Source organism: Flavobacterium melibiosi (genome assembly GCF_048158545.1).
GTDB lineage: Bacteria > Bacteroidota > Bacteroidia > Flavobacteriales > Flavobacteriaceae > Flavobacterium > Flavobacterium melibiosi.
In genome coordinates this window covers 1-57,671 of the sequence record NZ_JBLNKU010000011.1, presented here as the reverse complement: position 1 = coordinate 57,671, position 57,671 = coordinate 1, and the positions used below count along the sequence as shown (strand labels likewise).

General features: G+C 34.5%; 42 protein-coding genes and 1 tRNA gene (1 of these 43 running past the window's edge). 26 read left to right on the top strand and 17 right to left on the bottom strand.

The genetic code is table 11. The features are described from left to right. Window positions 1–1,031, top strand: the 3' portion of a protein-coding gene (locus ACM55F_RS13545; protein ID WP_416854340.1) for a ComEC/Rec2 family competence protein. It extends 1,006 nt beyond the left edge of the window; 1,031 of the gene's 2,037 nt are visible here — the last part of the coding sequence; the start codon falls outside the window, past its left edge; it ends in the stop codon at window positions 1,029–1,031. A 3-nt stretch (window positions 1,032–1,034) separates the two neighbouring features. Here ACM55F_RS13545 and ACM55F_RS13540 read toward each other — a convergent pair whose 3' ends face one another. From ACM55F_RS13540 to ACM55F_RS13525, 4 genes are all read right to left on the bottom strand, one after another. Next, on the bottom strand, window positions 1,035–1,496 hold the full coding sequence (locus ACM55F_RS13540; RefSeq protein WP_416854339.1) for a thioredoxin family protein: 462 nt from the start codon (window positions 1,494–1,496) through the stop codon (window positions 1,035–1,037). Between the two features lie 45 nt (window positions 1,497–1,541). Next, a complete protein-coding gene (locus ACM55F_RS13535; RefSeq protein WP_416854338.1) occupies window positions 1,542–3,347 on the bottom strand; it encodes a peptide MFS transporter in 1,806 nt (601 codons plus the stop codon). 3 nt (window positions 3,348–3,350) lie between these two features. Further along, on the bottom strand, window positions 3,351–4,886 hold the full coding sequence (locus ACM55F_RS13530; protein ID WP_416854337.1) for a peptide MFS transporter: 1,536 nt from the start codon (window positions 4,884–4,886) through the stop codon (window positions 3,351–3,353). 111 nt (window positions 4,887–4,997) lie between these two features. Next, window positions 4,998–7,199, bottom strand: coding sequence for a S9 family peptidase (locus ACM55F_RS13525; RefSeq protein WP_416854336.1), 2,202 nt, complete (start codon window positions 7,197–7,199; stop codon window positions 4,998–5,000). Window positions 7,200–7,378: 179 nt separating this feature from the next. Between ACM55F_RS13525 and ACM55F_RS13520 the strand changes: the two genes are divergently transcribed. Further along, window positions 7,379–8,698, top strand: a complete 1,320-nt coding sequence (locus tag ACM55F_RS13520) for a hydroxymethylglutaryl-CoA reductase, degradative (RefSeq protein WP_416854334.1) — start codon at window positions 7,379–7,381, stop codon at window positions 8,696–8,698. Then, window positions 8,698–9,615, top strand: coding sequence for a GYDIA family GHMP kinase (locus tag ACM55F_RS13515; RefSeq protein ID WP_416854332.1), 918 nt, complete (start codon window positions 8,698–8,700; stop codon window positions 9,613–9,615). Before ACM55F_RS13520 ends, ACM55F_RS13515 begins: the two co-directional genes overlap by 1 nt. Before the next feature lie 132 nt (window positions 9,616–9,747). Here the strand turns inward: ACM55F_RS13515 and ACM55F_RS13510 are convergent, their stop codons facing one another. The 6 genes from ACM55F_RS13510 to ACM55F_RS13485 all read right to left on the bottom strand — a co-directional run bounded on the left by ACM55F_RS13510 (window position 9,748) and on the right by ACM55F_RS13485 (window position 16,010). Next, window positions 9,748–11,844, bottom strand: coding sequence for a peptidylprolyl isomerase (locus ACM55F_RS13510; protein WP_416854331.1), 2,097 nt, complete (start codon window positions 11,842–11,844; stop codon window positions 9,748–9,750). A gap of 109 nt (window positions 11,845–11,953) precedes the next feature. Beyond that, window positions 11,954–13,213, bottom strand: coding sequence for a hemolysin family protein (locus ACM55F_RS13505; protein WP_416854330.1), 1,260 nt, complete (start codon window positions 13,211–13,213; stop codon window positions 11,954–11,956). 3 nt (window positions 13,214–13,216) lie between these two features. Then, window positions 13,217–13,411, bottom strand: coding sequence for a hypothetical protein (locus ACM55F_RS13500; protein WP_143386892.1), 195 nt, complete (start codon window positions 13,409–13,411; stop codon window positions 13,217–13,219). A 17-nt stretch (window positions 13,412–13,428) separates the two neighbouring features. Further along, on the bottom strand, window positions 13,429–13,983 hold the full coding sequence (gene lptC / locus ACM55F_RS13495; RefSeq protein WP_416854329.1) for an LPS export ABC transporter periplasmic protein LptC: 555 nt from the start codon (window positions 13,981–13,983) through the stop codon (window positions 13,429–13,431). Between the two features lie 48 nt (window positions 13,984–14,031). Beyond that, the gene (locus ACM55F_RS13490) at window positions 14,032–15,282 is read right to left on the bottom strand and encodes a hypothetical protein (RefSeq protein ID WP_416854328.1); all 1,251 of its coding nucleotides are present in this window, start codon (window positions 15,280–15,282) and stop codon (window positions 14,032–14,034) included. Continuing rightward, window positions 15,279–16,010, bottom strand: coding sequence for a type III pantothenate kinase (locus tag ACM55F_RS13485; RefSeq protein WP_416854327.1), 732 nt, complete (start codon window positions 16,008–16,010; stop codon window positions 15,279–15,281). The genes ACM55F_RS13490 and ACM55F_RS13485 overlap by 4 nt, the downstream gene beginning before the upstream one ends. A 98-nt stretch (window positions 16,011–16,108) precedes the next feature. Between ACM55F_RS13485 and ACM55F_RS13480 the strand changes: the two genes are divergently transcribed. From ACM55F_RS13480 to acs, 9 genes are all read left to right on the top strand, one after another. Beyond that, window positions 16,109–16,181 (top strand) — tRNA-Phe (locus ACM55F_RS13480). A 299-nt stretch (window positions 16,182–16,480) separates the two neighbouring features. Next, window positions 16,481–16,900: a transposase gene (locus ACM55F_RS13475; RefSeq protein ID WP_416854326.1), complete on the top strand. Its 420-nt coding sequence runs from the start codon at window positions 16,481–16,483 to the stop codon at window positions 16,898–16,900. Between the two features lie 102 nt (window positions 16,901–17,002). Continuing rightward, the gene (locus tag ACM55F_RS13470) at window positions 17,003–18,382 is read left to right on the top strand and encodes a porin (RefSeq protein ID WP_416854324.1); all 1,380 of its coding nucleotides are present in this window, start codon (window positions 17,003–17,005) and stop codon (window positions 18,380–18,382) included. Between the two features lie 21 nt (window positions 18,383–18,403). After that, window positions 18,404–19,939 (top strand): MFS transporter, encoded by a 1,536-nt coding sequence (locus ACM55F_RS13465; RefSeq protein WP_416854323.1) that lies wholly within the window; start codon window positions 18,404–18,406, stop codon window positions 19,937–19,939. Between the two features lie 11 nt (window positions 19,940–19,950). Further along, window positions 19,951–20,178 (top strand): DUF6814 family protein, encoded by a 228-nt coding sequence (locus ACM55F_RS13460; protein ID WP_416854322.1) that lies wholly within the window; start codon window positions 19,951–19,953, stop codon window positions 20,176–20,178. A 253-nt stretch (window positions 20,179–20,431) separates the two neighbouring features. Further along, the gene (locus tag ACM55F_RS13455; protein WP_416854321.1) at window positions 20,432–23,137 is read left to right on the top strand and encodes an ATP-binding protein; all 2,706 of its coding nucleotides are present in this window, start codon (window positions 20,432–20,434) and stop codon (window positions 23,135–23,137) included. A 2-nt stretch (window positions 23,138–23,139) separates the two neighbouring features. Further along, window positions 23,140–23,502: a response regulator transcription factor gene (locus ACM55F_RS13450; RefSeq protein WP_416837217.1), complete on the top strand. Its 363-nt coding sequence runs from the start codon at window positions 23,140–23,142 to the stop codon at window positions 23,500–23,502. Window positions 23,503–23,520: 18 nt separating this feature from the next. Then, the gene (locus ACM55F_RS13445) at window positions 23,521–25,422 is read left to right on the top strand and encodes an AMP-binding protein (RefSeq protein WP_416854320.1); all 1,902 of its coding nucleotides are present in this window, start codon (window positions 23,521–23,523) and stop codon (window positions 25,420–25,422) included. A gap of 23 nt (window positions 25,423–25,445) precedes the next feature. Continuing rightward, the gene (acs, locus tag ACM55F_RS13440) at window positions 25,446–27,353 is read left to right on the top strand and encodes an acetate--CoA ligase (protein WP_416854319.1); all 1,908 of its coding nucleotides are present in this window, start codon (window positions 25,446–25,448) and stop codon (window positions 27,351–27,353) included. A gap of 331 nt (window positions 27,354–27,684) precedes the next feature. On the opposite strand, the gene ACM55F_RS13435 is transcribed toward acs, so the two are convergent. The 5 genes from ACM55F_RS13435 to ACM55F_RS13415 form a co-directional block, all read right to left on the bottom strand. Then, on the bottom strand, window positions 27,685–28,374 hold the full coding sequence (locus ACM55F_RS13435) for a fibronectin type III domain-containing protein (RefSeq protein WP_416854318.1): 690 nt from the start codon (window positions 28,372–28,374) through the stop codon (window positions 27,685–27,687). Between the two features lie 8 nt (window positions 28,375–28,382). Beyond that, window positions 28,383–31,730, bottom strand: a complete 3,348-nt coding sequence (locus tag ACM55F_RS13430; protein ID WP_416854317.1) for an alpha-amylase family glycosyl hydrolase — start codon at window positions 31,728–31,730, stop codon at window positions 28,383–28,385. Window positions 31,731–31,796: 66 nt separating this feature from the next. After that, window positions 31,797–32,552, bottom strand: coding sequence for a SusE domain-containing protein (locus ACM55F_RS13425; protein ID WP_416854316.1), 756 nt, complete (start codon window positions 32,550–32,552; stop codon window positions 31,797–31,799). Between the two features lie 29 nt (window positions 32,553–32,581). After that, window positions 32,582–34,198 (bottom strand): RagB/SusD family nutrient uptake outer membrane protein, encoded by a 1,617-nt coding sequence (locus ACM55F_RS13420; protein WP_416854315.1) that lies wholly within the window; start codon window positions 34,196–34,198, stop codon window positions 32,582–32,584. Between the two features lie 10 nt (window positions 34,199–34,208). Further along, the gene (locus tag ACM55F_RS13415) at window positions 34,209–37,145 is read right to left on the bottom strand and encodes a SusC/RagA family TonB-linked outer membrane protein (protein ID WP_416854314.1); all 2,937 of its coding nucleotides are present in this window, start codon (window positions 37,143–37,145) and stop codon (window positions 34,209–34,211) included. 234 nt (window positions 37,146–37,379) lie between these two features. On the opposite strand from ACM55F_RS13415, the gene ACM55F_RS13410 reads away from it, so the two are divergent. From ACM55F_RS13410 to ACM55F_RS13385, 6 genes are all read left to right on the top strand, one after another. After that, window positions 37,380–38,405: a LacI family DNA-binding transcriptional regulator gene (locus tag ACM55F_RS13410; RefSeq protein WP_416854313.1), complete on the top strand. Its 1,026-nt coding sequence runs from the start codon at window positions 37,380–37,382 to the stop codon at window positions 38,403–38,405. Between the two features lie 315 nt (window positions 38,406–38,720). Further along, window positions 38,721–40,241: an MFS transporter gene (locus ACM55F_RS13405; RefSeq protein ID WP_416854311.1), complete on the top strand. Its 1,521-nt coding sequence runs from the start codon at window positions 38,721–38,723 to the stop codon at window positions 40,239–40,241. Continuing rightward, a complete protein-coding gene (gene pgmB, locus ACM55F_RS13400) occupies window positions 40,234–40,893 on the top strand; it encodes a beta-phosphoglucomutase (RefSeq protein WP_416854310.1) in 660 nt (219 codons plus the stop codon). Before ACM55F_RS13405 ends, pgmB begins: the two co-directional genes overlap by 8 nt. Window positions 40,894–40,999: 106 nt before the next feature. Beyond that, a complete protein-coding gene (locus ACM55F_RS13395) occupies window positions 41,000–43,303 on the top strand; it encodes a glycoside hydrolase family 65 protein (RefSeq protein WP_416854309.1) in 2,304 nt (767 codons plus the stop codon). 233 nt (window positions 43,304–43,536) lie between these two features. Continuing rightward, entirely contained in the window at window positions 43,537–45,342 is a 1,806-nt protein-coding gene (locus tag ACM55F_RS13390; RefSeq protein ID WP_416854308.1) for a glycoside hydrolase family 13 protein, read from the top strand. Between the two features lie 116 nt (window positions 45,343–45,458). Beyond that, entirely contained in the window at window positions 45,459–47,126 is a 1,668-nt protein-coding gene (locus ACM55F_RS13385) for an alpha-amylase family glycosyl hydrolase (RefSeq protein ID WP_416854307.1), read from the top strand. Between the two features lie 72 nt (window positions 47,127–47,198). Here ACM55F_RS13385 and ACM55F_RS13380 read toward each other — a convergent pair whose 3' ends face one another. Next, a complete protein-coding gene (locus ACM55F_RS13380) occupies window positions 47,199–49,907 on the bottom strand; it encodes a M16 family metallopeptidase (RefSeq protein ID WP_416854306.1) in 2,709 nt (902 codons plus the stop codon). A gap of 164 nt (window positions 49,908–50,071) precedes the next feature. On the opposite strand from ACM55F_RS13380, the gene ACM55F_RS13375 reads away from it, so the two are divergent. Next, window positions 50,072–50,749: a glycerophosphodiester phosphodiesterase gene (locus ACM55F_RS13375; RefSeq protein WP_416854305.1), complete on the top strand. Its 678-nt coding sequence runs from the start codon at window positions 50,072–50,074 to the stop codon at window positions 50,747–50,749. Then, window positions 50,746–51,954, top strand: coding sequence for a BaiN/RdsA family NAD(P)/FAD-dependent oxidoreductase (locus ACM55F_RS13370; RefSeq protein WP_416854304.1), 1,209 nt, complete (start codon window positions 50,746–50,748; stop codon window positions 51,952–51,954). The genes ACM55F_RS13375 and ACM55F_RS13370 overlap by 4 nt, the downstream gene beginning before the upstream one ends. 53 nt (window positions 51,955–52,007) lie before the next feature. On the opposite strand, the gene ACM55F_RS13365 is transcribed toward ACM55F_RS13370, so the two are convergent. Further along, window positions 52,008–52,484 carry a TspO/MBR family protein gene (locus tag ACM55F_RS13365; protein WP_416854303.1) on the bottom strand — a complete coding sequence of 159 codons (477 nt, stop codon included), beginning with the start codon at window positions 52,482–52,484 and terminating at the stop codon, window positions 52,008–52,010. 112 nt (window positions 52,485–52,596) lie between these two features. On the opposite strand from ACM55F_RS13365, the gene ACM55F_RS13360 reads away from it, so the two are divergent. The 6 genes from ACM55F_RS13360 (at window position 52,597) to ACM55F_RS13335 (ending at window position 57,541) form a co-directional block, all read left to right on the top strand. After that, complete coding sequence (locus tag ACM55F_RS13360; RefSeq protein WP_416854302.1) at window positions 52,597–53,679, top strand: diphosphomevalonate decarboxylase; 1,083 nt, start codon at window positions 52,597–52,599, stop codon at window positions 53,677–53,679. Window positions 53,680–53,720: 41 nt separating this feature from the next. Next, window positions 53,721–53,915: a hypothetical protein gene (locus tag ACM55F_RS13355; protein WP_416854301.1), complete on the top strand. Its 195-nt coding sequence runs from the start codon at window positions 53,721–53,723 to the stop codon at window positions 53,913–53,915. Window positions 53,916–53,974: 59 nt separating this feature from the next. Then, window positions 53,975–54,913, top strand: a complete 939-nt coding sequence (locus ACM55F_RS13350) for a mevalonate kinase family protein (protein WP_416854299.1) — start codon at window positions 53,975–53,977, stop codon at window positions 54,911–54,913. Between the two features lie 49 nt (window positions 54,914–54,962). Then, window positions 54,963–55,919, top strand: a complete 957-nt coding sequence (locus tag ACM55F_RS13345; protein WP_416854298.1) for a geranylgeranylglycerol-phosphate geranylgeranyltransferase — start codon at window positions 54,963–54,965, stop codon at window positions 55,917–55,919. Between the two features lie 269 nt (window positions 55,920–56,188). Next, window positions 56,189–57,097: a pseudouridine synthase gene (locus ACM55F_RS13340; protein WP_416854297.1), complete on the top strand. Its 909-nt coding sequence runs from the start codon at window positions 56,189–56,191 to the stop codon at window positions 57,095–57,097. Between the two features lie 81 nt (window positions 57,098–57,178). Continuing rightward, complete coding sequence (locus ACM55F_RS13335) at window positions 57,179–57,541, top strand: nuclear transport factor 2 family protein (protein ID WP_416854295.1); 363 nt, start codon at window positions 57,179–57,181, stop codon at window positions 57,539–57,541. The last annotated feature ends 130 nt before the right edge of the window (window positions 57,542–57,671 follow it).

Genomic DNA, 57,671 nt, shown 5'->3' with positions numbered 1-57,671 from the left:
CATTATTAGTGTCCATCTTACTAATTTTACTTTTCCAACCTTCCTTTTTGTTTGATGTTGGATTTCAGTTGAGCTATATGGCGCTGTTTTTTATTATTTGGTTACAACCACTTTTAGCTTCTGTCTGGTTGCCAAAAAATAAAGTTTCAAAATATATTTGGGATATTCTCACCGTTTCCTTTGCCGCACAAATAGGCACTTTGCCATTAAGCATCTATTATTTTCATCAATTCCCAGGTTTATTCTTCGTGACTAATTTAATCATTATTCCATTACTAAGTATTGTAATGCTATTGGGCGTTGTGGTCATGGTATTAGCCGCATTTGGTTATGTGCCTTTATTTCTTTCCAAACCATTGGAATGGAGTATTTTTTATTTAAATAAAATCATCAATTCGATTGCCTCACTAGAACAATTTATAATTCAAAATATACCATTCAATTTATATCTTTTAATTAGCTTCTATTTATTAATCCTGACTGCTGTCATTTGGTTAAAAAAACCAAGTTATAACAAATTGGCAATGGTTTTAATTTCGATAATCATTTTACAAATTTCATTCATAAAAAATCGCACAGATGTGGAAAACCAAAAAGAATGGGTTGTTTTCAATTCCAAGAAAAGCACCCTAATTACGGAACGAAATGGAGAAAATGTAACATTATATGCTAATGACAGTATTTTGAAAGGGTCCGAAAAAAACAATATTCTGACGTCCTATTTAATTGGTAATTTTAGCACTTTGGAGACTAAAAAAAGAATTCAAAATACCGCCTTTTTCAACGGGAAAAGAATTCTTATTCTAGACAGCACAGGCATATATTCAAAGAATATAAAGCCCGATATTTTGTTACTCACACAATCTCCAAAAATAAATTTAGAGCGTTTATTTCAAACCCTGCATCCTAAATTAGTTGTCGCTGATGCGTCGAACTATAAAACAATTCAAAAATATTGGAAAGCAACTTGTAAAAAACAAAAAATCCCTTTTCACGCAACAGGTGAAAAGGGATTCTATAAATTAAACTGAGAATTATTTTTTTTTCAGAAATCCATCTGCCACAGCTAGCCAAGCCGCTGGGCCACCAGCAACATAACCCGTACTTCCTAAACCTTCAAAATTCACCTTTCCGTCTTTATTAGTACCATTGGCAAAATAAATTGTTGGAAATCCCTGAATTCCGAAAGCTTGTTGCAATTCGTTATTTTGCTTTTTGATTTCAGGAGTTTGTGGTGTTCTTCTTGGATAATCTAATTCTACCAGAACTACATTCTCTTTTGCCCATTTTGCAAACTCTGGTGTTTTCAGTACTTCTTTTTGCAATCTAATACACCATCCACACCAATCACTTCCTGTAAAAAACAGCAATAATGGTTTTTTGGTTTTATTAGAAATCTCCATTGCCTTATTGACATTGGTCTCCCAAACTAATTCTTGTGCCTCTACAGCGTATGAAGCAACAAACAGAAATACTGTTAAGATTATCTTCTTCATCTTTTTATATTTTTGTATTTATCTAATCAAAAATAGTGCCTAAACCTATCGAACACCATGCATTAATTTCTTAATGACAGGAGTCATCAAAACAGAAAACAAAGCAACTACAATTGAAATTATTGTTAACATCCAAAAGAAATAACTCAATCCATGTTCGTTTGCGATTTTATCAATATTCTCACCAAACATACCTGCTCCTTTCATCCCAATTGCAACTGCAAGATACCAAACTCCAAACATAAATGCAATCATTCTTGCAGGAACTAATTTACTTACATAAGACAACCCAACTGGCGAAATACACAATTCAGCCATAGTATGAAAAAGATACACTAATATTAGCCAAATCATACTTACTGAAGCTGTTTTTGCACCTGCCTCGATACCACTGGCACCAAAAGCAACACAAGCCATCCCCAATGCTAATAATCCCATTCCGATACCGTATTTTAAATTAGCGGATGGATTGTATTTACTTTCCCACCATTTTGAAAATAAAGGGGCTAGTGAAATAATAAACAATGAATTTAATGTAGAAAACCAAGTGGCAGGAACTTCTGTCAGTGCAGTCGTCACCTTGTCAATTTTAAGTGATTCCAATGTTGAATCTGACAATGATAAATATCCAGCGGTATAATAATCTTTAACTAACATCCAAATTGCAATTGTCCAAATGATGACAAAACTTACACTCAAAATAACATTTGCCACTGCATAATATTTGAAAGTTTGTTTAAATAACAAATATAATACCCATGTAATAATTGCTAAAGGCAAAATAGTAATCAATGAATTAACCACTAAAAACACAACACTCCAATTACCAACTAGAACCCGATCCGTATAATCATTTGCAAAAATGGTCAAACTATTTGGCGATTGTTCGAAAATTGCCCAAAAGAAAATAGTTAAAAAAGCGAAAAAAGTTACTGCAATTAATTTCTCTTTAGTAACCTGTGAATATTGTGTAAATCTGTAAATTAATAGAATAATAAATAAAAGCAAAGCCGAAACTATAGCAATCGCGTTTCCGTTTTCACCAAGAAAAGAAAAAATATTTATTTTACCCCCCGAAATTTTTGAAGCAGGATCATTTAAAATCCATAGTAATCCTAAAATTGATGACAATGCAATAACGCCAAGTTGCCAAGGTGTAAATGGATTTCTTTTGTCAGTATCCAAAGCCTCTGCTTTAGCTTTACTTGCTGCACTTGGTTTTAAACCAATGTCTCCAAAGATATTTTGGGACAACCAAAACTGTAACATCCCAAAAAACATAAAAATTCCGGCCAGACCAAATCCATAACTCCATCCAACTTTTTCACCTAAATAGCCACAAAGCAAAATCCCAAAGAAAGCACCTGCGTTTACACCCATATAAAATAAAGTATAAGCACCATCTTTCTTCTCAGGACGGTCTTTGTACATTTCTGATACAATAGAAGTCATGTTGGGTTTGAAAAATCCGTTCCCAAAAACCAACAATACCAGTCCTAAATAAATTGAAAATTCAGTTTCTAATGCCATCGAAGCATGCCCTAATGTCATTAATGACGCTCCTAAAACAACAGCCCATCTAAAACCAATTACTTTATCGGCAAAATAGCCCCCCAACATCGTTGACAAATAAACAAGCCCTACATAAGATCCAAACAGAGCAGACGCATTTTCACGAGTCCATTCCCATCCACCATCAGTAAAAGAAGCTGTTAAAAACAATATCAACAATGAACGCATTCCGTAGAATGAGAAACGCTCCCACATCTCTGTAAAGAACAAAACAAATAATCCCGCTGGATGCCCTAAAACGGTGCTTTTAAAAAATTGATCTGTATTATTCTGACTCATATATTAGTTATTTAATTCTTTATCAACTCCGTGCATTAATTTATTAATTGTTCCTGAAAGAACTAAAAGCAATACTCCAAAACCTAATCCCGCATAAAACAAATATTCAAAAAGTTTTAAATAGCTCTGTTTTGCCAAATTCAAATCAGGTGCTACACCATTTGATGTATCTATCGAGGCCAAATTAGCCAATAAAGAAGCAATAAACTCAGAACTTGCAGTTGCTAAAAACCATACTCCCATCATAAATCCTACGATTTTTACCGGAGATAATTTAGTAACCGCAGAAAGCCCAACAGGAGACAAACATAATTCCCCACAAGTATGAAGAAAATAGGTCAGCACTAACCAAATCACTCCAACTTTTCCCATCTCAGACACATTAATTCCTAAAACTAATGAGCCAAATCCTAATCCCACTAAAATTAGAGCAATCGAAAATTTAACTGCCGTATTCGGATTGTATTTCCCTAATTTCACCCATAACCATGCAAAAACAGGGGCTAAAAGAATAATAAATAATGCATTTAAACTTAAAAAATTCCCAGCATCAATAGGACCTCTGTCTAAAATTCTATCAGCAAAAAGATTTAAAGAAGTATAAGCTTGTTCAAACAATGCCCAAAAAACAACCGTAAAAACAATCAATATCGTTAATGCGATTAATCGCTCTCTAGCAATTCTATCTAATTGTGTAATCGCATAATAAAGTATATATACAAATGATATGGCTCCTGCTACAATCAGCAAATTCTGCACTACACTATGGCTTTGAACCATTTGCCAAATTAACAATGTCGAGATTACACTTCCTAAGTAGATCAACCATTCATTCTTAATCCCAAGCGTATGTTTTGCTAAAAATTCTGGTGCTTTAGATTCTCCCTTTCCCATTAACAATTTCCTTCCAGAGATAAAAGTCAACAACCCAAAAAACATTCCAACTCCAGCCGCTGCAAATCCATAACTCCAACCATATCTTTCACCAAGCCAAACGCAAATTAAAGTTGCCAAAAAAGAACCTAAATTTATTCCCATATAAAAAATGGTAAATCCGGAATCCCTTCTCTTATCCTCTTTTGAATACAACTCACCCACCAGTGAAGAAATGTTAGCCTTTAAAAAACCAACCCCCAAAATAATAAACGCCAAGGAAAGGTAAAATACCTGAAGTGCAAATTCATCTCTTGTAATTACTCCAGTGACAGACTCAGTTGCTGCATTTCCTTCGTAAGCCATTCCAACATGACCAAGCACCAATAATATCCCTCCAAAAACAATTGCCTTTCTAAACCCTAAATATCTATCGGCAATAAACCCACCTACTACTGGAACTGCATACACTAAAGCAGCATAGCTTCCAATTAATAAATTACCGGCACTATCAGAAAACAAATGATACTTTGTGAGATAAAAAATCAAAAGTGCTTTCATTCCGTAGAATGAAAAACGTTCCCACATTTCTGTAAAAAATAAAATAAAAAGCGCTTTTGGATGTCCAAAAAATTCTTTTTTATGCGATAAGGAGTCGTTTGTCATAAAGTGGTATTATAAATTTTCTTTGATAAAGTTAGTCTTTTTATTATAGAATTGAATTTTGTTTTTTCCACCCTAGATGTCATGGGGTTTTTATCAAAATCAATTTTAGGATTAAATTGTTTCCTTACTTGAAGAGTTACTATCCCCTAAATTTTCTTTAATAAAATTTGTCATTTTAGTATACAATTGAATTCTGGTATTACCCCCAGAAATTCCGTGTGCTTTATCAGGATAAATTTGAGAATCAAATTGTTTATTCGCTTGAATTAAAGCTTCCATCATTTGCATTGTATTTTGTACATGAACATTATCATCCCCAGAACCGTGAATTAAAAGGAATTTTCCTTTTAGCTTATCTACATGGTTTATTGGTGAATTCTCATCATAACCACTTGGATTTTCCTGAGGTGTTTGCATGTATCTTTCCGTATAAATGCTATCATAAAATCTCCAGTTCGTTACCGGAGCCACCGCAATGGCCATTTTAAAAACATCATTCCCTTTCAAAATACAATTTGAGGCCATAAATCCTCCAAAACTCCATCCCCAAATTCCAATTCTGGATTTATCCACAAAAGAGTAATTTCCTATCACTTTAGCTGCATCAATCTGATCTTCAACCTCATATTTTCCTAACTCTTTTTGAGTCACTTTCTTAAAGTCGGCTCCTTTATAACCTGTTCCTCGACCGTCAACACAAGCGACAATATAACCTTGCTGTGCTAACACCATAGCCCAATAATCATTGGAAGCATTCCATTGATTGGCACCTGATTGCGAACCAGGCCCAGAATACTGCACCATTAAAACTGGATATTTCTTGCTCGGATCAAAATCTTTTGGTTTCATGATCCAAGTATTCAGTTCATTTCCTTTTTCCGTTTTCAAAACAAAAAATTCTTTGACTGGTAAGTTATACCCTTTTAATTTTGAAGCTAATGCCTCGTTATCCTCAATAACCTTTACCTGTTTTCCTGCTTTAGCTTCATTCAAAGTATAAGTCGTAGGTTGTGTAGCGCTTGAAAATGTATTAATGTAGTATTGAAAATTAGGACTAAAAGTGGCTGCACTTGTTCCAACATTTTTAGACAAACGAACTTTATTTTTTCCGTCAAGGCCTATTCTATAAATATCTCTGTTAATCGATCCATTCTCTACAGATTGGTAAAAAATAGTATTGGTTTTCTCATCTAAACCATAGTAATTGGTTACTTCCCATTTGCCCTTAGTCACTTGGTTTTTTAATTTCCCTGTTTTGTTATAAACATAAATATGGTTAAAACCGTCTTTCTCACTAGTCCAAATAAAACTATTGTCTTTCAAGAAAGTCAAATTATCAGTCACATCAACATACGCTTTGCCTTTTTCATTTAACACCACTTTTGTTGCTCCTGAATTTCCATCGATAAATAACAAGTCTAAATTATCCTGATGGCGATTCAATACCTGCGCAGATAAAACATTGGCATCATTAGTCCATTTCATTCGGGCAATATAAAAATCATTGTAGTTCCCCAAATTTATGTTTTTAGTTGCATTGGTATTGGCATTATAAATATGTAGAGAGACTAGAGAATTCTTTTCACCTGCTTTGGGATATTTGAAAGTTTGAATTGCAGGATATAAATCTTTTCCAAACATAGACATGGAAAATTCCGGAACCTGACTTTCGTCAAAACGGATGTAGGCCACTTTTTTGCTGTCGGCACTCCAGTCGAATGCTCTTACAAAAGCAAACTCTTCTTCATAAACCCAATCCGTAATCCCATTGATAATGTTATTTTTCTTTCCATCAGTAGTAATAGGAGTCGATTTATTTGAAGTTAAATCATATACATAAAGGTTATTTTCTTTGGCGTAGGCTATCTTTTTCCCATCTGGAGAAAAGGTTGGTTCCTGAACCTGAAAATCAAACAACTTAGTTAATTGTTTAGTCCCGATATTGTACAAGTAATAATCCGCTGTAAAGGAATGACGGAAAATCTTTTTGGTATTACATGCTAACAAAATCATTCTTTCAGAAGCGTCAAATGTATAGCTATCGATTGCAGGCAATTCCTTGTGATCTTTCGTATCGATTAAAACTGCGATTTTTTTCAATGTTGCAAAATCGTACAAATCAATTTTAATACTTCTGGATGCACCATCAAAATTCAAAACAGTGTATTGATTTGTATTCTTCATGGACTGTAATTCATCCATTCCTTTAGCACTAAAAGCACCATTAAAAATTTCATTAATTGTGATTTTTTGTTGACCAAAAACGGTAAAACACAAGAATAAAAGTAAGGCTGTAATTTTGTTTGAATTCATGATATTGATTTAATTATAAAAATCGTCAATTTTAGTGAAAAATTTACAATAATTTCACATTTGGTGTGTTAAATGTTAAAAACAATATTATACACACCCATTTATTGAGGATAATATGATAGTAAATAAAACTGGTAAAAGCGTATCTTTGCACGTATACATACTATAATCTATTGAGAATGAACAACGCTGTAGCCGGATTTTCTAAATTATCCAAAGAAGAAAAAATAAACTGGATTGCCCAAGAATACTTTTCAACTCCCTCTGAAGCAATAGCATTACTTAAAAACTACTGGAATTCAGATGAAAAATTACAGAAATTACACGATGAATTCATAGAAAATACCATCACCAATTTCTATATTCCGCTTGGAGTTGCTCCAAATTTCCTAATCAACAACAAATACAGTGCCATTCCGATGGCGATTGAAGAAAGCTCCGTAGTTGCAGCTGCCTCAAAAACAGCAAAATTTTGGTCCACCAGAGGTGGATTTAAAACCACTGTTATCAACACCGAAAAAATCGGTCAGGTCCATTTTATTTTCAAAGGTGATGATGTTTCAAAACTGGAATTATTCTTCATTCAAACCAAAGCAAAGTTTTTTTCAAAAACAGAATCCATTACAAAAAACATGCAAAAGCGTGGCGGTGGAATTCTTGATATTGTCCTGAAAGACAAAACCGATTTATTACCTAATTACTTTCAACTTCATGCCACTTTCGAAACTAAAGATAGTATGGGGGCTAATTTCATCAATTCTTGTTTGGAGCAATTTGCTAAGACGTTGAGAGAAGAGGCACTGACATACGAATTATTCTCTGTAACAGAGAAGAACATTCAAATAGTCATGAGCATACTCTCAAATTATGTTCCTAATTGTATCGTAAGAGCCGAGGTTTCGTGTCCTGTTGAAGAATTAAAAGAAAAACACATTTCAAGTCCTACAGTATTTGCAGAACGATTCGTGCAAGCAGTTCAAATTGCCGAAGTAGAACCGTACCGCGCCGTAACACACAACAAAGGAATTATGAACGGCATCGATGCTGTTGTGTTAGCTACTGGCAATGATTTCCGCGCGGTAGAAGCTGGAATTCACGCCTATGCAGCACGAAACGGAAAATATTCCAGTTTATCACATGCCAAAATAGAGAATGGAATATTCACTTTTTGGTTAGAAATACCGTTAGCTTTGGGTACCGTTGGTGGATTGACTTCTTTGCATCCATTAGTAAAATTAGCGTTGGAAATGCTTGAAAACCCATCTGCTAAGGAATTAATGCAAGTGGTCGCCGTAGCAGGTTTGGCACAAAATTTTGCCGCTTTGCGCTCCTTGACAACGACCGGAATTCAGGAAGGACACATGAAAATGCATTTAAACAATATCATCAATCAGTTTGAAGCCAATGATGGCGAACGAATTTTGATACATAAATATTTCAAAAAAAATACTATTTCACATAGTGCAGTAGTTGATTTTATTGAAAATTTAAGAAACTAATGAAACAAACATTCTACAGTAACGGAAAACTTTTAATTACAGGAGAATATCTAGTTTTAGATGGCGCAAAAGCTTTTGCATTACCAACAAAATTGGGACAAAACCTGATTATAGAAAAAGGAAGCAATAAAGAAATCATTTGGAAAAGCTACGATGCTGATAAAAGTATCTGGTTTGAAGATACTATTTCATTTTCGGATATTTCAAATGCAAGAAATTTAGAAAGCGAATCCGTTAAATCCACACTTATAGCTATTTTACACGAAGCTTTCGTATTAAATTCAAATTTCATCAATCTTTCCGAAGGATACAACATTACAACTGAACTTGGATTTCCAAAAAGTTGGGGTCTGGGCACTTCTTCCACTTTGATAAATAATATTGCGCAATGGTTAGAAATCGACGCTTTTATACTGCTTAAAAACAGTTTTGGAGGAAGCGGCTATGATATTGCATGCGCTCAAAACGACACTCCCATTTTATACCATTTAGATCAAGGAAAACCCATTATTGAGAAAGTGGTTTTTAATCCAAAATTTACTGAAGACATCTATTTTGTCTACCTCAACAAAAAACAAAGCAGCAAGAATGCAATAGCATCTTACAACATCAATAAAAAAAACAACCTGAACAGAACAATTGTTTTAAATGACAAAATAACTTTCGAAGTTTTGAAAGCAACCACCATTAAATCATTTGCTTTAGCTATTGAAAAGCACGAAGCTGAAATGAGTATTATTCTGGAAATGCAAACCGTAAAAGAATCCTTATTTCATGATTTCAATGGCGTAATAAAAAGTCTGGGTGCTTGGGGTGGTGATTTTGTAATGGCAATTGCTCCAGAAAACCCAAGCGGCTATTTTGCTTCAAAAGGATATGGAACAATTATTCCTTATAATGAGATGATACAATCTTAATTCAACGATTAGACTTTCATCTTAAATTCTGGTCAAGCCTTCAAACAAAAACTATATTAAAAATAAAATCCCGATACATTCAGAACGTATCGGGATTTTATTTTGAAAAATTAATTACTTCTAAACAGATTATTAGTAATTGAATTGTTTTCTGTTATCTTCAATCTTAGCATTCCCTTTTAATGCAGGAACAACTCTGTTTGCGTCTGAAGCGCTTTGAGCTTTTAATTTAGCTATGTAAGCCTCATGACTTTTCAAAGCTGGTGCTTTTACAGTGCTTAGGTTTTTCACAACATACACACCTGTATTTCCTTCAATAGGAGCTGACAATTTGTTAGCTGACAATGCAAATGCATTTCCAACTACTTTTGGCTCTTGACCTGCTCCAACTAACATTGGGTTTTCCATTGTAATAGCAGCTGCTTGTTGTACTGTTGAACCAGTAGTTTTTGCAATTGCTTCTAATGAAGTTCCTGTCATTTTAGCTTTTATCAATTCCGCTTTTTTCTTGTTTTTAAGAATTGGCTCTACATAAGGTCTGGCTAATGTGATTGACACTAATCCAGATTCATCAATATTTTTAACTTTTGCAATTACATGTCCTATATTAGCCAGTTCAAATCTTTTTACTGCACCTACTTTAGTATCATCTTCAAATGCCCATCTCACTATTGTTCTTTGGTTTCCTAAAGGACCAAAAGTTTCATCCATCGCTTTTACAGTAACCGGAGCAGCTATTGCAAGTTTCATGTCTTTTGCCACTTTTGCAAAATCTTTATCCGCAGCGTCCATTTCAAATTTAGTTGCCTGTGTAAAAATTCTATCTGAAGTTGATTCAGAAGCTTCAATTTTTTGAGCTACTGTAGCTAGACGAATTCCATCTTGTTTATCTGTAATTTTGATAATATGAAATCCGAAAGGTGTTTCAACTAATCCTATATTACCAATTGAATTATTGAAAACGAAATCGTTAAAAGGTTTTACCATTGCGTTTGGTCCAAAATAACCTAAATCACCACCTTGTTGTGCTGATGAGTCATCAGAACTTGTGAAAGCTAACATTAAGAAACTTTCTGGATTCGCATTAACCTGAGCTAATACAACTTCTGCTTTTGCTTTAGCCTCTTCTTTTGTTCTTCTTTCTTTTTGATTCGGAACTTGTGTTCCTTCATAACTAATCAATATATGACTTGCTTTAGCATTTACACCCGGTTTCATACCCATAGATTTAGAAACACAATAGTATTGTCCAAATTTATAAGGCCCATAAACCTGACCAGGAGCAAGATTAAACAATTTATCTGCATCTACAGCCGGTAAATCTTTTTTAGCAATATAAGTTGAATCATAAGGAACATCTGAATTTGAATTTACAAATTCAATTGTATTTGTAGTTGTTCTAAATCCTGGCAAAGTATCATTCTTACCCGTTGCCTGATTATAAACCACACTTCCGTTTAGCAATCCGTTAATTTTAGATTTAACTTCATTTTCATCTTCTGTTGAAGCTTTGTCCTCAATCAAAACATATTCTACTTCACGGGATTCGTCAGCTTTGTATTTTTTCTCATTTTTCTTCATGAAATCTACAATCTCAGCATCAGTAATTTTTACATCACTGTCTTTAATAGTAGAATATAAACCTGCTACGTAAGCAAAATTTACTTTGTTCGCTTCCATTTCATATTTAAACTTCCCTTCGCTTTCAGTTGTATACACACCTGATTTGATTAAAGTATTATAAATTTGATATTTAGCATTCAACTCAGCATCTTTCTCCCTGTCTTTCAAGTATTGTGCTTGAGCTGGATTTGATTTGAAATATTCTTTGAATTTTGCAATGTCAAACATACCTGCTGCATTTAAAAACAATGGATTTTTACCTATGTTTTGATCTGCTTTTAAAACTTCCAAAATGTGTTTTTCACCTACTCTTAATCCTAACTTATCAAATTCAGATGTCAGTAAAGCAATAGAAACTTCTTGGTCCCAAACTCTGTTAGCCGCAGCTGTTGAAGTAATTCCTTCACCGCTTTTTTCTACATTGCTTACTTTGACTCTAAAATCTTCAAATGAGATATCTTTTCCATCAATGCTTCCTACATCTTTGGTGTTTTGGCCAAGGCCACCTTTACCGATAAGATCTTGTATTATAAATGCAAATAATGCGATAGCAATAGCTGCTATTAATAAGGCGGAACGTTGTCTAATTTTTGCTAAAACTGCCATTTTTATTGTTGTTAATTTTTATATTCAGTTTGCGAAAATACAATTATCTAATTAATAATTATAGTAGTAACCTTTTATTTTACAAGAAATTTCTATTTTCTAAAAAAAATCACTCTCCTAGGGACATTTTGACTAATTCTATTTTCTTGTTTGTGGCTTCTTCTATGATAAAATGAAAGTTTCCTATGTTAATTACGTCCCCTTTTTGAGGAATATCTTTGGTATAATCAACAATAAAACCGCCAAGTGTGCCATAAGAATCACTTTCAGGAATATCGAGCTTATACGTTTGGTTTAAATACTCCACATCAAGTCGAGTGGAAAAAATATATGCATCGTCTCCAAGTTCATTCTCGATTAGTTCTTCTTCAGAATCATGCTCATCCTCTATTTCGCCAAAAAGCTCTTCTACAATATCTTCTATCGTAATAATTCCGGAAGTCCCTCCATATTCATCCAGAACAACCGCCACGCTTTTTCTCTTCTTGGTAAGCAAATTCATTGCATCTTTAATGTAAATTGTTTCAGGGACAAATTCGACAGAAATTACAATTTCTTTGATATTATTCGGTTTTTTAAACAAATCGAATGAGTGCACATAACCTACAATATCATCGAGTGAATTTTGATATACTACAATTTTAGAATAGCCTGTTTCGATAAACAATTTATTCAGCTCTTCTATCGAATCATATAGATCAATTGCTGCGATTTCAGTCCTTGGACTCATAACATCCCTAGCCTTTACACCTGAAAATTCCAAAGCATTTTGAAACATTAATATTTCAGAATCCACTTCTTCATTATCTTCAACCGTGCTCATCTGCTCTGTAATATAATTCCCCAGTTCTACTTTACTGAAATAAAGAGGCACTTGGTCGCCTTCTGTTTTGAAGAATTTTTTCAAAACAAAATCTGAAACCCAGATAAAAAAAGTAGAGACAAAATAAAACAACATATAAAAACCATATGCCGGAATAGCAAAAACCCTTATTAAGGTATTGGCATAGATTTGAAAGAATACTTTGGGTAAAAACTCAGCAGTAATCAAAACTACCAAGGTCGCTATAAGTATTTGGATAAAAAAGTTCAATAAACCTGAAAAATGATATCCTAAGACATTAATCCAGCCCATTAATAGTTCGCCCATAAAAAAACCATAAATAACTAATGCTATATTGTTTCCAATAAGCATGGCAGCTATGAATTTAGAGGGTTTTTCGGTAAGTTTTGTAAGTATTTTAGAAATGAAATTATCCTGTTTTTTTTCTATTTCAAGATAAATTTTATTGGAAGAAATAAAAGCAATCTCCATTCCTGAGAAAAAGGCACATAGTATTAGACACAATATGATAATACTAATTTCCATGTGCTAGGATTTTTTATTTCGGTCTTCAAATTTTTTAGCAAATTTCAACCTGAAGAAAAACATAAAAATTGCCAATCCTGCAATTATAAAACTCAACCAAGGTGTTGCTTCAGTTGCATTTAATTTTGTAACTCCATCATATATAAAGTAAGCCCCAAAAACAAGGTAAATGTAAGGTGTGTATTTTAAGTAATTCATACTATAGTTTTATAAAATTAGTCGGCTGTTTGAATTTCGCCAGTTATTCTTTGTGAATTAATCACTTTGAAATCTTTACTAAAATCGATTCCTTGTCCGTTTGATTCTCCTTTGAGATCCATAAATTTAAACTTTTTTTCAGTAAAAAACCATTCGTTTTTTTGATCGTAATACAATTGCTCCGTTTCCAGCGTTTGACCGTTTTCTGATTTAATTTTTACCTTCCCCTGCAAATCAATAATACTTGTCTTTGAGTATGAAACTGCATAATTGGAAGTTATAAATGTTTTTTTTGCTTTATTATCATACAACGTAACATCAATTCCTTTTGGAAATTCGGTAAACGAAAAATCTACACTAGAAAAATCCAACATTTTAGGGCTCACCAAAATAGCTTTAATCAATCCCGAATCCGTATATTTCAAATTCACATTATCAGCATCACCACTGGGAACAAACTCTGAAAAATTTATTTTTTGCACCTCTTTAAAATTACTTTCACACCCAAAAAACAGAGTCACAGCAAAAGCTGTGACTACTGGGGAAATTATATGTTTTTTTAGTAAAGGCATACGCTGTACTTGCAAAAGCAATTTGATTATATGTACTCTTTTCGAGTTTTAGTTGAATTTTCGTTTTTCAAACCATTTGTCATTAAGAGAAAAACTTACACTAAAATTAGCATAGTTCTCTTGAATTAGATTTGCATTTGTGGTTCCTTTTTTCCCTAATTCGAAACCTAAATTCACATTTGAGAAACTACCCGTAATTGGAAGACCTACACCAAATGTTACTCCCATATCATTTATAGATTCAGAATTGATCATCAATCCTGTTTTTTCATATTTAATACCCCCTCTGTAGACAATTCTTTTAGCATAATTTGAAAAAGAATTGTAATTAGGAATGTAATATCCACCTAAACTAACGCTACCATATCTTCCGTAACCTACGTTACTGGCTTGATTATAAGTATTTTCCTGACCTGAATTTTTTTGATAAGAAATTTTTCCTCCAACAAGCCATTTTTTCGATTCTCCAATTCCAGCGCCAAATGATATTCTACTTGGTAATTTTATGTCCTTTTCTGTTTTTTGCTCAGGAAGCGCATCTACTTCAACCACCTCGAATCCTGAACTATAAAATACAGTAGCTATATTTCTAGCATTCTGAGATGTCAAAGTCCCTTCTACAGTATAATTTAAACTAGAATACAAGGATATTTTTTTACCTATTTTAGTTTGATACATTGCTCCAATATTAAAATTCATACCAGATAAATCTGCCGAATTCAATTCACGAGTACCTATTGGAACATTGGTAATAAACTCTAAACTATTCGTTTCAATTTTACCAAAATTATAATGCGCATCTGCACCAATGCTAAAATTAGGAGCTATTTTATATCCAACTCCAAAAAAAACTTTATTCAAGCCACCAGTACCAGCTAAACGTTTGCTCGTTTCACCATCTTGATCTGCCAACGACTCAATTTTATATCCTACAGAAGAATAAGGAATCAATCCAAAACCTACTCCAAATTTCCCTAAAGGCAAACCAACAGCCAAATAATCTAAAGTTGTTCTTCGAGTATTTGCTGATCCGGTATTACTTTTCAAGCTTTTTGTGCCATATGTTCCACCCAAAGAAAAAGTAGTTAATTTTAGATTTGCATAACTGGCTGGATTTTCTAAATTAATATGAATACTGTCCTGTTCCACTACTACACCTGCCATTGAACGATTTTCAAGCGTCCCTTTGAATCTTATATCCCCAATTCCATAAAAAGAGTATGGAGATGAAGTTCCTTCCTGTGCAAAGGATACAAGTGACAAAAGCAAACATGCGCTTACTATAAGTTTTTTAATCATTTTTGATTTTTATATTGAAATGTTTGGCTCAAACTTTCTAAAAGAAAATTTGAATTGGCAAATATGGTATTTTTTAATCGTTTAGCCAAAAAATCTGTGTCTCCACCCGTTAAAATTATTATAAAATTTGAATACCGTGCGCTATATTCATCGATGAAACCGTCAATCTCATAGACTAATCCATTGACTACACCTGAATGAATAGATTCAGAAGTAGATTTTCCGATTAAACCTTTCGGGTTATCTAATGTTAATAAAGGCAATTTTGCGGTGTAATCATGTAATGACTCATACCGCAATCGTAGTCCCGGCGTTATAGCTCCTCCAAGATAATTATTGTTTTCATCTATAAAATCAAAGGTAACACAAGTCCCTGCATCAATAACCAATCGGTTCTGATTAGGAAACTGTATCGTTGCTCCTGCAGCAAGAACCATTCTGTCAATTCCTAAAGTTTTAGGAGTGGAATAACAATTCACAAAAGGAAAAGGATCTTCATGGGATATAAAATGGACTTTTAAATCATTTTCAAACTCCAAAAACAACTGTTTTTCAACATCTCCAACAGACGAAACGATTAAATCAGCAATTTTTTTATATTTTTTTAAAATATTTTGAATATTTTTTTGGAGTTCCTTTCTAACAAATACAAAATTATTAACGAGTATATCACCCTCAAAGACAGCAGCTTTAATTCTGGTATTTCCGACATCAACAGCTAGAATCATATTTTATTTTTTGATCTTGCGAAGATACGAATTGATTTTTTTTAAAAATTGTTTTGGATAAACTAAAAATCATCCTATATTTGCACCCGCAATAGCGAGGTACCTTAGCTCAGATGGTAGAGCAATGGACTGAAAATCCATGTGTCCCTGGTTCGATCCCTGGAGGTACCACAAAACCCGAATAGAAATATTCGGGTTTTTTGTTTTTATACATTTCTCAAATCCATATTGCTTTTGGATTAATTCGGATCCCGATTTACTCCTTCAAAACATAAGTCAAAATTCCCTCTTTTATCAGACGAAGTACTATTTCAGGGCATCAACCTCATTTTCACAAAACGCCTTAATTTTGCTAAACATTCACCTATTCCGCAACAAAAATGAAGGGTTCGCAATTTTTTTTATATTTTTTTAAGAAATTCAAATAATAAAAGTTGCTAATTTACTATATTTATGCAAAATTTATATATATGGAGCTTTTAACCTGCCCAAAATGCCAAGGTAATCAAATTACTAAAAGCGGCGTAATTAATAACAAACAAAGGTATTTATGCAAAAAATGCAACTATTTTTTTACCGTTAATAAAATTGGAAAAAAAATAGACGACTACTATGTTACCAAAGCATTGCAATTATACCTTGAAGGATTGAGTTATCGAGAAATAGAGCGTATTCTAGGGGTTTCTCATGTCACTGTCAGCAATTGGGTAAAGACATTTAACATTAAAAAAGCGTCTCACGCCAATTACCACCCTACCTATAAGATTTTTAATCACTTAGAGCTAGTAGAGTATGTGAAAAACAAAGAATTACTTTCGGGAGCAGGCATGATAATAACGGAACTCGGAGACAAATTTATGCTTATAAAATGGGAACGGTTTAAAGATTAACTATACTACTTTACATATATATATATCTTAATTTTTTTTCACAATAAAATAATAGAATTTGGCACTTTATTAACCAACCATTTAATAACCAAAATTTTATTTATGAAAAAAATATTTTTTATAGCCGCAATACTCTTATTGTCACAAAAAGGTTTTTCACAAGGCTCAGTTGATTACGGCAGCGGAATGAAATTCAATTTGAACGAGGATGGTTCAAAATACATGCGATTTATAGCATGGAACCAAATATGGTTTCGTTCCAGCCAAATGAACCCCGGAACAATGATTGGAAATGAAGCGGCAACAACCGGAACCGACATTGGAAACAGACGTTTGCGTTTTCTTGCGTACTCTCAATTATCTAAAAGATACATGATTGTAACGCACTTTGGAATCAACAATCAAACCTTTACTAATGGTGGCGCGGCAGGAACTTCAGGAACTGGCGGATACGGTGCCGGAAAAAAACCAGGTCTGTTTTTTCACGATGCTTGGAATGAATACGCATTAGTTTTACCTGAAAAAGACAAAAAATTCAGCTTATCTCTTGGTGGAGGATTGCATTATTACATGGGATTATCCAGAGCAACAATGGCTTCTACATTGAACTTTTTAACAATTGACGCTCCTGTATTTAACTGGCCTTTAATTGAAAATTCAGATCAGTTTGCCAGACAAATGGGTTTATTCGCCAAAGGAAAATATGGTAAATTAGAATACCGCTTGAGTTACAATAAACCATACGCTACAAACTTAGTTCCCACTAATGTAACTACAGCAGATAATGCGGTAGCCGTTGACAACAGCGGCAATACAAAATGGTCCAAAGCAGGTTATTTCGAATATCAATTTTTAGATCAGGAAGCTAATTTATTGCCTTATAAAGTGGGCAGTTATCTTGGAACTAAAAAAGTATTCAATATAGGTGCTGGTTTTTACACTGCGCCAGACGCAACTAAATCTTCCGTAAACAATACTATTAACAAACACAGCATCAATCTTTTTGCAGCGGATGTTTTCCTTGATTTGCCTGTTGGAAAAAAAGAAAACAAAATGGCTGTAACTGGATATAGCGTTTTCTATGATTATGATTTTGGACCAAACTATTTACGTAATGTAGCCATTATGAATATTGGTTCAATTGACCCAAACTTCACAGGAAACAGAGCATTGGCAGGACCCGGAAATGCACAAGCTACCATTGGATCCGGAAATATCTGGTACACACAAGCCGGAATTTTATTGCCAAGCAAAGTAGACAAACCTAAAGTACGCGTACAACCTTTTGGAGCATTTACTTATAAAAGCTTTGACGCTTTAGACAAGTCCAGTACCCAATTTGATCTTGGAACCAACTTTTTCCTGGATGGACAACATGCCAAAATCACCGCACAATATTCAACAAGACCCGTTTACACGACTCCATCTAATATCTCAGGATCAAAAGGGGAATTCGTAGTGCAACTTCAAATCTATCTATAAACTAATTTAAAAATATAATTTATGAGTACTAAATCAACAAAAGGAATTTGGAAAGTCATTTCCGCATCCTCAATGGGTACAATGATCGAATGGTATGATTTCTACATCTTTGGAAGTTTAGCCGTTGTAATTTCAACTAAATTTTTCCCATCAGATAATCCTACAGCAGCATTCCTGTCTACATTGGCAACATTTGCAGCCGGATTCGTAGTTCGTCCTTTTGGAGCCCTTTTCTTCGGAAGATTAGGAGATTTAATTGGAAGAAAATACACCTTCATGGTTACGCTTTTATTAATGGGTGGCGCCACGTTCTTAATAGGTTGTATCCCTAGTTATGAAACTATTGGGTTTATGGCTCCTTTATTAGTATTAATTCTTCGTTTGCTTCAAGGTCTTGCTTTGGGTGGTGAATATGGAGGAGCTGCAACTTATGTGGCAGAACATGCTCCCGTCGGACAAAGAGGATATTGGACTTCTTGGATTCAGACTACAGCAACGGTTGGATTATTCATCTCTTTGATGGTTATTTTAGCCACAAGAAACATTCTTACACCAGAGCAATTTGACGAATGGGGATGGAGAGTTCCGTTTTGGGTTTCTATCGTCATGGTGGGAGTTTCATATTTGATTCGAAAAAACATGGACGAATCTCCCGTTTTTGCTAAAGCGAAAAGCGAAGGTAAAACCAGTACAAACCCATTGAAAGAAAGTTTTGGAAATCGTTACAACTTGAAATTTGTATTGTTGGCTTTATTTGGAGCAACCATGGGACAAGGAGTTGTTTGGTATACCGGTCAATTTTATGCGATGAGTTTCTTGAAAACGGTAATGGCGATAGATTCTTCTCAAGTAGATACATTACTTGGAATTGCATTAATTCTTGGCACACCATTTTTTATCTTCTTTGGTTGGTTAAGTGATAAAGTAGGAAGAAAATACATTATGATGGGCGGAATGTTATTGGCTATTATCTTGTACAGACCCATCTACAAACAAATGTATGAAACTACATCTGTAAAAAATAAAACTGAAATTGTAGCAAACACTAAAGTTGTTGCTGAATTAAAGGAGAACAAGAAACAAACTATGGATTCTATCTATACGACCAACAAAGAGTATGCAGATGGAACGACATTAGTAGAAATAAAAACGGTATCTTTAGAAAACGGCATGGCTAAAGTTGTGGATGGAAAACCAAAAATGGAAACCAAAACAACTATTAAAATTAACTCTAGTGACAATTGGGCTTTGATATTTTTAGTATTTGTACAAGTGATATTTGTAACTATGGTTTATGGTCCTATTGCAGCTTTCTTAGTTGAAATGTTCCCAGTAAAAATTAGATACACATCGATGTCATTGCCATATCACGTAGGAAATGGAATTTTTGGAGGATTACTCCCTGCTATTTCAACCTATTTTGTAACCAATGCAAAAGACTTGGGACATCCGGAATTTTACCTCGAAGGACTTTGGTATCCAATTGTTATTGCTGCAGTCAGCTTTGTAGTTGGAATGGTTTACATTAAAAATAAAGACAAAAACGCTCACGTATAAAAAACACAGCTATGAATCAAATAAAAAGAGTTTTAGGATTAGTTTGGATCGCATTAGCTGCTGCTGCAGCATATTTTTGCATCTTTACTTTTGGATTACCAAAATTTATGTCAGGCAAACAAGAGGATTTAGTATTTGGAATTATCATCCTTTTTATACTTACACCCCTAATAGTTTTAGGATTAGGCGCATTTGGGTATTTTTCCTTAATGGGTGACTATGATGAAAAAAAAAAATAATCAAACCATTTTTTTTTAATATGCAGTCTCTACATTTACTTGTAGAGATTGCTTATTTTTATTACAATGAAAAAGAGACATGAACAAAAGTTGGTTATTCTTTCAATGCTAATGCTATTAGCGTTGAACATTCCGCTTTTGCTGTTATTTGATAGTTCAAAACCCTTTTTTGGTTTTCCAATTATATACATCTATATTTTTTCGGCATGGTTAATTTCAATCGCGATCACCTACCTAATTATTAAAAGATATTATGAATAGCATTGGACTCTTATTAATATTGGCGATTTATTTGTCGATTCTTTTTTACATCGCCTATTGGGCAGAAAAAAGGAGTCATTCCAAATGGACCAATAATCCGTATATCTATTCGTTTTCATTAGCGGTTTATTGCACCGCTTGGACGTACTACGGCAGTATAGGTCTTGCAGCAAATTCAGGCTTGAGTTATATCCCCATTTATTTAGGTCCAATAATAATTGTACCTACATGGATGATTATCCTCAAGAGAATTATCCGAATTTCGAGAGTGAACAAAATATCCAGTATAGCCGATTTTATTTCTTTACGATATGGGAACAGCAGATTTCTAGGCGCATTAGTGACCATGATATGTATTTTTGGGATTGTACCTTATATTTCTTTACAGCTAAAATCCATTTCAGACACTTTTCATATTGTTAGCAAAACCCAATCGAGTGACAACATTTTTACGGATACCACCACTTATGTTTGCCTTGCGTTGGCTTTATTTGCCTCTTATTATGGCACAAAATACGTAGACGCTTCAGAAAAAAGACGCGGTATTGTAACCGCTGTGGCAATGGAATCCATCTTGAAGTTAGTTTTCTTTTTAATCATTGGTATTTATGTGACCTATTTTGTTTTTGACGGTTTTGATGACATTTACAAAAAAGCGTCAGTCCTTAAATATTTTGATAAAAAGAATACGATAGGCGGCATCACAAACGGAATCAATTGGTTCTTCCTTTGTATTTTATCCATGTTTGCCATTTTCCTTTTGCCAAGACAATTCCACACCGCAATTGTAGAAAACAACAAAGAAACCCATATTCGAACAGCGATTTGGCTTTTTCCATTGTACTTATTACTTTTTAATATTTTTGTTTTCCCAATCGCTTGGGGAGGAAACATCCTTTTTGAAGGCAAAGGACTCAATTCAGATACGTATTCATTATTGATTCCGCAGTTTTTTAATAATAATTTATTGACCGTTTTAGTATTTCTTGGAGGATTCTCAGCCGCTATTTCGATGATTATCGTATCGTCAATCGCACTCGCAACCATGCTGAGTAATAACCTATTGATCCCTTATGGTTTCATTGGTTCGCTCCAAAATATTTCGCAAGAAAAGAATAGCAAACGAATTGTAAACAGTAGGAAAATAGGGATTTTCTCTCTTATTATTTTGGCGTATGCCATATACCGAATTTTCATTCTGGATTATTCTTTGGTTTCCATTGGATTAGTCTCTTTTGTAGTTATAGCCCAACTGGCTCCCTCCTTTTTTGGTGCTATATTTTGGAAAAGAGGATCTAAAAATGGTGCTATAGCGGGAATTATTCTTGGTTTTTTAATTTGTTTCTATACGCTTTTAATTCCCTATGCCATTGGGATTACAAAATCAACAAGTCTATTTATTCAGGAAGGACCTTGGGGAATTGAATTGCTAAAGCCTTTTCAACTTTTTGGATTGGATTATTTAGAGCCTATCCCGCATGCCGTTTTTTGGAGCTTGCTAATTAACGTCCTGAGTTATTCTGCGGTATCGGTGAGTTTCAAAGGCAATTACAGAGAGCGAAATTATGCCGAAATGTTTGTGGATATTGACAAATACATCACTAACCACGAAAATGCTTTTGTTTGGAAAGGCACAGCTTACATCTCTGATATTCAAAAAGTACTGCAGCGATTTTTGGGCGAAGACCGAACAAAACGAGCTTTGACTATTTTCAATTTAAAATACAACATCGATAAAAATATCACAACCGCCGATGCGCGATTTATAAAATTTGCCGAGAATTTATTAACGGGACATATTGGTACGGCTTCCGCCAAAATATTAATATCGAGCGTAATCAAAGAAGACAAAATCAGCTTGCCCGAAGTGCTTCGAATTTTGGAGGAATCCAAAGAAAACATCATTATCAACAAAAAACTGACGGACACTTCGAATGAATTAAAAAAAATATCCGAACAGCTAAAAAATGCCAATCAGGAATTAGTCAACAAAGACATTCAAAAAGACGAATTTCTGGACACCGTTACACATGAGTTAAGAACGCCAATTACTGCGATTCGTGCCGCAAGCGAAATCCTTCATGACGAGGATGATATTCCGGAAGAGTTGAGAAAACAGTTTTTGCAAAATATCATTTCCGAATCAGATCGTTTGAATCGTTTGATTGATAAAATCCTGGATTTAGAGAAATTTGAAACAGGAAAACAAAAAATCTATCTGTCTAAAAACAGTATTTCAAAAACCATAAAAAAAACCTTGGATTCCCTCCAACAATTAATAAAAAACAAAAAAATAAGTATCGAATTTAATGACGTATCCAAAGAGATAAAAGCTTTTTATGATGAAGAACGAATTATTCAAGTAATTCATAATTTATTATCGAATGCCATAAAATTCTGTTCTGAAACAAATGGAAAAATAACCATTTCCATTATCGAAAATAAAGATGTTGTGGAAGTCAGCATTCATAACAACGGTAAAGGAATTAAAGGAGAAGATTTTGAAGCCATTTTTGATAAATTCTATCAATCTAGAAATCAGAATGTAAAAAAACCTATTGGAAGCGGCTTAGGGCTTGCTATTTGCAAACAGATTATAGAACATCATAAAGGAAAAATTTGGGCTGAAAGCACTGAAGGAAACGGAGCCACTTTTATTTTCACATTACCCAATTACAACACAACTGAAAATCGTTAAAGATGAAAAAAATTTTAATTGTAGATGACGAACCAAATATTGTCATGTCACTGGAATACACATTCAAAAAGAACAATTTTGAAGTTTTCATAGCGCGTGACGGACAAGAAGCATTAGATATTTTAAAGAAACAACTACCGGATGTAATTATTCTCGATGTCATGATGCCCATGGTCGACGGTTTTGCCACATTGGAGCAAATAAAAAAAGACGAAAGATTACAACATTGCAAAGTCATTTTCCTTTCGGCAAAAAACAAAGAAAAAGACATTGAAAAAGGACTTTCATTGGGTGCAAATCTATATGTAGTCAAGCCCTTTTCATTAAAAAAATTAGTAGAACAAGTACAGGATTTAATTCAATAATTTAGAATTTCCAATATCATGAATTATAAAGATTTTTATAGCAAAAGCATCCATCATCCTGAAGAATTTTGGGCTGATCAGGCTAATGCAATTGAGTGGTACAGTAAACCGGAAACTATTTTGTCGAAAGACGAAAATGGATATCCGCTCTGGTACAAAGATGGAGAATTGAACGTCTGCTATTTGGCACTTGACAAGCACATTCAAGATGGTTTTGGGGATCAGGTCGCCCTAATTTATGATTCGCCGGTAACACAAACTGTAAAAAAATATACTTTTTCTGAAGTGAAAACCGAAGTGGCAAAACTTGCAGGAGGCATGCAATCATTGGGTTTAAAAAAAGGAGACACCGCCGTTATTTACATGCCAATGATTCCCCAAGCTACATTTGCAATGTTGGCTTGTGCGAGAATTGGAGTGACACATTCTGTAGTTTTTGGCGGTTTTGCACCACATGAATTGGCTATTAGAATTGATGATTGCAAACCCAGAGTGATAATAACGGCTTCTTCAGGAATCGAAATTGATCGCTTAATCGCATACAAACCATTAGTGGATGAAGCGATTGAACTGGCTTCACACCGACCCAAAAAAGTAATTGTTTTCAACAGAAAATTAGGAGCAAGAGTTCCATTTAAAAAATATGATGTAGATTATGATGCTTTGGTTTATGGCTCTGAAGAAACGCCTTGTGTTCCAGTAAACACAACACATCCTTTGTATATTCTTTACACATCAGGAACAACAGGAAAACCAAAAGGAGTGGTGAGAGATACAGGCGGTTGTGCCGTAGCACTAAAATTCTCCATGACACATATCTATAATGTAAAACAAGATGAAGCTTTTTGGGCCGCATCGGATGTGGGCTGGGTTGTTGGACACAGTTTTATCGTTTATGGACCTTTAATTAATAGAAACACCACGATTATTTTCGAAGGGAAACCAATCAAGACTCCTGACGCAAGTACGTTTTGGAGAATTATTGCCGAGCACAAAGTAAATGCGATGTTCACGGCTCCAACAGCTATTCGGGCTATCAAAAAAGAAGATCCTAACGGTGATTTTATAAAACAATACGATTTGAGTTCGTTGAAAACTCAATTTCTGGCGGGAGAACGTTGTGATGTTGCCACATTAGAATGGTATTCAGAACACATTCCTGTTCCCGCAATCGATCATTGGTGGCAAACAGAATCTGGTTGGCCTATGATTGCCAACATGATGGGCGTTGAACAATTGCCTATAAAACCAGGTTCAGTAGGAAAAGCAGTTTGCGGGTATGACATTAAAATTTTTGGCGAAGACGGAACCGAATTAGGTCCAAATGAAGAAGGGTATGTAGTACTGAAACTACCTTTACCTCCGGGAACTTTACTTGATTTATGGAATGACAACCCTAGGTTTAAAGCAGGATATTTGGATAAATTTCCAGGGTATTATTTCTCAGGTGATGGCGGATTTAAAGATAATGAAGATTACATTTTCATTACCGGAAGAGTTGATGATGTAATCAATGTTGCCGGACATCGACTTTCGACAGCCGAAATGGAGGAAATTGTTGCCTCCCATTCATCCGTTGCGGAGTGTGCCGTTATTGGAATAAATGATGCATTGAAAGGACAAATCCCTTTGGCTCTGGTTGTAACAAAATTAAATGAAACTATTGAGCACTTTCAATTGGAACAAGAAGTAATAAAGTTGGTGCGTCAAAAAATTGGAGCGGTAGCTTCCTTGAGAAATGTAGTGATCATGGAACGATTACCCAAAACACGTTCAGGAAAAATCCTTCGAAAATTAATGCGCAGTATTGCCGATGGTGATGACTTTCAAATCCCATCAACAATTGACGATGAAACCATTGTTAGTGAAATTGACGCTGTACTACAGAAATATGAAATTGGAATTTATAATAAAAAATAAGAATAACTAAATTTATCTAAAACATGAGTCGCTATAAAATTAATACTTTAGAAGAATACTTTAAAGAATATAAAAAATCAGTCCGTGAGCCAAGAAAATTCTGGGACAAAATTGCTTCCGAAAATTTCACTTGGTACCAACAATGGGACAAAGTTGTCGATTTTAATATGGCCGAAGCTGAAATAAAATGGTTTACTGAAGCTAAAGTAAACATTACTAAAAACTGTATTGACAGGCATCTTATCAAAAAAGGCGATAAGACCGCTATTATTTTTGAACCTAACGATCCAAAGGAAGAAGCGTTACATATTTCCTATAATGAATTACACCAACGTGTTTGCAAAATGGCAAATGTGTTGCGAGAACAAGGCATAAAAAAAGGGGATCGTGTTTGTATTTATTTACCAATGATTCCTGAATTAGCCATAACCACTTTGGCTTGTGCCAGAATTGGCGCCATACACTCAGTTGTTTTTGCGGGATTTTCAGCTTCAGCGGTAGCCACTAGAATTAATGATAGCGATTGTAAAATGGTCATCACTTCTGATGGTGGTTATCGTGGTAACAAAACCATTGATTTAAAAGGAATCATTGATGAATCGTTAGTAAACTGTCCCGGTGTTTCAAACGTTTTGGTAGTAAAAAGAACCAATACTTCAATAAACATGAAAGCAGGTCGTGACCAATGGTTGCAACCCCTTTTAGACGAAGCTTCTGATAACAATGTCGCTGAAATCATGGATGCCGAAGACCCATTATTTATCCTTTACACTTCTGGCTCAACCGGAAAACCAAAAGGAATGGTGCATACCACAGCAGGTTACATGGTTTATACTGCCTATACTTTCAAGAATGTATTCAATTATGAAGAAAATGACGTTTTTTGGTGTACGGCTGATATTGGCTGGATTACCGGACATTCTTATATTCTTTATGGTCCATTATTGAATGGCGCAACAACCGTTATTTTTGAAGGCGTTCCCTCCTATCCTGACTTTAGTCGCTTTTGGGAAGTAATCGAAAAACACAAAGTAACACAATTCTATACTGCTCCAACTGCTATTCGTGCTTTGGCAAAAGAAAGCTTAGATTATGTTCGAAAGTTCCCTTTAAAATCTCTCAAAGTAATTGGTTCCGTAGGAGAACCTATCAATGAAGAAGCTTGGCACTGGTACAATGACCATGTTGGCGATAAAAGATGTCCTGTTGTGGATACGTGGTGGCAAACCGAAACAGGAGGAATTATGATTTCTCCAATTGCCTTTGTAACCCCAACAAAACCAACCTATGCTTCTTTACCCTTACCGGGAATTCAGCCTGTATTAATGGATGAAAAACGCAATGAAATTGAAGGCAATCAAGTAACAGGAAGTTTGTGTATTAAATTTCCTTGGCCTGGGATTGCCAGAACTATTTGGGGAGACCATCAACGATACAAAGACACTTACTTTTCTACCTTTCCAGGAAAATATTTCACTGGCGACGGCGCTTTGCGTGATGAAGTAGGATATTATAGAATTACGGGTCGTGTAGATGATGTAGTTATTGTTTCAGGACATAATTTAGGAACTGCACCTATCGAAGATGCCATTAATGAGCACCCGGCAGTTGCTGAATCAGCCATTGTAGGATTCCCTCATGATATTAAGGGAAATGCCTTATATGGTTTTGTGATTCTAAAAGAAAGTGGAGAATATCGCGACAGAGAAAATCTGACCAATGAAATCAACCAACAAATCTCTAATCATATTGGACCGATTGCAAAATTGGATAAAATTCAATTTGTTTCTGGTTTACCAAAAACCCGTTCCGGAAAAATCATGCGCAGAATTTTACGTAAAATAGCCGAGGGAGATTATTCAAATTTTGGGGACACCTCAACATTGCTGAATCCCGAAATTGTAGAAGAAATCAAAAACGGCAAAATTTAAATTTTAGTTTTATTATGTCAATAAGCGGCTTCATTAGTAAGGCCGCTTTTTTTATAAATAAGAGAAGCTGTCTTTTTAGGACAGCTTCTCTAACAAACCAAAACAACTTAATTATTTTTTAATAAACTTCATTACTTTAACTTGATGTCTTCATTATGCGCTTTCTCGATATTAAATAAACAATCTTTGGATTGTCAACTCAAAGTTGGTTAAAATCATTAAATTTAAACAACTAGAGAAAACTACTTTAGAAAAAAATCCAAATAAATTTAATGGCGTACAGTTGCATTTTAAGTGCTTTTTTTAACAAAGTCAAAGCTAATAAAAATTCTCAATTTGTTTTAAACTTCCATGTTTGACCTATCGTCTCTCCTCCTTTACCATCTTTAACCACGACTTTCCAATAATATTCTTTTGAAGGAACTACAAGTACGTCTAGAGTATTGGTTGCTAAGTTTTCACTTACTTTTGATATAGGTGGATTGTCTGTCCCAAAATACACATCAAAAACAAGGATATCATTTACATCAACATCACTTGCATTCCATTTCAATGTTGCTGTCGCTGTATTTAATACTGTGTTTAAAACAGGCTGCACCAATTCTGGAGAAAAAGGCAAATGATTTACCACTGCTTCTCCTTCTGTATAAAAATTGTACACAGAGGAATAATCACTTGACAAACTTTTATTATCCGTTGCTTTAACTCTCCAATAGTAAGCTACACCTTTCTCTAATGAGATATTTTGAGAGTTAGTGGGGTCTTCTAATGTCTTTACAATTTGCAAAAATTGATTGTCTTTTGCTACTTGTATTTGATAGGTTATGGGATCATTATTAGAATCTGCAGACACATTCCATTGAAAACTAACCAAATTATCTACACATAATTTATTATTTGCCGGAGCAACTAATGTAGGTACTGTGGGTGCTTCGTTTTTAGGCGTAGGCGCTGGATCATCACCTCCTCCACAAGAGATTAACAAAAACCCAATGACAGCTACATATACAAACTTTTTCATTTTCATTTTTATTTTTTTATGATTTTCAGATATACGGGAGTGTCCAAATATATTTTTACAATATAAATTCCTGGAGATTCATTTTCAAGGTTTAACTGAACTTTTTCGTTTACAACAGAATACGTTCCTTTTGAAATTAATTGAGAGCTCAAGGTGTACAAATCTATAACTACTTCTTTTCTGGAGATAGGCAATGTGATTTCAAACCTTCCGGCTGTAGGATTTGGATAGGATGAAACGAACCCTATTAAATCATCTATTCCTTTTGAATAAATTCCTTCACATGGTTTAGCTGTTTTCACCTCCAACAAATCCCCTTTTTTAATCTCAACTGAAAAATTGGGTGAAGGGGTTTCAAATTGTACATTCCCATTTACAAAAATTTTATAGGGGGCAGTCCCTTCAACTATTTCAACAGCAACCTTGTTCGAAACAACACTTGATTTTCCCGTAACGGTTGCCCCTTTTGGAATAACAATCGTGAAGCCTTGTTCAAAAGTTTCTCCCAGAACAGAAATAGATCCATTATAACTACCAGGAGCTAAATTGGAGACTGACAAGCTATTATTGATAAAATCGTAAGTTTTATTATTTATAGTGGCCACATAGGGATGAGTTATAGTGGCATTGATAGTTATTTCCCCATTATTTTCATTTATACAAGATTCGCCTTTTGATTCAATAGTAAAATTATTTGACGGCAAGGTAAAATCTTTATCGGCTAATAAGGATTTTTTATTTCCATATATTTTATACCCCCCGGCCGGAATGGCAATCGTTGCACTAACATTGGTAACATTAATGGACGTATCATCCATCAAATTATACCAAATTCCGGTGTACGGAAAACCAGTGGCCACATTTTGTGTTGTCACATCAAAGTTGGCCAGTATCAAAACATCTTTGAGCTGCGTTGGTAATAAAGTGCTATTGGCAATTTTAATATTTGGATACAACGAACTGGTGTTGTTTATGGTTGCCGTTCCTAAAAACACGGGATCTGTTGTTTTCAAGGCAATCATTTTTGTCCAATCGGTATAGACTTTATTTCTATTGGCATCGCCAAGCCAGTTGTTTGTCCATTGCGGCTGTGGTTTGGTGTCCAGTTTGCAATCCCCCGGTATTGTGGTAGAATTGTCGTTAACGGTTCCATTATTACAGCTGAAAATGGAGTTCTCCATTCCTAATTCACCAAAATGCCAAATCATCTTAGGCCCGGGAACCAACAATGAAACAGCCCCTAAAGCAGACATTCGCGACAGGGCAACATTCAATGTTTTCACGTTATGGGAGGCATTCGTACTATTCCCAAATTGTAAATTTTTGTACATCAATCGTTCTTCATCATGACTTTCAGCATAACCCATCAATCTGTTTGCGGTAAATCCACGGCTAGTGCCAGTCATATTATAAATATTGCTGGCATAACCCATCGTCAAATTATTGTATTGATCTGTCATTTTTCCCCACATCATCACCCCTTTGCTTGGTGTTTCAGAGATTCTATAATTGGCCCACTCCTGTTCTTCGGTATTTGTTCCCAAATGTTCGAAAATAGTGTAATGTGTGGGATCCAAACCCCAGGAATAATCGGCATAGTCTTTCAAAATGGCAACCCGGTCGGCCTGATAGGCATTCGTACAGACATCATCCCCAGAAGTGCAATTTTGTGTAAATCCTTTGGTCAAATCCCAACGGAGACCATCAATTTTATACTCTTGAATCCATTGTTTAACTACTCTTTTTACGTAGTTTTTAGTCAACGCCGAAGCATGATTAAAATCTTCACCTACACTATACGAATGTTTTGCTACCGTATTAAAATAAGGATTCTCCGTTGAAGGCGATCCCCACCCGTCTCCATCAGGATCGTTCATCCACATCCGAACCATTGGATTACGCCCAAAAGCATGGTTCAACGCCACATCAAGAATTACTGCAATTCCGTTTTGATGGCATACGTCAATCAATTCCTTGAATTTAGTTGAAGTACCGTAAAATTTATCCAAAGCCATGTGAAAAGAAGTGTTGTAGCCCCAACTTTCATTTCCTTCAAATTCCATTACCGGTAATACTTCAATGGCATTTATTTTTAGATTTTTGAAATAATCTATTCTGTCGATCAAGTTCTGATAGCTTTTATTAACATCAAAATCTCGAACCAAAAGCTCATAAACCACCAATTTTTCCTTTTCAGGTTTCACAAAATTGGTTGTTGCAGCACTCCAAGAGTAAGCTGTCTGTCCAGTTTGCAGAACAGTCACTTCTCTATCTTGCCCAACGGGATATGCCGGAAGGTTAGGATAATTGACCACTGGGATACCCGGATCATCAAATGGAGATAAAACCAAAGTCGAATACGGATCAGCTGTTTTCACTAAAGCTGGCGAACCCGCAAGAGGTGTTGCGTCTACAACCCAATATTGATACATATTGTTCACACCCGATGTTAAACCCGTAAGTTCTAACCAAAATTTTCCGGTTACCGCATCTTTCTTCATGGCATAGTTTGCATCCGGTTGCCAGTTATTGAAACTTCCTGCCACATAAACAAAATCTTTTCCGGGTGCATCAAGAACCAAAGTCGCTTTTGTTGCATCAGCCGAATTATAATTTATTCCATCCTCGACCCCTGCCGGTAAAGCCTGAGAAATTACTCCCGAATTTACAATTGCGGTGAATTTTTTTGTGAGTGTTGTAGTCCCTTGTATTACTTCTAATTCATAGCTTTGATTAGTCGTGATATTAGTATGATTAAAAGAATATGTAGATATACTTGAAGCACTATTAATACTAACTCCGTTAGATTTCAAATTATAGCTGGCATTTCCATTGGTATTGGCAGCTTGTATATTCAAACTCCCTCCAGAACTGATTATTGTCGAACTATTTGCTGCCGGAGAAGTCAATGTTACTTGAAACAATCCAACATTAAAAATAAAGTCAGAACAACTGGGAGCGAGTTTCAATGTTTGCGTGCCATCTGCGTTTCTGAATACCATTCCCAGCTTGGTTACATTTGCTTGTTGAGTTGCATTCAATCCAAAATAAGTACTAGGCGTAATAGTCTTACTCCAAGTACCGTTTCCATTGTTTGTCATTAAACCAACACCATCATCTGTTCCCCAATTCCCAACAACTGCAAACCCAAAGGCATTTGTATCATCTCCTGCGCCCGCATGCATATATACTTTTGCAGGACTTGTTCCCATAGTATTACAAGTTGCACTCGCAAATGAAACCGTAATCGTAATTTGGTCTGTCGCATTAAACGCAGAAGGCGTAATGGTTACTTGTGAATAAGTAAAAAGAGACAAAAAGCCAACCAATAAACTAAATAAATATTTTTTTTTCATGATAAAAAATATAAAGGTAAAAAAGGCTACCAAATCATAGTAGCCTTTTTAGTTAATTGCATTTTACTAAAGTTTAGTAATAGTATACGTTTTTGCAGTAAAATCTACCACAATTTTATAATCACCCTCAGCAGCAACTGGAACATCAGACCCACCAGCTTCTAAAGTACCATTATTACCATCGTCACCATAATTTACATCCCAAGAATCATCTAATCTAAATTTGAAATGTGCTGCTGTCAAATGGATTGTAATTGAATATTTTTGTGTAGCTAAATCATAATCTAAATTAGTATCGGAGCCCCAACCTGTTGGTGTTGCATCGCCAATAATACCCCAGTTTGGCCAAGATGGAAATGGTGTAGCTTTAATGGCAAAAGAATTTGAATATTGCGCAGTACCCGTACCAGTTGTTCCAACTGAAGATTTAATGCGAATATCAATTTGATGCTCAACAAAAGGTACTAAACCAGCAGTTAAAATTGCAGTATTAAGTTCCCCAACAGTAATTTCTTTAAAACGATTGGTAGTTGAAGTGACAACAACTGGTTTAGCAAAGCTTGTTCCTGCTTTTGCAATTTCAATGGTATAATTTACAACAGTAGCAGTTCCACTATAAGTTGCATCATTCCAAACTACAGAAGTTGCAAGATTATTTTGGTTTGCTTTTTGTAAAACTGTGTTAAAAGTACTGGTTGGAGTCAATAATACGGGTGCTGTTTCCGGAGCAAGTGCTTCTCTGTTTGTGTCTTGTATATCATCAGTGCAAGAAATCGCTAATATGCTTACAAAAGCTATTATTATATTTTTTATATTTTTCATTTCTATTTTAATTTAAATTAAATAATTATTTAGTATCCTGTATTTTGCGTCAAATTTGGATTTGCAGTTATTGAAGCTGTTGGCAATGGGAAAACATTCAAATTCGAACTAAATGAAGTTCCGTTTGGTATATTTCCTTTCCAAGCCCAGTTATAATTACCGCCACCATATTTATTAAAACGAATCAAGTCTTGCCTTCTATGTCCTTCCCAATGCAATTCTCTTGCTCTTTCATCTATAATAAAATCCAGATTAACTTGCATTTGGGTTACGTTAGCAGAAGCTGACCCACTATTCGCTCTTTGTCTTAAAGCATTAATGTAAGTCAATGATTGAGCGTTTGCAGTTGTTGCATTGTTCGTATTTGTAGCACCATCTTTTCTCATTTGTGCTTCAGCATACATTAAATAAGCATCTGCTAATCTGAATAATGGAAAATCTGTATCTACAAATCCTGAATTTACACCCGCAACTCCAGCAACAGTTTTGTTAGAAAATTTATGTAAAATATACCCTTGCCCAGCATTTGTTAGTGTTGCAATGTCAATTGGTCTTGAACCTGAATTTGAACTATATGTTTTTCTTACATCCGTTACAAATTCTGCGCCATCAAACTTTTGAACAAATTGTTTTCTAAGTCGTAATGCGCCTCCCCAGCCACCAACACCAAATTCTGCTCCGTTTCCTTCAACAGAACCAACCTGGCCGTTTATCATAACCGTTGTAGCACCATAATTTTGGGTCTTAACTCCATCCGATTGTAATGTAAAAATCATCTCAGAAGAAGTGTGATTATCGGCTTTGAAATTATCTAAATAATTAGATTTTAAGATGTATCCACCACCAATAACATCGCTACATTTAGCCATACATTCTGCATATTTTGGAGTCCCAATATACACTTGAGCATTTAAATACATTTTTGCCAAAATCATTTGAGCCATCGCTTTGTCTAGTCTACCATATTCATTAGTTCTTGCGGCTTTCAAATTAGGAATTACAGCATTCAATTCTGTTTCAATAAAAGTAAACAGCTGCTGTCTATCATATTGTGGACCTTTAAAATTTAAAGGATCATTTTCAGTAATGAAAGGTGCTTTCCCAAATAAATCCATCATATTATAGTAGGCAAAAGCTCTTAATACTCTTACTTCATTTCTATAAATATTGATTTCAGCAACATCTGTAGTACTCGTGATACCTCTTGAAGTTAATAGTTCTGGTGTTGATTGTCTTAAAAAATCATTAGCAAGAGCCACTTCAGCCATTGTTCTACTAAACATCCCTAACAAAATAGGATTGGCAGAGGTCCAAGTATTTCTTTGTAATTCAGCAGTACCTTCGTCATTTTCATAAGTCCAAACTACTTCGTCCGTAGTTAAGTCTTGTAAATACCACATACATCTTCCAAACTGGCTAGTTCCTGCATCAATTCCTTGTAAAAAAGAAGAACCCGCATCACCTGTACCTGTTAAGCTAAGATTGCCATAAACGCCTCCCAGTGCTTGTTTGTATCCTAATGGTGTAGAAAACAATTGCTCCGGGGATAGTATTTTGCTGTCTTCTGCTACTACATCTAAATCACCTGTGCACGATTGTAATGTGGCAAAAGCGAATAGTAAGTAAATAAAATTTATTTTTTTCATAATCTAATTATTAAAATTTAACATTTACTCCACCTAAAATCGAGCGCTGTCTTGGGTAAATGGTATTATCAACACCATTATTGGCAATTTCCGGATCTAAACCAGAATAATCTGAGATAACAAAAACATTTTGCATCCCTGCAAACAAACGCAGTGAAGCTTTACCTTCTAACCATTTCGGAAAAGTATATCCTAAGGTAATGTTATCCATTCTTAAGAATGAAGCGTTTTCTACAAACATATCAGACAAAACTACTGTTGATGTTGTGTTGAAATTGGTTTCTAAAACTGATGTTGGGATATTTCCAACTGTTCCGCCAGTTGTCAACAAATCATATTGCGCTCTACTTGCATTAACCGCATTAAACACTCTATTGCCAACACTTGCTCTTAAATTGAAAGAAAAATCAAGGTTTTTATAATTCATGGTTGATGCCAATCCAAAAGTTGCTTTAGGATCCGGATTTCTATAAATATATTTATCATTTGAGTTGATAATACCATCGCCATTCAAGTCTTCATACGCACCTTCAATTGGTTTCCCGGCCGTATCAAAAATTTGCTTGTATAATAAGAAAGAACTAGGTGCATAACCAACTTGATGTACTTGCCCTTGAGTTCCTGTTCCTGCTAAATTATCTCCAGTTCTAATAAAATCAGAGCTTAAGCTTGTTATTTTTCTTTCAAAAGCAGTTACATTAAAGTTTAGATTCCAATTAAAATCTTGGTTTTTTACAACATCGGTACTTAAAGAGAATTCAACACCTTTAGTTGTAAAACTTCCAATATTCTGCCAAGATCTATTTGAAAAATTACTACCGTCTGCTGTTGCAACATCGGCTAACAAATCTTTTGAATCTTTGTAAAATACTTCAATACTCCCCGAAACCCTGTTGTCATAAAGTCCGAAATCTAAACCTGCATTATAAGTTGTAGTTTCTTCCCATTTTAAATTCGCACTTTGTCTTGCAGAAACTGCAATTGGCAAAGCAACAGTACCAAAATAATATTGCGAACTACCGCTTCCTAAATTATATTGTTGCAAATAATCATTGTTATTTCCAATTTCTTGTTGTCCGGTAATACCCCAACCTAATCTTAATTTTAAGTCGGAAATTGTTGTATTGTCATTAAAAAAATCTTCTTTTATTTTCCAGGCAAATGCAGCAGCAGGGAAATTTGCCCATCTATTATCTTTGTCAAATCGAGAGGAACCATCTCTTCTATAAGACAACGTCAGTAAATATTTGTCATTAAAATTTAAATTGGTTCTTCCAAAAAAGCCAATATTCACCCTATCATAATCTACATTTGTTTTTGGAAAACCGGTTAAACCTGTTGGTAAATTTGGGTCTAAAATATTTCCTGATTGATAGTTGTCAGAATCCCATTTTTGGTAAGAATAACCCGCAGTTGCATCAAAAATCAATTTATCAAATGTTTTATTATAAACTAAATAGGCATCTAATAATTTATTTTTCCTCATACTTTTAGAAAATTCATCGGTTCCAAAAGGGATGTCGTTATTTGAACCAGAAGTAGCTACTTCATTTGAAGCTAATTTGCTTCTCTCGCCATTTGCCTGATCAAAACCTGCATTTACAACTGCTCGTAAAGCTGGGAAGAAATGAAATTTATAATCTGCTTCAAAGTTTCCAAAAAAGCGATTGCTTTTTCCAGTATCAAACGTCTGCATTAATTGGGCCACTGGATTTCTTGGCGTTTGTGAAGTTAATTTTCCATTGCTATGATTATAGTATTCAAAAAAACCGCCATATATCGAAGTTGCATCATAAACAGGTTGTGTTGGATCAAAACGAAGCGCACTTCCTTCAACCCCTTCTGCAAATCTATTGTTCTCATTTGAGTAATTTGCATTCAATTTTAGTTTCAAATGATCATCTAAATAAGATGGATTCAAAGCTAATCCAACAGTATTTCTATTAAATGTATTGGTCAATCTCAAACCTTCTTGATAGGTATTCCCTACTGTAAGACGAGATGGAATACTATTAAACAAATTGCCTCTAATAGATATGTTATTATCAACAAAATCTGTTTTTCTGTAGATTTCATTTTGCCAATTGGTATTTGCCGTACCCAACTTTGAAACATCTCCAGGTCTTTTTTCTGCGATTAATTCTCTAAAAGCATCCGCATCAAATACATCAACTGTTTTTCCTATTTTACCACTTCCGTACTGAAAATTATAATCTACAGAAAGTTTTTTCCCACCTTTTTTAGTAGTAATAATAATTACACCATTTGAGGCACGAGATCCATAAATAGCTGTTGCCGAAGCATCTTTTAAAACTGTCATCGACTCAATAGTGCTTGGGTTTAATGAAGCTAAAATTGATGTTGAACCTGTACCCGCTGTGTTTTCAATAGGCAAACCATCAATCACAATTAATGGATCATTGCTTGCAAATAAAGAAGAACCACCACGAATTCTAATTTGAGAACCAGAACCTGGAGCACCACTTGTATTTACAGTAACACCTGCAACCCTTCCGTTAAGCAAGTTTTCGGCTGTTACATTTGCACCTTTATTAAAATCTTTTGTGGTCAAAACTGTTACCGCACCTGTTGCGTCTTTTTTCTTAACAGTTCCATAACCTACTTGAACCACAACTTCTTTCAGTTGATTTGCATCTTCTTCCAAAGAAACATTTAATGATTTTTGAGCATCATAACTAACAACAGTATTTTTGTAACCAATAAAAGAAAATACGACTTTATCGCCTTTCTTAACATTTGATAACTGATATTTACCATCAAAATCTGTTGAAACACCATTTGCGGCGCCTTGTACATTTACATTTACTCCCGGAATTGGTTGTCCTGATGCTTTGTCAAGAACAACACCATTCAGCGTATTCTGAGCCAGAATACTAAAAGGCAGTAACAGTACTAAAAATAACAACTTTTCATAAATTGTTTTCATACTTTTTGTTTAAATTAATTTTAGTTTTGGTTAATTTTTTAGGTCTTAATTTTACTTCGAATTTCAAATTTAGGAAAATATTGAAATCACCAACAAAGCCCAATTCAAATCACATTACGAAAACGTGGTAGTGTTGAAAACTTTGTGTTTTATATTGATATTTGAGAGAAAAATTACAATAAATAAAAAATAATCTTACCTTTATTACGAATCGAACATTAAAACACCATTATCATGAAAAGAAAGGTCACCCTTAAACAAATTGCAAAAGAGCTTGACGTATCCATTTCAACCGTTTCAAAATCGCTTAGAAACAGTCCCGAAATAGGGGAAGAAACCCGACTAAAAGTGCAGGCATTTGCAAAATTTTACAACTACAAACCCAACAACATTGCGCTCAGTTTAAAAAACCGAAAAACAAAAACTATTGGGATTATTATTCCGGAAATAGTCCACCATTTCTTTTCAACGGTAATTAATGGAATCGAACAGGTTGCAAATGAAAACGGGTACAGCGTCATCATCTGTTTATCGGATGATTCCTTTGACAAAGAAGTACTTAACATGGAAATACTTGCTAACGGAAGTATTGATGGATTCATCATGTCACTTTCAAAAGAAACCCAATTCAAAGGTGATTTTCATCATATTACGGAAGTTATCGATCAAGGAATGCCTGTCGTAATGTTTGACAGGGTTGCCAATGAAATTCTTTGTGACAAAGTAATCATAGACGACAAACTTGCCGCTTACGAAGCCGTTCAAAGTCTAATTGATAAAGGAAGAAAGAAAATTGCACTTGTAACCACAGTAGATTATGTAAGTGTAGGCAAACTGAGAACTGATGGCTATATAAAAGCTTTATTAGATAATGACATCCCATTCAACGAAAACCTTATTATCAAAATTGAAAATGTAGACACTTGCGAAATTACCATTGGCAGATTACTCGAAGACAAAGCCATTGATGCTGTTTTTGCAGTCAATGAACTTTTTGCAGTAACCATAATTAAAACCGCCAATAAAATAGGATTAAATGTCCCTGAAGATTTAGCCGTTATCGCTTTTACAGATGGAACTATATCTAAATATTCAACACCCACCATTACAACCGTAAGTCAAAATGGAATAAAAATGGGAAATAGAGCTGCAAAAATGCTTATTGAAAGATTAGAAGCAGAACAGGATGATGAGGAAGAAGAAAATTATAAAACTGAAGTAATTGAAACGCATTTAATCGAAAGAGAATCGACCAATTAGATTTTTAGACTTCTTAGATGAGTTAGATTTTTAGACAAAATGCCGCATTCTATAATATAGTAGTCTTTGTCCAAGTCTAATTCCGAAGTTTCTGGACTAAAAAATCCAAGTAGTCTAAAAATCTAAGTAGTCTATTCTCTATTATATTCATTACTACAACCTTGTAGTTGCTAATCTTTTACTTTATTTGTTTTTAAAAAGTAAAAGATTAGAATAAATTTTTATATTTACCCCTCAAAACTTTTACTTTTACTTCGAAAACAAGATAAGTTTTGATAAGCAAAGCGCTTATCGTATAATAACTAAATTACGATAATGGAAAAGCGTAAATTAAGTTTCTGGCAAATTTGGAACATGAGTTTCGGTTTCTTAGGAATACAATTTGGTTTTGCACTGCAAAACGCAAATACTTCAAGAATTTTTGAAACATTAGGTGCAAAAGTTGATGAAATCCCTATTTTATGGATTGCTGCTCCTGTAACAGGTTTAGTTATCCAACCGATAATTGGTTATTTTAGTGACAGAACCTGGACAAGATTAGGCCGACGCAGACCTTATTTTCTGGTAGGAGCCATTTTATCATCAATAGCTTTATTTATAATGCCCAATTCACCATCCTTGTGGATTGCCGCAGGAACATTATGGATGATGGATGCCTCAATCAACATTTCGATGGAACCTTTCCGCGCCTTTGTAGGGGATAATTTACCCGAAAAGCAGCGTACTTTAGGTTTTGCCATGCAGAGTTTTTTCATTGGACTGGGTGCTGTTGTTGGTTCGTTACTGCCTTACATTTTTACGAATGTTTTTGGCGTAAGCAATACGGCCGCAGAAGGTATCATTCCTGACTCTGTAAAATGGTCCTTCTATATAGGAGGAGTTGTTTTTCTACTGGCTGTATTGTGGACTGTTTTTAAATCTACTGAATATTCTCCTGCAGAATTAGAAGCTTTTGAACAAAAAGACAAAGACACTAAAGAAGTAGCTCCAATTGAAACTGAGTTGGAGGCTAAAGTAAATATCAAAAGACAATTCAATTTAGGACTTTTAATGACTCTGTTAGGAAGCGTCATTTCTTTTATTATTTACGAAAACGAACTTACTAAAGAGCTATACATTTTATTTGTTGGATTAATTGTGATTGGAATTTTATTCATGGTCACCTCCAGACTTAGGGTTGTCCAAATAAAAAATGGTTTCACCATCATCATGACCGATTTATTGAACATGCCCACCACAATGAAAAAATTGGCTTGGGTTCAATTCTTTTCTTGGTTTGCACTTTTCTCCATGTGGATTTACACGACACAAGCCGTTACACAACATATTTTTGGAACAACGGATACGACTTCAAAAGTGTATAATGATGCTGCCGACTGGGTTTCCGTACTTTTCACTGTTTATAATGGAGTAGCCGCTGCAGTTGCTTTTTTATTGCCTGTAATAGCAAAAAAAGTAGGAGTTCGATCCACGCATTTATTGGCATTGTGCTCTGGTGGTATAGGTTTACTTTCTATTTATTTTATTGGAGACAAATATTTATTATTGATTCCAATGCTAGGAGTTGGTATCGCATGGGCCAGTATTTTATCAATGCCTTATGCCATGTTATCAGGTGCTTTACCTGCTGCAAAAATGGGGTATTACATGGGAGTTTTCAATTTTTTCGTAGTTATTCCTCAAATTGTTGCCGCAACAATCTTAGGTTTTATTGTCAAACAATTTTTCCAAAACGAACCTATTTACGCATTATTAATTGGCGGAGTATCAATGATATTTGCCGGTTTACTTACCCTTAGAGTAAACAACAGAACAAAAATTGAAATTCATGAATAATAGAAAAGCATTCATATTTGACCTAGACGGAGTGATTGTAGACACAGCGAAATATCATTATTTAGCGTGGCAAAAAATCGCAAATGAATTAAATATTGATTTCACACTGGAACACAATGAATTATTAAAAGGAGTCAGCCGCGTGCGTTCTTTGGATATTATATTAGAATTAGGGAAAGTGGAAGCTTCTCAAGAAGATAAAGAACGATGGTTAGTTCAAAAAAACGAGGATTATTTATCCTATTTAGTCGACATGAACGAAAGCGAAATTCTTCCGGGAGTTTTTCCGGTTTTAAAATTTCTTAAAGAAAAAGGCCAACCAATCGCATTGGGTTCTGCCAGTAAAAATGCCAGACCAATTTTAGAAAAAACAGGAATACTTTCCTATTTTGATGCGATTGTAGATGGAAATGATGTTACCAATGCAAAACCAGATCCAGAAGTTTTCTTGATTGCAGCTAAGTTATTAAATATAAATCCTGAAGACGCTATTGTTTTCGAAGATTCAGTTGCAGGTGTTCAAGCGGCTAATATTGGAAAAATGACCAGCGTAGGAATTGGTTCAGCAACGGTGCTGCACGAAGCAAAATACATCTTTAAAGATTTTACGGAAATAGACACCAACTTCATAGAAGATTTAATTAAAAAATAAAAAAGATAGAATAAAAAGAAACGAGAGGCTAGACAAATTGAGGTAAAAACCAAAACACTTTAAACTTCTCAACCTTACACTTTTTAAACTTTAAACAAAGGAAAAAATGAACCAAGATTATATAAAACCAGACAATTGGTCTATCATAGAAGAAGGATTTGATGTAGAGAGCGTAAAATCATCTGAAAGTCTGTTCAGTATTGGTAACGGGGCGATGGGACAACGTGCTAATTTTGAAGAAACCTATACTGGAGAAACATTCCAGGGAAGTTATATTGCAGGAATTTATTATCCGGATAAAACTAAAGTGGGCTGGTGGAAAAACGGGTATCCGGAATATTTCGCCAAAGTTTTAAATGCTCCAAATTGGATTGGAATTGATATCGAAATCAACGGAGAAAAATTGGACTTGAATATCTGTTCCGAAGTCAAAAACTTTCGCCGTGAATTGAATATGAAAGAAGGTTGGTACAATCGTTCTTTTGAAGCGACTTTGAAAAACGGAACCGAAATCGCAGTTACTATTCGTCGTTTTCTTTCTATCGTTTTGGATGAAGTTGGGGTTATCAATTACGAAATCACACCTTTGAACAAAGATTCAAAAATAGTGTACAAACCGTATATAGATGCTGGTGTAACCAATGAAGATGCCAACTGGGAAGAAAAATTCTGGGAACCGCTTGACGTAAAAAAATCAGGGAATGAAGCTTTTGTAACGGCTCAAACGTTCAAAACACATTTCAAAGTAACTACTTTCATGCAAAATAGTATTTTGTCCAATGGTGAAAGAACAGCTATTTCTCCTTCCAATATTGATGCTACTACTGATAAAATTCAATTTAGTTATGATGTAATTGTGGCTCAAGGCCAAAAATCATCTATCCAAAAAATTGGTGGTTATACCGTTTCTTTAAACCATGAAAATACCGTTACCGCCGCCGAAAAAGTAATCCAATCTGCGTTAGCAAAAGGATACAATCAAATGTTGCAAGACCAAATTGATGCTTGGGCAAAAATTTGGGAAATGTCAGATATTACAATTGATGGTGATGTAAAAGCACAGCAAGGAATCCGTTTCAATATTTTTCAGTTGAACCAAACTTATTTAGGAAAAGATTCTCGTTTGAATATTGGACCAAAAGGATTTACCGGCGAGAAATATGGTGGTTCTACCTATTGGGATACCGAAGCGTATTGTATTCCGTTTTACATGGCGACCAAAGATCAGGAAGTGGCGAGAAATTTATTGACCTACCGCTACAATCAATTGGACAAAGCCATTGAAAATGCTGCCAAATTAGGATTTACTAACGGAGCTGCTTTGTATCCAATGGTAACGATGAACGGTGAAGAATGTCATAACGAATGGGAAATTACTTTTGAAGAAATTCATAGAAATGGAGCCATTGCATTTGCCATTTATAACTTTTACAGATACACTGGCGATTACAGCTACATTCCTGAAAAAGGACTGGAAGTATTAATAGGAATCGCTCGTTTTTGGCATCAAAGAACCAATTTTTCGACTAATTTAAATCAATACGTAATTCTTGGCGTTACGGGTCCAAATGAATATGAGAACAACGTAAACAATAATTTCTACACCAATTATATTGCAAAATGGTGTTTGGAATATACCTACGAACAAATTCAAAAAGTGTCTCTGGAATATCCTTCGGATCATAAAAGAATCACCGAAAAAGTAAAAATCTCTGATTCCGAATTACAATCTTGGAAAAAAGTTTCGGACAATATGTACTTCCCTTTTTCGGAAGAACACAATGTGTACTTACAACAAGACGGTTTCTTAGATAAAGATTTAGTTCGAGTAGCTGATTTAGACAAAAGCCAAAGACCAATCAACCAAAAATGGTCTTGGGATAGAATTTTGCGTTCGCCTTACATCAAACAAGCCGATGTTTTGCAGTGTTTCTATTTCTTCGAAGATCATTTTTCGAAAAAAGAACTAAAAAACAATTTTGAATTTTACGAATCGTTTACCGTTCATGAAAGTTCGCTTTCGCCTTGCGTACACTCGATCCAGGCCGCTTTATTAGACAAAATGGACATGGCCTATACCTTCTATTTGAGAACTTCGCGTCTGGATTTAGATGATTATAACAAAGAAGTGGAAGAAGGATGTCATATTACATCGATGGCAGGTACCTGGATGAGTATCGTGGAAGGTTTTGGCGGAATGAGAATTAAAGAAGACAAACTTCATTTTTCTCCAAAAATTCCAAAAGAATGGGAAGGGTATTCGTTTAAAATTAATTTCAGAAATCAAATTTTGAAAGTAGCTATCAATCATAAGGAAACAACATTTTCAATAGATGGCAGCAAAGAATTAGCGATAGTCGTAAATGGTAAAAACATTATTGTAACAGCAGAAAATTTAGTTACTGTTTAAAAAACTAATGGTTAGAACTTGTAGTTAATTCAAATCATTTATTCCCAAGCCTAGCTAGGCTTACAGACAATCCCAATAAACATTGGGATTGTTTAATTGATTTAGTACTCTTTAAAGTCTTACTGCTATTGCAAATTTAATAGCCATAAAAATATTAAATAACAAATAAAATCGGTTCGTTTCCGTTTATAAATATGTGCTTTCTAAAAAAAATAACCTTATTCCTTTTTTTTATGTCTTTAACTTTAAATGCTCAAATTGACAGAGTTGAACCGCCTTTTTGGTATGCGGGCATGAAAAATACAGAATTGCAAATTATGTTTTATGGCAAAGACATTGCTCAATACCAAGTCACGGTTTCTAATGGAATAAAAATCACTAATGTTAAGCGAACAGAAAATCCCAACTATCTTTTTGTTACTATTGATACTAAAAAAATATCAGCAACTGATTTGATTTTCAATTTCAAGAACAACAATAAAGAGTCATTTACACAAAAATATACTTTAAAGAAAAGAAGAGAAAACTCAGCTCAACGCAAAAGTTACGATGCTTCGGATATGATGTATTTGTTGATGCCGGACCGTTTTGCAAATGGAAACAGAAATAATGATAGCGAAGATGCCACTACAGAAAAATTCAACCGCGAATTACCAGGAGGAAGACACGGTGGCGACATTGAAGGGATTATAAAAAACCTGGATTACATTTCCTCATTGGGCGCAACAACGATATGGAGTACGCCACTTTGTGAAGACAATGACGCTGCTTTCTCCTATCACACTTATGGTCAATCTGATGTTTATAAAATAGATCCGCGATATGGGACTAATGACGATTATGTTCGATTGTCTTCTGAAATGCATAAGAAAAACATGAAATTAGTGATGGATTACGTGACTAATCATTGGGGAATTGAACATTGGATGATGAAAGATTTACCAACACGTGAATGGATCAATCAATTTGACAGTTACACCCAAACTAATCATAAAAGAACCGTTATTCACGATACGCATGCCTCAAAAATTGACACAGAAACATGCTTGAACGGTTGGTTTGCCCCATCGATGCCTGATTTAAACTTAGCGAATCTTTTAGCCTTAAAATACCTGACTCAAAATGCAATTTGGTGGATTGAATATGCTGATTTAGATGGATTTAGAGTAGATACGTTTAATTACTCCGACCCAAAAGGAATTGCAAAATGGACAAAATCGGTTACTGATGAATATCCAAATTTTAATATTGTAGGTGAAGTTTGGATGCAAAGCCAAGCACAGATATCCTATTGGCAAAAAGACAGCCCGATAAGTAAAATACAAGACTATAATTCCAATTTACCAACAGTAATGGATTTCACATTATTTGAGGCAACCAGTAAAGCATTCAATGAGGATGATGGTTCTTGGGACAAAGGAATGATCAAATTGTATGATAATTTTACGAATGACTTTCTTTATCCAAATACCAACAATATGTTAGTTTTTGTTGAAAATCATGATACCAATCGTTTTAATGAGACTTATGGGAATGATATCAGAAAATACAAAATGGCAATGGCTTTGATAGCAACTGTTCGCGGAATTCCACAATTGTATTACGGTAGTGAAATTGGCATGACTGGTGACAAAGGTAAGGGTGATGCTGATATTCGTCAAGACTTTCCGGGTGGTTGGGAAGGTGATGAAAATAATGCTTTTATAAAAGAAGGAAGAACTCCTGGTCAAAGCGAATATTTTGATTATACTTCTAAATTATTCAATTGGAGAAAAACAAAATCGGTAGTTCATTTTGGAAAAATGACACATTACATCCCCGAAAACAATGTGTATGTTTATTTTAGATACAATACTAATGAAAGTGTTATGGTTCTAATCAACAACAGTAATGAAACCCACACCATAAATACGCATCGTTTTAAAGAAAACATCAAAGATTTTAAAATCGGAAAGGATGTAATTTCTGAATTAACATTTGATATTACAAGCGAAATAATAATTGAACCAAAATCGGTTTTGATTTTAGAATTGAAGTAATTTAAATCCCGTAAGACATTTAGTAAAAACATAAGGATACTTAACACCTTAAACTTAAATGAACTTATATGTTTCAAAAAACAACTACCAAAAAACCAATCATTAAATTCAACTAAATGAAAAAATATTTAATTCCATTTTTACTAATAAGTATGGCAATTTTGACGAGTTGCACTACTACAAAAACGGTTTCTGAAAGCAACAAAACCGCAGATAAAACTCCGTTTGTTTGGGAAGGGGCCAATTTGTATTTTCTTATGACCGATCGTTTCTATAATGGAGATTCCTCAAATGATGTTTCATTCAACAGAACCAAAACACCTGGAAAACTTCGTGGATTTGAAGGCGGTGACATCAAAGGAATTTCTAAAAAAATTGATGAGGGCTATTTTGATAAATTAGGAATCAATGCCATTTGGTTTACACCAATAGTGGAACAAATCCACGATGGCGTTGACGAAGGAACCGGTTTGAGTTATGGATTTCATGGCTATTGGGCCAGAGACTGGACGAACTTAGACCCTAATTTTGGTACAAAAGAAGATTTGGCAGCATTAGTAGAAAAAGCACATGCACACGGAATCCGAATCATTCTTGATGGCGTAATCAATCATACCGGACCCGTAACTCCCGAAGATACGGTTTGGCCAAATGACTGGGTGAGAACAGGACCAAATTGCGATTATAAATCTTTTGAAAACACAACTGCTTGTACGCTGGTTTCTAACCTTCCGGATATAAAAACAGAGAACAATCAAAATGTAGCGCTGCCTCCTTTTTTAATCGAAAAATGGAAAAAAGAAGGGCGTTATGAACAAGAAATGAAAGAATTGGATGCGTTTTTTACTCGTACAGGATATCCAAGAGCCCCAAAATATTACATAATCAAATGGTTGACGGATTATATTGCTGATTACGGAGTTGACGGTTACAGAGGCGACACCGTAAAACATACGGATGAAACGGTTTGGGCAGATTTCAAAACCCAATGTGATTATGCTTTTGAAACTTGGAAGAAAAACAATCCAACAAAAGTTTTAGACAATAATGCTTTTTACACGATTGCTGAAGTATACAATTATGGTATCAGCGGCGGACAAGATTTTGATTTTGGAGACAAAAAAATAAACTATTTTAAAAATGGTTTCAACAACATGATCAATTTTGAATTCAAATGGGATGCGCAAAAAGACTATGAATTTATATTCTCAAAATATTCCGACAAGCTAAACAATGACTTGAAAGGATATAGTGTTTTGAACTATTTATCTTCACATGATGACGGTGGGCCATTTGATGGGAATCGTAACAAAACTATAGAAAGCGGAACAAAATTATTACTGAGTCCAGGACTTTCTCAAGTGTATTATGGTGACGAAAGTGCTCGTTCCTTAATTATCGAAGGAACGCAAGGCGATGCTACCTTGCGTTCATTTATGAATTGGGAAGCTATCAAATCAAATCCTGAAACACAAAAAACACTGTTGCATTGGCAAAAATTGGGGCAATTCAGAAAAAATCATCCTTCAGTAGGTGCAGGTATTCACAAACAAATTTCGGCTCAACCCTATACTTTTTCCAGAACTTTCTCTAAAGAAAATTATTCCGATACAGTTGTGGTTGGATTAGATTTAGCGATTGGTACCAAAGAACTTTCTGTAGGTTCAATTTTCGCAGACGGAACTAAAGTAAGAGATGCATATTCTGGGAAAACAGGAATCGTTTCTGACGGGAAAGTTTCATTTGATACTAATTTTTCATTATTATTAATTGAAAATCAGTAATCTTTAGGCTTCTATTTTCATTAAAAAAGGGTTGTCTAAATTTTGACAACCCTTTTTTAATGAAAATAGACCTTATTTTTTGGTGAAATCTCCAGCGTAAATTAATACTAACTTTTTCATATCGAAATATTTTTTCAAAGCTGCATTTACTTTATCTACATCCAACGCTTTTACTTTATTTTCGTAATCTGAATAATCGCGAAACGTTTTATTTTCATCTAAATATTCTCTTAATTGTCTCGCTAAAAACTCATCGGTTCCAAGCATTGTTTGTCGTTGTTGCAACCAAGATTTTGATGAAGCATCAAATTCTACTTTTGTAAAACCCTTATCCAACGCTTTTTGAATTTCTTCTTTCAAAGCATTGTCCAGTTTATCTTTAAACGACGGATTGAAAAAAGCGTAAATGCCCCAGCTGCCCGTCTTGTCAATACCATTTCCTGAAACAAAAGAACCTGCACCATAACTCATTCCCTCTGCTTCACGCAACCTTTGCGGTATTCTGGAAGAAAGGAAACCGCCACCAAGCAATTCATTTGCCATATCAACTGCTGGATAATCTGGTTCGTTCATACCAATATTCAAATTGATTTTCCCTAAAACAATAGCATTGGTTTTGTCGTTAACCTGGATAGTATTATTGTAGGCGTTAATTTCAAAATATTGAGTTGGAATCCTAGTATAAGCAAATTTACCACTCCAATTATCAAGTGTTTCCGCTAAAAATATTTTGATGATTTTCTTATCTAACCCTCCTACAAATGCAATTTTACTATTGTTGCCATTATAAAAATCATTGTAATATTTTTTTAAATCATCCAAAGTAATTGTATTTAATTCAGCAATTTTCTCATCGGAAGTTTGTGAATAGTAAGGATGTGATTTTGGATACAAAACAGTCGTCTTTCCGATTGCGTCACTTACTAATGACTGAGGTTCGCTTTTATTAGCTTCTAATCCGCTTTTGGTTTCCAATTTCATTTTTTCAAATTCGGAGGCGTCAAAAATTGGATTTTTTAAAATGTCTTTAAGAAGTGCCAAAGCGTTGTTTAAATTATTTTTATCAGTGCTTATACCAATATACAATCCATCAACATTTCCTTGAACATTTATAGTGGTTTTATATTGATCCAACTGGTCGTTTATGTCTTTTTTACTTCTAGTTTTCGTGCCTAATTTTAGCATTTTGGCCGTTAAATCCGCAATTAAATTCTTGCCTTCCAGTGATTTTTCGTCGCCCATTCGCAATAAAAATCTAGCTTCTATTTTATCTCCTTTTGATGGTTTTTCCAGTAATGCATATTGCCCTCCAGAAGCTAATTTTCCTGTTTCTGTCGTTTTTAAAATATTGGTAACCGAAGTTTCAAAAGTGGCCTTATTTGCTTCTAAAGCTTTCCCTTTATATCCATTTGTCAAAACTGCAATATCTGGTGTGTCGCTTACTTTTACACGTTCTGCATTATTCTCAGGCACAAACCTTCCCCAAGTTCTATTGCTTTGCAAATAATATTTTTTGGCAACGTTTTGAATATCAGCAAGTGTCAATTTTTCAACATTATCTCTATCAATAAAGAACAAACGCCAGTCGCCTGCACCAATATTTTCTGTCAATGCAATTGATAGATTAATTGTTTTATTATAGGTGTTTTCAAATTGTTTTAATAATTCATTTTTGGCTCTTTTCAAATCATCTTCAGTAAAAATCATTTTTGGCACCTCATTCATCGTTTGAAGAAAAGCATTTTGAGTAGTCATTAAATCTTTGTCTTTTGGAATTTCACATTCAAAATAACTAAAGCCTGGATCTTTCAACGTTAAGGTAAAACCAGAAACACCGGTTGCAAGTTTAGTTTCAATCAATGCTTTGTACAAAACCCCAGAAGGATTGTTCGTTAGAATTGAAATCAAAGCGTTGTTTGCGGCATATTCTTTATCCGAAAAACTGGGCGTGTGATAAGCCATTCCTACATACTGAATATCGCCGTTTCTTTTTAATTCAACAAAACGCTCCCCATCTTGTGCTGGTTCCACCGTATATGTTGATTCTATAATTTGTTTTGATTTTGGAATAATCGCAAAGTATTTTGAAACCAAATCCAAAGTTCTCTTTTCATCGAATTTTCCACCAACAATTAATGTTGCATTATTAGGTTGATAATATTTTTTGTAGAAATTTTTAAGAGAAGTTGCTTTTACTCTTTCAATATCTTCTTTACTTCCAATGGATGAATTTCCATAATTGTGCCATAGATAAGCAGAGGAAACTATTCTTTCCCACAGAACACTCGATGGGTTGTTTTCTCCTATTTCGAACTCATTTCGAACAACAGAAAACTCTTTGTCTAGATCTGATTGCAAAATAGCTGAAGTAACCATCCTGTCCGCTTCCATTTCTAAAGCCCATTTCAAGTTTTCATCTGTCGCAGGAAGAATTTCATAATAATTAGTTCTATCATAAAAAGTCGTTCCATTTGCCTCAGCTCCTTTATCTGCAATTGCTTTTTTTATTTCACTAAACTTAGAGGAACGCTTAAACAACATGTGTTCTAATAAATGTGCCATTCCAGTTTCTCCATAACCTTCATTTCTTGAACCTACATTATATACAATATTCACCACTACATTAGATTGTGCGGCATCAGGAATCAAAAGAATTTTAAGACCATTAGGCAAACTATATTCTTTAATTCCTTCAACTGAGGTAACTAATTTTGGTATCTGTGCAAAACTTGTCCCTATAAACAATCCTGTAAAAAGAATTGATAAAATACTATTTTTCATAAATGGCTGTATTTAAGTTAGTTTAAAAAAATTGTCTTCTAAATTTTTTATGTAAATATCCTATTTTTCTTTCATTAAACCATCGCTTTTTTTATAAAAAAAAACAAACGTTTTAAAGCTTTAACTTAAAAAATTGTTCTTTTTTTGTAATAAAAAAATATTCCATGAAAAAAATCGGTCATCGTGGTGCCAAAGGTTATGAACCTGAGAACACGCTAGTTTCTTTCCAAAAAGCATTAGACATGCGAGTAGATGGGATTGAACTCGATGTACATCTTAGTACGGATGATGAATTAATGGTTATCCATGATGAAACAATTGACAGAACTACTAATGGAAAAGGTTTTGTAAATAAACTATCTTTGCGCGAATTGAAGGTTTTTCGAATAAATAGAACATACGAAATTCCAACACTGAAAGAGGTTTTTGATTTGGTAAATCAAGATTGTTTTATCAATATTGAACTCAAAAATTATGATACTGCAGAGAAAGTGGTTTCACTTATAGAAAAGTATGTTGTTAAAAAAGGATGGAAATACGACCGTTTTTTAGTTTCCAGTTTTGATTGGAACGCGTTGCAACAAGTGGCATTTTTAAATGATAAAATTCCAATTGGCGTTTTAACGGAAACAAATTTAGACTTGGCTTTGGCTTTCGCCAAATTCATTCAGGCAAAATCCATTCACCCTCATTTTCATTTATTGACAAAAGAAAATACGGCGCAAATGCAAGAAAAAGGATTGCAGGTTTTCCCTTGGACCATCAATGAATTAGAAGATATTCAAAAAATAAAAACATTCAACGTAAACGGAATCATCACTGATTTCCCAAATAGAATATGAACCAGAATTTCGATATAATAATAGTAGGTGGCGGCGCAGCAGGATTTTTTACAGCGATTAATATTGTCGAAAAAAATCCAAAACTGAAAGTAGCCATTTTGGAACGCGGTGCAGAAGTGCTGAATAAAGTTCGTATTTCCGGTGGTGGAAGATGTAATGTGATGCACGCTTGTTTTGAACCGAACGAATTAGTAAAGTTTTATCCGCGTGGCGAAAAAGAATTAAGAGGTCCTTTTCATCAGTTTTGTTCTGGCGACACGATTGAATGGTTTGAGAAACATGGAGTAGAATTAAAAATTGAAGCGGACGGACGTATGTTTCCGGTTTCGAATTCTTCACAAACGATTATTGATTGTTTCCTAAAAGCCACACAAAAACTTGGAATCGCAGTGCTTACGGGACAAAGTGTGCAATCTATTTTCAAGAAAGATACGGTCTGGAAAGTTGAAACACAAAGCGAAAACTATATTGCCGAAAAGCTAGTTTTAGCAACAGGGGGCAATCCTAAAGTATGGGAAATGTTGCAAAATTTTGGACACGCTGTTGTGAGCCCGGTTCCTTCCCTATTCACCTTTAATATCAAAGATTCCAGAATAAAAGAATTACCTGGTGTTGCGGCACAAGTAACTGTAAAAGTAAAAGACACCAAACTCACATCAACAGGGCCTTTATTAATCACACATTGGGGAATGAGCGGTCCGGCGATTTTGAAATTATCCGCTTGGGGTGCCCGAATCTTACATGACAAAAATTATCAGTTCACCATTTTCGTGAATTGGTTAAATGATGTTGACAAAGAAGATACTGAAAAAACCCTCAAAGAATTAAAACAAGAACACGCCAAAAAATCGGTTTCAAAAAAATCCCCTTTCGAATTAACCAATAGATTATGGGAAAGTTTAGTACTCGCTTCAGGAATTGAAGTGGAAACGAAATGGGCAGATTTGTCTAAAATACAATTGCAAAATCTAGCCAATCAATTGACAAATGGTACTTTTCAGGTCAACGGAAAAAGTACGTTTAAAGAAGAATTTGTAACTGCCGGAGGAATTGATTTAAAAGAAATCAACTTCAAAACCATGGAAAGCAAACTACATGAAAACTTATATTTTGCAGGTGAAATCGTTAATATTGATGCGATTACAGGCGGATTCAATTTTCAAAATGCGTGGACCAGCGGTTTTATTGTGGCGAACTCAATTTAGTATACAGTTTTTAGTCTCAAATGGTACTGATCACTGTAACTAAAAACTGCCAACTACTTATTCAACCACCAAATACTTCCATTTAAAACTGCCGCAAAACTTACCCAAGCCAAATATGGAAGCAATAAATACCCTGCAATTTTATTGATTTTGGCAAATTGAATGTACGTTTCGAATATCATCAACCACAATACAATAATTTCTAATCCGGCTAACATTGGGTTGTGTAATCCAAAGAACAAATACGACCACAAAGCATTTAGTGCCAATTGTATCGCGAAGAAAACCAACGCTTTTTTTACGACTTCTTTTTCAGCTTCTATTCGATCCCAAACTAATCCAGCAGCAACACCCATCATCACATACAGCATACTCCAAACGGGTGCAAAAATCCAATTGGGTGGATTAAAACTTGGTTTAATTAAGATTGGATACCACGTTGTAATTGCAGAACGGGTAACAATTCCAGAGAAATAACCAATCGCAAGACAAGTAACAACAACAGCTAATATTCGGGTGATTTTATTCATTTTATGTTTTTCTAATGTGCGCCAAATTTACTCAAAAGTTTAGTACAATTCGACAAATAAACAAATCTGCTTATAAACCAAAAAAAGTATCTTTGCGTAAATTTTTAAATTCATGATTTCAGCAAACGATTTTATTCCATCAAAATATACGCATTCGGTTGAAAGCGGCAATTTTCAGTGGAGCGCGCCGAGTAATATTGCACTTGTAAAATATTGGGGAAAAAAAGACAATCAGATTCCTGCGAATCCTTCGGTGAGTTTTACCTTGAATAATTGTAAAACGATTACTAAATTGGCTTTTGCCAAAAAAGAAAATGACGGTACATTTTGCTTTGATTTACTTTTTGAAGGGCAACCAAAAGAAGATTTCAAACCAAAAATTCAAAAATTTCTGGAGCGAATCGAAATCTATTTACCGTTTTTAAAAGACTACCATTTTACGATTGACACGGAGAATACCTTTCCGCACAGTTCCGGAATTGCTTCATCGGCATCAGGAATGGCGGCTTTGGCTATGAACTTAATGAGTTTAGAAAAAACGTTAAACCCTGAAATGACCGAGGACTATTTCTATCAAAAAGCGTCTTTATTAGCGCGTTTGGGTTCCGGAAGCGCTTGTAGAAGTGTAAAAGGACAAGTTGTAGTTTGGGGAAATCATGCCAATATCTCCGGAAGTTCTGATTTATTTGGGGTGGAATTTCCAAAGGCAATTCATGCTAATTTTAAGAATTTTCAAGACACTATTTTACTGGTTGACAAAGGTGAGAAACAAGTTTCAAGTACTGTTGGACATGATTTAATGCACAACCATCCTTATGCCGAAAGACGATTTGCACAAGCGCATCAAAATTTAGATCAGCTGATAACTATTTTTGAAAGTGGGAATTTAGAGGAATTCATCAAAATTGTGGAAAGCGAAGCATTGACTTTGCATGCGATGATGATGACCTCAATGCCTTATTTTATATTGATGAAACCGAATACTTTGGAGATCATAAATGCAATTTGGAAATTTAGAAATGAGACTAAAATTCCGATTTGTTTCACGCTGGATGCAGGGGCAAATGTTCACGTTCTATACCCTGAAAATGCAGCAGTTACCGTTTTACAATTTATTAAGGACGAATTAGTTGGCTATTGTCAAAATGGTCAGTACATTTGTGACGAAATTGGAAATGGCGCTTTGTTGAATTAATTTGTTTTTTTCCTATCTTTATTTTTTAAAGAGCTGAAAATATGGACATTCAATCAGAGAAATTAGAGTTGATAAAATTATTGTTAGAAACTGACGATACTGCCATAATAGAGGCTATAAAAAACATTTTCAAAGCACAAAAAAAAGATGTCTGGAAAGAATTATCTCCGGAACAACAAGAAGAAATTAATCTTGAAATTCTAGAGGCTAATCGGGGAGACAAAGTTGATTTATAACAAATTTATTTGTTACAATATATAATTACCAACCCCAAATTGTTAATTTACAATCTAATATGAAAGGACCTTTATTTTACTCAAAAATATTACTCTTTGGAGAATACGGAATTATTCGTGACTCAAAAGGGCTATCTATTCCTTATAATTTTTATAATGGTGCACTTAAAAGAGATGAAAATCCATCTGAAGAAGCCATAAAATCAAATGGAAATTTGAGACGTTTTGTTACCTATTTGGAAACTTTACAAAATGAGCAGCCTGATTTGGTTATTTTCGATTTAGCTACGTTGAAAAATGATGTTGAAACCGGAATGTATTTTGATTCCAGCATTCCTCAGGGTTACGGTGTAGGAAGTAGCGGTGCACTTGTAGCGGCTATTTATGATAAATATGCTCAAAATAAAATCACGGTTCTAGAGAATTTGACTCGTGAAAAATTATTGCAGTTAAAAAATATATTTTCTCAAATGGAGAGTTTTTTCCACGGAAAAAGTTCTGGTTTAGATCCTTTAAACAGTTATTTGAGCATTCCAATTCTTATCAATTCTAAAGATAATATTGAAGCAACCGGAATACCAACACAAAGTTTCGACGGAAAAGGTGCTGTATTCTTGTTAGATTCAGGTATTGTAGGAGAAACGGCTCCGATGGTGAATATTTTCATGGAAAGCCTGAAAGACAAAGGTTTCCGTGCCATGTTAAAAAATCAATTTGTAAAATATACTGATGCTTGTGTAGAAAATTTCCTTGGCGGCGACATGAAATCATTGTTCATGAACACCAAGAAATTATCAAAAGTAGTTTTGAATAACTTCAAACCAATGATTCCAGAACAATTTCACGGAATTTGGCAACAAGGAATTGACAGCAATGATTACTATTTAAAACTATGCGGTTCTGGCGGTGGCGGTTACATCTTAGGTTTTACCGAAGATTTAGAAAAAGCCAGGGCTTCCCTTAAGGATTATAAACTAGAAGTGGTATATCAGTTTTAGCCCCTAACCCCTAAAGGGCAATTTAAAAAAATTAAATTAAAATCTTATAATGTTAAGCAGGCAGCACAAACTTCTTATAATGAAAATTGCAAGTTTGTTCTCTGTGGTTAGAGGCTATAACATTCCTGTCATTATTTTGGCGCAGTATCTTTCGGCTATATTTATTCTTGCTCCCGAAAAAAGAGCATTAGATATTCTGCTCGATTTCAATTTATTTATATTGGTTTTCGCATCTTCTCTTACAATTGCTTCGGGATATATTATCAATAACTTTTATGACAGTCAAAAGGATTTAATTAATCGTCCTAATAAGTCAATGCTGGATCGATTGGTAAGTCAAAAAACAAAACTGAGCGTCTATTTTACGCTCAATTTTATCGTGGCTTTAATGGCTTTGTTTGTTTCCTGGCGCGTATTTTTATTCTTTTCAGGATATATATTTTTCATCTGGTTTTATTCCCACAAAATAAAAAAATACCCAATAATAGGAAACCTGACTGCTGCTCTACTGGCTGTTTTACCTTTTTTTGCAATACTGTTGTATTTTTACACTCGGATTCCATTTGAAGAGATTGAAAATTACAAAAGACAACTAGGCGTTATTTTTTCACATGCCACTTTTTTATTTTTATTGCTTTTGATTCGGGAAATGATTAAAGATTTAGAAAACTTGAAAGGAGATTTAGCTAATGATTATAAAACGATTCCTATTGTTTATGGTGAAGACATATCGAAAAAAATCATTACTGTTTTGACTATTCTGACTATTCTTCCAGTTTACGCTTTAATCGATATTTACGATGTGGGTTACATGGATGTTTATTTTTATTCTTGTCTGATTGTCCTAATTTTTTTCTTGGTTTACTTGTGGAAATCAACAACAAAAACACAATTTTTATTACTTCACAACACTTTGAAATTTCTTATTGTAGCCGGTGTTTTTTGCATTGTATTGATTAATCCGAGTGTTTTATGGCACGGAAAAAGATTGTTGATGACGGTATAGGTTATTTCTTCTTTGGCATTATAAAAGGTTGAAAACAATTTCCTCAAAATCCCCAAATACCTCCATTTGGTTAGCCCCGATTGCAACGGCATCCTTTTTCTTTTTTCTTTAAAAAGAAAAAGATAGAGTGGAAAGCGGGAAATAGCTCCAAAAAATGAAACTAAAACGTATTAATTAGCTTATTAACTAGATAGTTAGCGTTTTTATAATTGGCTGTTATTGATTGTCAACTATATAAATAGTATCTTTGCACAAATTATTGGAATATTATGAATAACAAGGAAGGCAATAATAAGAAAAGTGGTCCTAGAGCAGCTAGCTCAAGACCAAGTTCGAATAAGCCAAAACCTGCCATGCAGAAGCGCGCTCAAGGGCCGAAAAAAGTTAAAGTAAATACTAAAGTTGCCGATATCGCTACTGATAAAGTAGAGAAAAAACCAAATCAAGCACCAAAGAGACCGAAAGTAAAAGACGAAATTCGTTTGAATAAATACATCGCTAATTCTGGTGCGTGCTCGCGTCGTGATGCTGATATTTATATTCAATCCGGGACTGTAAAAGTAAACGGAATTCCTGTTACCGAAATGGGATACATGGTAAAACCTGGAGATGTCGTAAATTTTGACGGTGCCACTTTGACACCGGAGAAAAAAGTGTACATCTTACTGAACAAACCAAAAAACTTTACGACTGCCATGGACGAAGGTCAGGAATATCGTAATGTATTGGAATTGGTAAAAGGTTCTACGACTGCAAAAATTGGTGCAGTTGGGAGAATGGACAAGAATACAACTGGATTGTTATTGTTCACGAATGATACGGATATGATTCGTAAGTTTACTTTACCAAGTCAAAAATCATCTAAAATTTACCAAGTTTCATTAGATAAAAACTTAAAATTTGAGGATTTAGAAAAAATAAACAAAGGTTTGACCCTTGACGGACACCGCGTTTTTGTGGAAGATGTAAGCTATATTGACGGAGAAGCGAAAAGCGAAATTGGTCTACAATTAAGATCATCTAACGTGAAAGTAGTTCGTTCTATTTTCGAACACTTTAGCTATGATGTATTAAGAATTGACAGGGTTTCTTTTGCTGGTTTAACCAAAAAGAATTTACCACGAGGAAACTGGAGATTGCTTACTGAACAAGAAATCATCAATTTGAAGAACGTTTAATATTTCTTTGAAATTATTCATTAAATCCCTTTCGCGTCAAGCGAAATGGGATTTTTTTAATTAAAAATAAACCTGATCACCATGACACCAGAAAAATTACAGTCTATCGCTTTTAAATGGTTCGAAACTTTTAACAACAAAGAATTAGAAAAATTATTATCATTGTATGATGATGAGGCCGTGCATTTTAGCCCAAAACTAAAAATGTACAAACCAGAAAGTAACGGTTTTGTTACCGGTAAAGAGGCATTGCGAGAATGGTGGAAAGATGCTTTTGAGCGTTTACCCAGTTTGAATTACAAAGTAAAATCGCTTACTGCAAATGGTGACCGCGTTTTCATGGAATACATAAGAACGGTTACTGGCGAAGAGGATTTGCTGGTGGCGGAAGTATTGGATATCAGAGAAGACAAAATAATTTCTTCCCGAGTGTATCACGGATAAAAACCCTTTTGAGTAAATAAAAATCGGATCAATTCTAAAAGTCGTGAGAAATAGTAATAAAGGATATTTTTAAATTCAAATTAGACAGCAATGCAAGGTTCCAATAGCGAACTCATCAAGTTATTATTAC

Excerpts from the sequence above, each read along its gene's own strand:
- ACM55F_RS13540 (WP_416854339.1), bottom strand. The coding sequence starts at position 1,496 with ATGAAGAAGATAATCTTAACAGTATTTCTGTTTGTTGCTTCATACGCT.
- ACM55F_RS13535 (WP_416854338.1), bottom strand. The coding sequence starts at position 3,347 with ATGAGTCAGAATAATACAGATCAATTTTTTAAAAGCACCGTTTTAGGG.
- ACM55F_RS13530 (WP_416854337.1), bottom strand. The coding sequence starts at position 4,886 with ATGACAAACGACTCCTTATCGCATAAAAAAGAATTTTTTGGACATCCA.
- ACM55F_RS13525 (WP_416854336.1), bottom strand. The coding sequence starts at position 7,199 with ATGAATTCAAACAAAATTACAGCCTTACTTTTATTCTTGTGTTTTACC.
- ACM55F_RS13520 (WP_416854334.1), top strand. The coding sequence starts at position 7,379 with ATGAACAACGCTGTAGCCGGATTTTCTAAATTATCCAAAGAAGAAAAA.
- ACM55F_RS13515 (WP_416854332.1), top strand. The coding sequence starts at position 8,698 with ATGAAACAAACATTCTACAGTAACGGAAAACTTTTAATTACAGGAGAA.
- ACM55F_RS13510 (WP_416854331.1), bottom strand. The coding sequence starts at position 11,844 with ATGGCAGTTTTAGCAAAAATTAGACAACGTTCCGCCTTATTAATAGCA.
- ACM55F_RS13505 (WP_416854330.1), bottom strand. The coding sequence starts at position 13,213 with ATGGAAATTAGTATTATCATATTGTGTCTAATACTATGTGCCTTTTTC.
- ACM55F_RS13500 (WP_143386892.1), bottom strand. The coding sequence starts at position 13,411 with ATGAATTACTTAAAATACACACCTTACATTTACCTTGTTTTTGGGGCT.
- lptC (WP_416854329.1), bottom strand. The coding sequence starts at position 13,983 with ATGCCTTTACTAAAAAAACATATAATTTCCCCAGTAGTCACAGCTTTT.
- ACM55F_RS13490 (WP_416854328.1), bottom strand. The coding sequence starts at position 15,282 with ATGATTAAAAAACTTATAGTAAGCGCATGTTTGCTTTTGTCACTTGTA.
- ACM55F_RS13485 (WP_416854327.1), bottom strand. The coding sequence starts at position 16,010 with ATGATTCTAGCTGTTGATGTCGGAAATACCAGAATTAAAGCTGCTGTC.
- ACM55F_RS13475 (WP_416854326.1), top strand. The coding sequence starts at position 16,481 with ATGGAGCTTTTAACCTGCCCAAAATGCCAAGGTAATCAAATTACTAAA.
- ACM55F_RS13470 (WP_416854324.1), top strand. The coding sequence starts at position 17,003 with ATGAAAAAAATATTTTTTATAGCCGCAATACTCTTATTGTCACAAAAA.
- ACM55F_RS13465 (WP_416854323.1), top strand. The coding sequence starts at position 18,404 with ATGAGTACTAAATCAACAAAAGGAATTTGGAAAGTCATTTCCGCATCC.
- ACM55F_RS13460 (WP_416854322.1), top strand. The coding sequence starts at position 19,951 with ATGAATCAAATAAAAAGAGTTTTAGGATTAGTTTGGATCGCATTAGCT.
- ACM55F_RS13455 (WP_416854321.1), top strand. The coding sequence starts at position 20,432 with ATGAATAGCATTGGACTCTTATTAATATTGGCGATTTATTTGTCGATT.
- ACM55F_RS13450 (WP_416837217.1), top strand. The coding sequence starts at position 23,140 with ATGAAAAAAATTTTAATTGTAGATGACGAACCAAATATTGTCATGTCA.
- ACM55F_RS13445 (WP_416854320.1), top strand. The coding sequence starts at position 23,521 with ATGAATTATAAAGATTTTTATAGCAAAAGCATCCATCATCCTGAAGAA.
- acs (WP_416854319.1), top strand. The coding sequence starts at position 25,446 with ATGAGTCGCTATAAAATTAATACTTTAGAAGAATACTTTAAAGAATAT.
- ACM55F_RS13435 (WP_416854318.1), bottom strand. The coding sequence starts at position 28,374 with ATGAAAAAGTTTGTATATGTAGCTGTCATTGGGTTTTTGTTAATCTCT.
- ACM55F_RS13430 (WP_416854317.1), bottom strand. The coding sequence starts at position 31,730 with ATGAAAAAAAAATATTTATTTAGTTTATTGGTTGGCTTTTTGTCTCTT.
- ACM55F_RS13425 (WP_416854316.1), bottom strand. The coding sequence starts at position 32,552 with ATGAAAAATATAAAAAATATAATAATAGCTTTTGTAAGCATATTAGCG.
- ACM55F_RS13420 (WP_416854315.1), bottom strand. The coding sequence starts at position 34,198 with ATGAAAAAAATAAATTTTATTTACTTACTATTCGCTTTTGCCACATTA.
- ACM55F_RS13415 (WP_416854314.1), bottom strand. The coding sequence starts at position 37,145 with ATGAAAACAATTTATGAAAAGTTGTTATTTTTAGTACTGTTACTGCCT.
- ACM55F_RS13410 (WP_416854313.1), top strand. The coding sequence starts at position 37,380 with ATGAAAAGAAAGGTCACCCTTAAACAAATTGCAAAAGAGCTTGACGTA.
- ACM55F_RS13405 (WP_416854311.1), top strand. The coding sequence starts at position 38,721 with ATGGAAAAGCGTAAATTAAGTTTCTGGCAAATTTGGAACATGAGTTTC.
- pgmB (WP_416854310.1), top strand. The coding sequence starts at position 40,234 with ATGAATAATAGAAAAGCATTCATATTTGACCTAGACGGAGTGATTGTA.
- ACM55F_RS13395 (WP_416854309.1), top strand. The coding sequence starts at position 41,000 with ATGAACCAAGATTATATAAAACCAGACAATTGGTCTATCATAGAAGAA.
- ACM55F_RS13390 (WP_416854308.1), top strand. The coding sequence starts at position 43,537 with ATGTCTTTAACTTTAAATGCTCAAATTGACAGAGTTGAACCGCCTTTT.
- ACM55F_RS13385 (WP_416854307.1), top strand. The coding sequence starts at position 45,459 with ATGAAAAAATATTTAATTCCATTTTTACTAATAAGTATGGCAATTTTG.
- ACM55F_RS13380 (WP_416854306.1), bottom strand. The coding sequence starts at position 49,907 with ATGAAAAATAGTATTTTATCAATTCTTTTTACAGGATTGTTTATAGGG.
- ACM55F_RS13375 (WP_416854305.1), top strand. The coding sequence starts at position 50,072 with ATGAAAAAAATCGGTCATCGTGGTGCCAAAGGTTATGAACCTGAGAAC.
- ACM55F_RS13370 (WP_416854304.1), top strand. The coding sequence starts at position 50,746 with ATGAACCAGAATTTCGATATAATAATAGTAGGTGGCGGCGCAGCAGGA.
- ACM55F_RS13365 (WP_416854303.1), bottom strand. The coding sequence starts at position 52,484 with ATGAATAAAATCACCCGAATATTAGCTGTTGTTGTTACTTGTCTTGCG.
- ACM55F_RS13360 (WP_416854302.1), top strand. The coding sequence starts at position 52,597 with ATGATTTCAGCAAACGATTTTATTCCATCAAAATATACGCATTCGGTT.
- ACM55F_RS13355 (WP_416854301.1), top strand. The coding sequence starts at position 53,721 with ATGGACATTCAATCAGAGAAATTAGAGTTGATAAAATTATTGTTAGAA.
- ACM55F_RS13350 (WP_416854299.1), top strand. The coding sequence starts at position 53,975 with ATGAAAGGACCTTTATTTTACTCAAAAATATTACTCTTTGGAGAATAC.
- ACM55F_RS13345 (WP_416854298.1), top strand. The coding sequence starts at position 54,963 with ATGTTAAGCAGGCAGCACAAACTTCTTATAATGAAAATTGCAAGTTTG.
- ACM55F_RS13340 (WP_416854297.1), top strand. The coding sequence starts at position 56,189 with ATGAATAACAAGGAAGGCAATAATAAGAAAAGTGGTCCTAGAGCAGCT.
- ACM55F_RS13335 (WP_416854295.1), top strand. The coding sequence starts at position 57,179 with ATGACACCAGAAAAATTACAGTCTATCGCTTTTAAATGGTTCGAAACT.